This window comes from Labedaea rhizosphaerae, assembly GCF_004362825.1.
GTDB classification, from domain to species: domain Bacteria; phylum Actinomycetota; class Actinomycetes; order Mycobacteriales; family Pseudonocardiaceae; genus Labedaea; species Labedaea rhizosphaerae.
In genome coordinates, this window is the sequence record NZ_SNXZ01000011.1 from 112,919 (window position 1) to 157,354 (window position 44,436).

The 44,436-nt window shown below is 70.8% G+C and carries 45 protein-coding genes (1 of these 45 running past the window's edge); 23 read left to right on the top strand and 22 right to left on the bottom strand.

Annotated features, from left to right (window positions below; translation table 11 throughout):
- Positions 1 to 767: the 3' portion of an MBL fold metallo-hydrolase gene (locus tag EV186_RS37240; RefSeq protein ID WP_133854252.1), read on the top strand. The gene continues 67 nt to the left of window position 1, outside the view; the window shows 767 of its 834 coding nt (coding positions 68-834); its start codon lies off the left edge, out of view; it ends in the stop codon at positions 765 to 767.
- Here EV186_RS37240 and EV186_RS37245 read toward each other — a convergent pair.
- A complete protein-coding gene (locus tag EV186_RS37245) occupies positions 764 to 994 on the bottom strand; it encodes a hypothetical protein (RefSeq protein WP_133854253.1) in 231 nt (76 codons plus the stop codon). The two genes, EV186_RS37240 and EV186_RS37245, sit on opposite strands and share 4 nt — an antisense overlap.
- A gap of 363 nt (positions 995 to 1,357) precedes the next feature.
- On the opposite strand from EV186_RS37245, the gene EV186_RS37250 reads away from it, so the two are divergent.
- Both EV186_RS37250 and EV186_RS37255 read left to right on the top strand, forming a co-directional pair.
- Positions 1,358 to 1,777, top strand: a complete 420-nt coding sequence (locus EV186_RS37250; RefSeq protein WP_133854254.1) for a hypothetical protein — start codon at positions 1,358 to 1,360, stop codon at positions 1,775 to 1,777.
- A 29-nt stretch (positions 1,778 to 1,806) separates the two neighbouring features.
- Positions 1,807 to 2,346, top strand: coding sequence for a DivIVA domain-containing protein (locus tag EV186_RS37255; RefSeq protein WP_133854255.1), 540 nt, complete (start codon positions 1,807 to 1,809; stop codon positions 2,344 to 2,346).
- Here EV186_RS37255 and EV186_RS37260 read toward each other — a convergent pair.
- Complete coding sequence (locus EV186_RS37260) at positions 2,331 to 3,563, bottom strand: NAD(P)-binding domain-containing protein (protein ID WP_133854256.1); 1,233 nt, start codon at positions 3,561 to 3,563, stop codon at positions 2,331 to 2,333. The genes EV186_RS37255 and EV186_RS37260 overlap by 16 nt on opposite strands.
- Before the next feature lie 10 nt (positions 3,564 to 3,573).
- On the bottom strand, positions 3,574 to 4,131 hold the full coding sequence (locus EV186_RS37265; RefSeq protein WP_133854257.1) for an OsmC family protein: 558 nt from the start codon (positions 4,129 to 4,131) through the stop codon (positions 3,574 to 3,576).
- Between the two features lie 138 nt (positions 4,132 to 4,269).
- Here EV186_RS37265 and metX point away from each other — a divergent pair, with 138 nt between their 5' ends.
- Genes metX through EV186_RS37290 form a run of 5 tightly spaced genes read left to right on the top strand, consistent with a single transcriptional unit; the run spans position 4,270 to position 8,436 of the window.
- A complete protein-coding gene (metX, locus tag EV186_RS37270) occupies positions 4,270 to 5,463 on the top strand; it encodes a homoserine O-acetyltransferase MetX (protein ID WP_133854258.1) in 1,194 nt (397 codons plus the stop codon).
- A gap of 11 nt (positions 5,464 to 5,474) precedes the next feature.
- Positions 5,475 to 6,776 carry an O-acetylhomoserine aminocarboxypropyltransferase/cysteine synthase family protein gene (locus tag EV186_RS37275; protein ID WP_133854259.1) on the top strand — a complete coding sequence of 434 codons (1,302 nt, stop codon included), beginning with the start codon at positions 5,475 to 5,477 and terminating at the stop codon, positions 6,774 to 6,776.
- Entirely contained in the window at positions 6,773 to 7,330 is a 558-nt protein-coding gene (locus EV186_RS37280; protein WP_133854260.1) for a CoA-binding protein, read from the top strand. The genes EV186_RS37275 and EV186_RS37280 overlap by 4 nt, the downstream gene beginning before the upstream one ends.
- 9 nt (positions 7,331 to 7,339) lie before the next feature.
- A complete protein-coding gene (locus EV186_RS37285; RefSeq protein ID WP_133854261.1) occupies positions 7,340 to 7,858 on the top strand; it encodes a GrpB family protein in 519 nt (172 codons plus the stop codon).
- Positions 7,858 to 8,436, top strand: coding sequence for a class I SAM-dependent methyltransferase (locus EV186_RS37290; protein ID WP_133854262.1), 579 nt, complete (start codon positions 7,858 to 7,860; stop codon positions 8,434 to 8,436). Before EV186_RS37285 ends, EV186_RS37290 begins: the two co-directional genes overlap by 1 nt.
- Here EV186_RS37290 and EV186_RS37295 read toward each other — a convergent pair.
- On the bottom strand, positions 8,433 to 8,837 hold the full coding sequence (locus tag EV186_RS37295; RefSeq protein WP_133854263.1) for a type II toxin-antitoxin system VapC family toxin: 405 nt from the start codon (positions 8,835 to 8,837) through the stop codon (positions 8,433 to 8,435). The two genes, EV186_RS37290 and EV186_RS37295, sit on opposite strands and share 4 nt — an antisense overlap.
- Before the next feature lie 70 nt (positions 8,838 to 8,907).
- On the opposite strand from EV186_RS37295, the gene EV186_RS37300 reads away from it, so the two are divergent.
- The 3 genes from EV186_RS37300 to EV186_RS37310 are packed head-to-tail and all read left to right on the top strand — an operon-like array spanning position 8,908 to position 11,579.
- The gene (locus EV186_RS37300; RefSeq protein WP_133854264.1) at positions 8,908 to 9,441 is read left to right on the top strand and encodes a hypothetical protein; all 534 of its coding nucleotides are present in this window, start codon (positions 8,908 to 8,910) and stop codon (positions 9,439 to 9,441) included.
- 30 nt (positions 9,442 to 9,471) lie between these two features.
- Positions 9,472 to 10,782: a cryptochrome/photolyase family protein gene (locus EV186_RS37305; protein ID WP_133854265.1), complete on the top strand. Its 1,311-nt coding sequence runs from the start codon at positions 9,472 to 9,474 to the stop codon at positions 10,780 to 10,782.
- 17 nt (positions 10,783 to 10,799) lie between these two features.
- Positions 10,800 to 11,579: a DUF1295 domain-containing protein gene (locus EV186_RS37310; protein WP_133854266.1), complete on the top strand. Its 780-nt coding sequence runs from the start codon at positions 10,800 to 10,802 to the stop codon at positions 11,577 to 11,579.
- Position 11,580: 1 nt separating this feature from the next.
- Here EV186_RS37310 and EV186_RS37315 read toward each other — a convergent pair whose 3' ends face one another.
- Positions 11,581 to 12,729 carry a polysaccharide lyase family 7 protein gene (locus EV186_RS37315; RefSeq protein ID WP_243754525.1) on the bottom strand — a complete coding sequence of 383 codons (1,149 nt, stop codon included), beginning with the start codon at positions 12,727 to 12,729 and terminating at the stop codon, positions 11,581 to 11,583.
- Positions 12,730 to 12,835: 106 nt separating this feature from the next.
- Between EV186_RS37315 and EV186_RS37320 the strand changes: the two genes are divergently transcribed.
- The gene (locus tag EV186_RS37320; RefSeq protein WP_133854268.1) at positions 12,836 to 14,032 is read left to right on the top strand and encodes an MFS transporter; all 1,197 of its coding nucleotides are present in this window, start codon (positions 12,836 to 12,838) and stop codon (positions 14,030 to 14,032) included.
- Here the strand turns inward: EV186_RS37320 and EV186_RS37325 are convergent.
- The gene (locus EV186_RS37325; protein ID WP_133854269.1) at positions 14,019 to 14,897 is read right to left on the bottom strand and encodes a LysR family transcriptional regulator; all 879 of its coding nucleotides are present in this window, start codon (positions 14,895 to 14,897) and stop codon (positions 14,019 to 14,021) included. The two genes, EV186_RS37320 and EV186_RS37325, sit on opposite strands and share 14 nt — an antisense overlap.
- A gap of 79 nt (positions 14,898 to 14,976) precedes the next feature.
- Between EV186_RS37325 and EV186_RS37330 the strand changes: the two genes are divergently transcribed.
- The 4 genes from EV186_RS37330 (at position 14,977) to EV186_RS37345 (ending at position 18,296) form a co-directional block, all read left to right on the top strand.
- A complete protein-coding gene (locus tag EV186_RS37330; RefSeq protein WP_133854270.1) occupies positions 14,977 to 15,855 on the top strand; it encodes an EamA family transporter in 879 nt (292 codons plus the stop codon).
- Complete coding sequence (locus tag EV186_RS37335; protein ID WP_133854271.1) at positions 15,852 to 16,454, top strand: NAD(P)-dependent oxidoreductase; 603 nt, start codon at positions 15,852 to 15,854, stop codon at positions 16,452 to 16,454. The genes EV186_RS37330 and EV186_RS37335 overlap by 4 nt, the downstream gene beginning before the upstream one ends.
- 208 nt (positions 16,455 to 16,662) lie before the next feature.
- Entirely contained in the window at positions 16,663 to 17,478 is an 816-nt protein-coding gene (locus tag EV186_RS37340) for a chitosanase (protein ID WP_133854272.1), read from the top strand.
- Between the two features lie 53 nt (positions 17,479 to 17,531).
- Complete coding sequence (locus tag EV186_RS37345) at positions 17,532 to 18,296, top strand: polysaccharide lyase family 7 protein (protein WP_243754526.1); 765 nt, start codon at positions 17,532 to 17,534, stop codon at positions 18,294 to 18,296.
- Between the two features lies 1 nt (position 18,297).
- Here the strand turns inward: EV186_RS37345 and EV186_RS37350 are convergent, their stop codons facing one another.
- Complete coding sequence (locus EV186_RS37350; RefSeq protein ID WP_133854274.1) at positions 18,298 to 18,885, bottom strand: hypothetical protein; 588 nt, start codon at positions 18,883 to 18,885, stop codon at positions 18,298 to 18,300.
- A 70-nt stretch (positions 18,886 to 18,955) separates the two neighbouring features.
- On the bottom strand, positions 18,956 to 20,128 hold the full coding sequence (locus EV186_RS37355; RefSeq protein ID WP_166659511.1) for an NAD(P)/FAD-dependent oxidoreductase: 1,173 nt from the start codon (positions 20,126 to 20,128) through the stop codon (positions 18,956 to 18,958).
- 404 nt (positions 20,129 to 20,532) lie between these two features.
- Here EV186_RS37355 and rox point away from each other — a divergent pair, with 404 nt between their 5' ends.
- The gene (gene rox, locus EV186_RS37365; RefSeq protein ID WP_133854276.1) at positions 20,533 to 21,954 is read left to right on the top strand and encodes a rifampin monooxygenase; all 1,422 of its coding nucleotides are present in this window, start codon (positions 20,533 to 20,535) and stop codon (positions 21,952 to 21,954) included.
- A 227-nt stretch (positions 21,955 to 22,181) separates the two neighbouring features.
- Entirely contained in the window at positions 22,182 to 23,159 is a 978-nt protein-coding gene (locus EV186_RS37370; protein ID WP_133854277.1) for a proline racemase family protein, read from the top strand.
- Here EV186_RS37370 and EV186_RS37375 read toward each other — a convergent pair.
- From EV186_RS37375 to idi, 4 genes are all read right to left on the bottom strand, one after another.
- The gene (locus tag EV186_RS37375) at positions 23,146 to 24,234 is read right to left on the bottom strand and encodes a WD40 repeat domain-containing protein (RefSeq protein ID WP_133854278.1); all 1,089 of its coding nucleotides are present in this window, start codon (positions 24,232 to 24,234) and stop codon (positions 23,146 to 23,148) included. The genes EV186_RS37370 and EV186_RS37375 overlap by 14 nt on opposite strands.
- Positions 24,235 to 24,290: 56 nt before the next feature.
- Entirely contained in the window at positions 24,291 to 25,427 is a 1,137-nt protein-coding gene (locus EV186_RS37380; RefSeq protein WP_243754527.1) for a family 2 encapsulin nanocompartment cargo protein terpene cyclase, read from the bottom strand.
- A 75-nt stretch (positions 25,428 to 25,502) separates the two neighbouring features.
- A complete protein-coding gene (locus tag EV186_RS37385) occupies positions 25,503 to 26,348 on the bottom strand; it encodes a geranyl diphosphate 2-C-methyltransferase (RefSeq protein WP_133854279.1) in 846 nt (281 codons plus the stop codon).
- Between the two features lie 122 nt (positions 26,349 to 26,470).
- The gene (gene idi, locus EV186_RS37390) at positions 26,471 to 27,046 is read right to left on the bottom strand and encodes an isopentenyl-diphosphate Delta-isomerase (protein ID WP_133854280.1); all 576 of its coding nucleotides are present in this window, start codon (positions 27,044 to 27,046) and stop codon (positions 26,471 to 26,473) included.
- A 271-nt stretch (positions 27,047 to 27,317) separates the two neighbouring features.
- On the opposite strand from idi, the gene EV186_RS37395 reads away from it, so the two are divergent.
- Entirely contained in the window at positions 27,318 to 28,271 is a 954-nt protein-coding gene (locus EV186_RS37395) for a hypothetical protein (protein WP_133854281.1), read from the top strand.
- A gap of 15 nt (positions 28,272 to 28,286) precedes the next feature.
- Complete coding sequence (locus EV186_RS37400) at positions 28,287 to 29,675, top strand: hypothetical protein (protein WP_133854282.1); 1,389 nt, start codon at positions 28,287 to 28,289, stop codon at positions 29,673 to 29,675.
- A gap of 9 nt (positions 29,676 to 29,684) precedes the next feature.
- On the opposite strand, the gene EV186_RS37405 is transcribed toward EV186_RS37400, so the two are convergent.
- The 7 genes from EV186_RS37405 to EV186_RS39285 all read right to left on the bottom strand — a co-directional run bounded on the left by EV186_RS37405 (position 29,685) and on the right by EV186_RS39285 (position 36,984).
- Positions 29,685 to 31,058, bottom strand: coding sequence for an AMP-binding protein (locus EV186_RS37405; protein WP_133854283.1), 1,374 nt, complete (start codon positions 31,056 to 31,058; stop codon positions 29,685 to 29,687).
- Between the two features lie 2 nt (positions 31,059 to 31,060).
- Positions 31,061 to 31,606 (bottom strand): hypothetical protein, encoded by a 546-nt coding sequence (locus tag EV186_RS37410; RefSeq protein ID WP_133854284.1) that lies wholly within the window; start codon positions 31,604 to 31,606, stop codon positions 31,061 to 31,063.
- Complete coding sequence (locus EV186_RS37415) at positions 31,603 to 33,327, bottom strand: vWA domain-containing protein (protein WP_208115997.1); 1,725 nt, start codon at positions 33,325 to 33,327, stop codon at positions 31,603 to 31,605. The genes EV186_RS37410 and EV186_RS37415 overlap by 4 nt, the downstream gene beginning before the upstream one ends.
- On the bottom strand, positions 33,324 to 34,343 hold the full coding sequence (locus EV186_RS37420) for a hypothetical protein (protein WP_133854285.1): 1,020 nt from the start codon (positions 34,341 to 34,343) through the stop codon (positions 33,324 to 33,326). The genes EV186_RS37415 and EV186_RS37420 overlap by 4 nt, the downstream gene beginning before the upstream one ends.
- The gene (locus EV186_RS37425; protein WP_208115998.1) at positions 34,325 to 35,908 is read right to left on the bottom strand and encodes a MoxR family ATPase; all 1,584 of its coding nucleotides are present in this window, start codon (positions 35,906 to 35,908) and stop codon (positions 34,325 to 34,327) included. Before EV186_RS37425 ends, EV186_RS37420 begins: the two co-directional genes overlap by 19 nt.
- 46 nt (positions 35,909 to 35,954) lie before the next feature.
- Positions 35,955 to 36,725, bottom strand: coding sequence for a PIG-L family deacetylase (locus EV186_RS37430; RefSeq protein ID WP_133854287.1), 771 nt, complete (start codon positions 36,723 to 36,725; stop codon positions 35,955 to 35,957).
- 70 nt (positions 36,726 to 36,795) lie between these two features.
- A complete protein-coding gene (locus EV186_RS39285; RefSeq protein WP_166659518.1) occupies positions 36,796 to 36,984 on the bottom strand; it encodes a hypothetical protein in 189 nt (62 codons plus the stop codon).
- A 183-nt stretch (positions 36,985 to 37,167) separates the two neighbouring features.
- Here EV186_RS39285 and EV186_RS39290 point away from each other — a divergent pair, with 183 nt between their 5' ends.
- The 3 genes from EV186_RS39290 to EV186_RS37445 all read left to right on the top strand — a co-directional run bounded on the left by EV186_RS39290 (position 37,168) and on the right by EV186_RS37445 (position 41,752).
- Positions 37,168 to 37,857: an RICIN domain-containing protein gene (locus EV186_RS39290; RefSeq protein ID WP_166659519.1), complete on the top strand. Its 690-nt coding sequence runs from the start codon at positions 37,168 to 37,170 to the stop codon at positions 37,855 to 37,857.
- 25 nt (positions 37,858 to 37,882) lie between these two features.
- Positions 37,883 to 40,357: a class III lanthionine synthetase LanKC gene (gene lanKC / locus EV186_RS37440; protein ID WP_208115999.1), complete on the top strand. Its 2,475-nt coding sequence runs from the start codon at positions 37,883 to 37,885 to the stop codon at positions 40,355 to 40,357.
- A 168-nt stretch (positions 40,358 to 40,525) separates the two neighbouring features.
- Positions 40,526 to 41,752 carry an MFS transporter gene (locus EV186_RS37445; RefSeq protein WP_133854289.1) on the top strand — a complete coding sequence of 409 codons (1,227 nt, stop codon included), beginning with the start codon at positions 40,526 to 40,528 and terminating at the stop codon, positions 41,750 to 41,752.
- A 6-nt stretch (positions 41,753 to 41,758) separates the two neighbouring features.
- On the opposite strand, the gene EV186_RS37450 is transcribed toward EV186_RS37445, so the two are convergent.
- The 3 genes from EV186_RS37450 to alc form a co-directional block, all read right to left on the bottom strand.
- Positions 41,759 to 42,763, bottom strand: a complete 1,005-nt coding sequence (locus EV186_RS37450; protein ID WP_133854290.1) for a LuxR C-terminal-related transcriptional regulator — start codon at positions 42,761 to 42,763, stop codon at positions 41,759 to 41,761.
- 21 nt (positions 42,764 to 42,784) lie between these two features.
- A complete protein-coding gene (locus tag EV186_RS37455) occupies positions 42,785 to 43,120 on the bottom strand; it encodes a TfoX/Sxy family protein (RefSeq protein ID WP_133854291.1) in 336 nt (111 codons plus the stop codon).
- Between the two features lie 136 nt (positions 43,121 to 43,256).
- Entirely contained in the window at positions 43,257 to 44,348 is a 1,092-nt protein-coding gene (gene alc / locus EV186_RS37460; protein ID WP_133854292.1) for an allantoicase, read from the bottom strand.
- Between the last annotated feature and the right edge of the window lie 88 nt (positions 44,349 to 44,436).

A 44,436-nucleotide genomic window follows, 5' to 3' on the forward strand; every position in this document is an offset into this window, starting at 1 on the left:
CGGCGGGCGACCTGGTCCCCGACGCGCCGCGGGAACACTGGGAAGAGCTCGGTCCCGACTTCTGGCAGCCGCAGGACAACGTCGCGGTGCTCGCCTTGCAGACGTGGGTGTTGCGCAGTGGCGGTCGCACGATCCTGGTCGACACCGGACTCGGCACCGACCGCTTCCCGATGGAGACCGAGCCGCGTCCGGACCTGCCCGGCCTGCTCGCCGCGGCGGGCGTGCACCCCGAGGCGGTCGACCTGGTGATCAACACCCACCTGCACGGCGACCACGTCGGCTGGAACACCACCGACGGCGCGCCGACCTTCCCCAACGCCCGCTACCTGATCCCCGCGCCGGACAACGCCAAACTCAGCGGCGACGACCTGCACACCAAGGCGGTGGCACCGATCATCGAGGCGGGCCTGGCCGAGGTGTGGGAAGGCGAGTTCCGCATCGACGCCGACCTGGTTCTGGAGGCGGCCCCCGGTCATACGCCGGGCTCGGCGGTGCTGCGCCTGGACAGCGGCTCCGACCGCGCCGTGTTCGTCGGCGACCTGCTGCACAGCCCGGTGCAGCTCCTCGAACCCGCGCACAACAGCTGCTTCGACGAGGATCCCGCGGGGGCGGCCCGGTCCCGCAAGACCGTGCTGGCCCGCGCAGCCGACGAGAACCGCCTGGTCTTCCCGGCCCACTTCGGCGGTGCGGGCTATGTGGCGCTCAGCCGCCGGCCAGGGGGATCGGGACGCAACCCAGCGACGCAGGTCGAGGAGTTCGTGCTCTAGTCAGCCGGTCCGCGCAAGGTGAACACGACGCGCATGACGTGCTCGACCGCGGCCTGGAACATCGCGCCACGCAACTCCCCGCGCATGGCGAGCGTCCGGGACGCGAACTCGAGCACCGCGTCGTCGCCCATGCGGCGCAGCACGAGGGCGACCACGTCCTCCAGTTCGAGGCCGGGGTTGTCCATGCGGGCCAGCGCGATGGCGACGATCAGCTCCTCGTCGGTCACCCGACCACCGTAGCGTTCCGGCCCGCTCGGAATCGAACGGTAACCACTACTGTGCGTACCGTAAATTCGCCGGAACATCGTCGAGAGCGCGGCGGTTCCGCCGTCGAAGCCCTTTCGGCGGGAATTCTGACCGGTTTCCTGATCGCCGACAGTAATGACGAAGCCGTCGTTGGGTCTTTGTACCCGCCCCGAAATGGCCGCCACGGTTCACCTGGTTGTCGCAGGGAGTGACAATAGCGCTAGGCCATTCGAGTGACATTGCTGCGTGCTCGATTGTTGCTCCATTCGATCGAGTGTCCAATGGCCCGGACTGGCCGGTGAAGAGGTGGCGGGCCGCGGGTTCCGCAGGTGGGAGTGGAAGCCTTGACACTCGCCTCGGTTGTGGTGTGGAGCGTCACCGCGGCCTTCGGCTTGACCTTGCTGATCCGCGCGGGGGCGATCAGCCGGGGACCGCGGGGACGATCGAAACGTCGACGGGTGCTGCTGGCCATCCACGTGACTGCGGCGGCGGGCGGGCTGCTCGCGTGGACGTGGTACGCGGTGACGGGATTGTGGGCGACCGCCATCGCGGGTCTGGTGTTCCTCGTGGTGGCCGCGGCGCACGGATTGCTCATGGTCGCCAGGTGGTCACCCGGGCACGGCCGGCACGCGAATGCCGAACGACCGAGTCGCAGCGCGGGCGGCTATTTCCCGGTGCACACCGCGACCGTGCACGCGATGGCCGCGGCGTCCACCGTCACGTTGGTTCTGGTCGTGATCCTCACCGGGCACGGCTGGTCGTGACCGACGCAAACGGAAAGGGGGCGGTGCGCATGGCGCCACCATGGCTCACCGCACGCGACATCGGCGAGGCCGTGTTCGACCAGGCCCGCCTGACCCGCCGCGGCTACGACGAGGACCAGGTCGACGCCTTCCTCGACCGCGTCGCCGACACCATCGTCGGGATGACCGCCGAACTCGCCGCGGCGAGCCGCGAGGTCGACCGGTTGCGGCACTGGCACCAGCAGCACGGCGCCAGCCCGGCGGCGCTGGCGACCATGTCGCACGCCGAGGCGGACGCGGAGCGGATCATCGCCGAAGCCCACGAGCACGCACGCAAAGTGGCGCAGGAAGCGGCGGCCATCCGCGCCGAGGCGGCGCGCCAGGCCCAGCAGATCCTCGCCGCGATCCACAGCCTGGCCGACGAGGGCACGGTCGACCAGCGCTACGCGGCGATGGCCGCGATCCTCGTCGGCACCCGCGACCACCTCACCGACATCCGGGCGCAGTTGACCGACGAGGTGAGCCGGCTGGACAGCTTGCTGAGCCCGTCGCGGCAACGCAACGGAGCGTCCACTCAGGAGCGCAGGTAGCCGTCGAGGTGGGCGATCACGTCCCGCGCGTCGTCCTCGATGCCGTGGATGAACGTGGACTTGCGCCGCCGCAACACCGGCAGGCCCAGCGCGTACAGCCCGGGGCCGGCCACGACGCCGCCGTCGTGGTCCAACCGGCCCTTCGTGTCGACCACCGGGACGTCGAGCCAGGAGTAGTCCGGCCGGAAGCCCGTCGCCCAGACGATCGTGCGGATCGCGCCGCCGCGCAGGTCCAGGCGCAGCCGCGTCGAGGCGGGCACCCGGGTGGGCTCGAACCGCTCGGGCGCCTTGAGGTCGGCCTCCACTTCGGACTCCAGCGCCCACTCGTCGAACGCGGTCAGCAGCCGGTCCAGCTTCAGGTCGGCCAGCCGGATGACGTTGCGCAGCCCGCCGGAGAAGAGCAGTTCACCGTCGCGCACCATCGAGGCCCGGCCGACGAGTTCCACGCCCAGTTCGGTGAGCGCGTTGAGGTCGAGCGTCGCCCGCTCCCTGGTGCCCACCAGTTGCGGTGAGGCCAGCGACCGGGCCCGGGTCAGGTCGGGCACCTCGTCGTAGCGCTGGTCCCACACGCCGGCCGCGTCCATCCACCACAGGACGTCGCGGCCGCGGTACACGCGCGGCATGCGCACGTGCTCGCCGGCCGAGAGCGTCACCGGCCGGCCGGACCGCTGGATCTCCGCCGCCAGCTGCACGCCGGTGGCCGACGCCCCGACGACGAGCACGCCGCCGTCGGGGAGCCGGCCTGGGTTGCGGTAGTCGAACGGTGTCAGCTGAACGACCTCGTCCGGCACCGCTTCGCTGAGCGCCGGCACGGCCGGCCGGTTGCAGGCGCCGCTGGCGATGACCACGGTCCGGCAGGCGAGCTCGCCCTGGTCGGTCGTCACGCGGTAGCCGTCGTCGGTGCGCCGGACCGACGTGACCGTGGTGCCGGTGCGCACCGGCGCACCGGTCAGCGCGGCGAAGCGGTCGATGAACCCGACCACCTCGGGCATCGTCATGTAGCCGTCGGGATCCGGGCCGCCGTAGTGGTGGCCCGGCAGCCGGCTCTGCCAGTTGGGCGTGAGCAAACGCAGCGAGTCCCAGCGCTCGCGCCGCCAGGAGTTCGCCACCTCACCACGCTCGAGCACGACGTGGTCGACCGAGCGCTCGCTGAGGAAGTGGCTCGCCGCCAACCCGGCGTGACCGGCCCCGATGACGACCGTGGTTGTCGTTTCTATGGTTCGGCCCTCAGACGACCTCGACGGTGACGTCCGTGGGGTTGGTCAGCGCGTCGAAGACGGCGGACCGCTTCTGCGACTGGGCGACCAGCGCCTCGATGTCCTCTTTGGACGCGTCGGCGTCGATGTTGAAGGAGACCTTGATGCCGTTGTAGCCGTTGCGCACGTCGCTGTCGGCACCGAGGATGCCGCGGATGTCGTGCGCGCCTTCGAGGGTGGCCTCGACCGAGCGCAGCTGGATGCCGCGGTTCTGCGCGACGGACGCGATGCCCGCGGTCAGGCAGCTGCCCAGGCCGACGAGCAGGTACTCGATCGGGGTGATGCCGTTGTCGGTGGCCGCGAACACCTCGGGGTGGTCGGCGACGAACGTCGACTCGGCCTTGTGCTCGTGGTCGGCGCCGAGGCCGGAGTAGTCCTTGACCGTCGAGGTGGTGTGCACGCCGTTTTCCCACCTGGTGGTCGAGCGCCACGTGAACTGGGCGGCCTCCGGCGCGCCCTTGAGCGCCTCGCGCGCCTCGAGCAGCGCCTGGACGTTGACGCCGTTGTCGATGCTGTCAACTGCCGTCATGGGAGCGGTCCTCTCGCGTGGTTCACCTGCCGATCCCGCACGCTACACAGCGCACCGGCCCGCTGACCTGCGTCTCATATTCCGAAACGGGCCTTCGCGCGGCGGCGGGACCGATCCGGATCTGGTTACCATGCGGGCATGGTGTCCGTTCCGGCGGTCGCGGCTGGGTCGGTCGGCACGGTCGAGACCCGCTACGTCGATTTGCCGGACCCGGTGCGGCTCGATTGTGGACAGGAGTTGCACCCCGTCCGCGTCGCATACGAGACCTACGGCACCCTCTCCCCGCGGCGCGACAACGTCATCCTGGTGTGCCACGCGCTCAGCGGTGACGCCCACGCGGCGGGCGTCTCGACCACCCCGGCCGCGGCGAGCACCCGCGACGGGTTCGGCGCCGAGGACCGCGACGGCTCGGCCGGTCCGGCGCTCGGCTGGTGGGACGGGATGATCGGCCCGGGCAAGGCCTTCGACACCGACCGGTTCTTCGTCGTGTCCACGAACCTGCTCGGCGGCTGCCGCGGCACCACCGGTCCGTCGTCGATCGACCCCGCGACGGGCCGCCCGTACGGGTCGGCGTTCCCGGTCATCACCGTCGCGGACATGGTGCGCACCCAGCGCGCGTTCCTCGACGTGCTGGGCATCGAGCGGCTCGCCGCCGTGGCCGGTGGTTCGCTCGGCGGGATGCAAGCGCTCGAGTGGTCGGTCCTGTACCCGGACCAGGTCGACGCCCTCGTGGCGATCGCCAGCACGCACGCGTTGCACCCGCAAGGCCTGGCGTGGAACGCGATCGCCCGCGAGTCGATCATGCGCGACCCGTCGTGGCAGGGTGGCGACTACTACGGCACGGGCCGCACGCCGGACGCCGGCATGGGCGTGGCCCGGATGGTCGGGCACATCACCTACCTCTCGGCGCCTGCGCTGGACGACAAGTTCGGCCGCCGGCTGCAGTTCGCCGACGACGTGCGGTACACGCTGACCGAGCCCGAGTTCGAGGTGGAGAACTACCTGCGCCACCAAGCGAACTCCTTCGTCAAGCGCTTCGACGCCAACACCTACCTCGCGCTTTCGCGCGCACTGACCTATTTCGACCTGGCCCGCCAGCACGGCGGTTCGCTGGCGACCGCCTTCGCCACCGGCAAGGCGCGGACGCTGCTGATCGCGTTCAGCTCGGACTGGCTGTACCCGCCGGTGGCCTCGACGGAGATCGACGCCGCGTTGCGTGCGCTGGGCCGGCCGAGCGAGCTGCACGTGATCGACGCGCCCTACGGGCACGACTGCTTCCTGCTGGAAGAACAACGACAGACCCCGATCGTCCGCCGGTTCCTCGGCGACTGAGGAAGGCCCTTGTGACTCGCATCGAGCAAGACCACGAGTTCGGCTTCGAGACCCGGCAGCTGCACGCCGGGCAGCGACCGGACCCGAACACGGGTGCGCGAGCGGTGCCGATCTTCCAGACGTCCAGCTACGTCTTCGAGGACCCGGAATCCGCGGCCGCCTACTTCAACCTGCAGGAGTACGGCAACACCTACTCGCGCATCATGAACCCGACGGTCGCCGTGCTCGAGGAGCGCGTGGCGAACCTGGAGGGCGGCGCAGGTGCGGTGGCGTTCGCCAGCGGGATCGCCGCGCAGGCGGCGGCGCTGTTCACGTTCCTGGAGCCGGGCGACCACGTGGTCTCCTCCACCGCGCTCTACGGCGGCTCGGTGAACCAGCTCAAACACCTGCTGCGCAAGATGAACATAGACCTGACGTGGGTCGACCCCGACGACCTCGACGCGTGGCGGGCCGCCGTTCGCCCGCAGACCAAGGCGTTCTTCGGCGAGACCATCGGCAACCCCGGCGGCAACGTGTTCGACATCGAGGCCGTGGCGGCCATCGCGCACGAGCACCAGCTGCCCTTGGTCGTGGACAACACTTTCGCGACGCCCTACCTCTGCCGCCCAATGGATTGGGGCGCCGACATCGTGGTCCACTCGGCGACCAAGTTCATCGGCGGGCACGGCACGAGCATCGGCGGCGTCGTCACCGAATCCGGTCTCTTCGACTGGTCGAACGGGCGTTTCCCGGTGGTCGCCGACCCGTCGCCCGCCTACCACGGGTTGCAGTTCCACGAGACGTTCGGCGTGTACGGCTACCTGATGAAGCTGCGGGCCGAGACCTTGCGCGACCTGGGCGCGGCCATGTCGCCGTTCAACGCTTTCCTGTTCCTGCAAGGACTCGAGACGTTGTCGCTGCGCATGGAACGGCACGTCGAGAACGCGCGGCAGGTCGCCGCGTTCCTGGAATCCCACGAGCTGGTCTCACGCGTGACCTACCCGGACCTGCCGGGCAGCAAGTACCGGTCGCTGGTTGACAAGTACCTGCCGCGCGGGGCGGGTGCGGTGTTCTCCTTCGACTGCGCGGGCGGCCGTGCGGGTGGGCAGGCGCTCATCCGCGGTCTGTCGCTCTGGTCGCACCTGGCCAACGTGGGCGACGCGAAAAGCCTGGTCATCCACCCGGCCAGCACCACCCACCGCCAGCTCAGCGATGCCGAGCTCGCGGCCGCCGGCGTCGGCCCCGGGACGGTGCGGCTCTCGGTCGGCACCGAGTCGGTCGAGGACCTGATCTGGGACCTGGAGCAGGGCTTCAAGGAGGTCGCGGCGGCATGAGCGAGCTTGCGAGCGAATCATCGGACACAGCGCGCGCGCGAAGTGCCCACCGAGCGTCAGCGACAGGTGGGTCCCGCGAGCTGGCGAAGTACCAGGATCCGCTGGAGATCCAGCGGGTGCTCAACGGCGCGAAGACGATCGCGGTCGTCGGGCTGTCCAACAACGAGTTGCGGGCGAGCTACTTCGTCGGCTACTACCTCAAACGCCACGGCTACAACGTCATCCCGGTGAACCCGCGGGCTTCGGAGATCCTCGGCGCCAAGAGCTATCCCAGTTTGCTGGAGGTGCCGGAGCCGGTGGACATCGTGAACGTCTTCCGCGCGCCCGACGCCCTGCCCGAGATCGCGCGGCAGACCGTGCAGATCGGGGCCAAGGCGTTGTGGTGCCAGTTCGGGGTGATCAACCTGGAAGGTGCGCGGATCGCCGAGGACGGGGGCGTCACCGTGGTCATGGACCGGTGCATCAAGGTCGAACACGCGCGTTACGTCGGTCGCATGCACTGGCTGGGCTTCAACACGCAGCGGATCACGTCGGTCCGGTCTGGACTCCAGTAGCGTGCCCTCGTGATCCAGGTGGTGCCGTACGACCCGGCGTGGCCGTTGCTGGCCGCTTCGGCGATCGCCGAGCTGACCGCGGTGTTGCCGTTGACGGAAATCGAGCACATCGGCTCGACTGCGGTGCCGGGCCTGGCGGCCAAGCCAGTCATCGACCTGATGGCCGCGGTGCCGGCACTGGCGGCGGTGTCCGATCGCGATGAAACCCTTGTGCGGCTTGGCTATCGCCGCTTCGACGGGTTCGCGGATCGGCTGTTCTACGCCCGTGACACCGGTGGCGTGCGGTCGCACCACCTGCACGTGGTCACAATGGACAGCTGGTCGACCCGCAACCAGCGCATCCTGCGCGATCACCTGCTGTCGCACCCAGAAGACGCCGCCCGGTACGCGGAGCTCAAGCAGACCCTGGCCGTGACCGCCGCGAACGGCGACGCGTACACGGCGGCGAAGACCGAGTTGATCCAGGAGCTGGTCGACCGGGCGCGGGCCGAACGCGGTCTGCCGCGGGAACCGGTGTGGGAGGCGTAGTGCGACCGGACATCGCGAAGACGCGGGAGTTCTTCGGGCCGCGCGCGGCCGGCTGGGAAAACCGCTTCCCCGACGACGAACCGGTCTACGCGCGGGCGATCGCCGACCTGGCGCCGCCGGCAGGAGGGGCGGTGCTGGACGTCGCCTGCGGGACGGGCCGGGCGTTGCCGATGTTGCGCGCGGCCGTGGGCGAGTCCGGCGTGGTGCTGGGCGTCGACCTGACACCTGAGATGCTGGCCGAGGCGCAACGCAAGGGCCGAAAGGCTTTGGTGCTCGGCGACGCCCGCGCGCTCCCGATCCTTTCCGGCGCCGTGGACGCGGTTTTCGCCGCTGGGCTGCTCCCTCACGTGCCGGTGGTCGTGTTGGCCGAGCTGCATCGGGTGTGCCGTCCGGGTGGCCGGCTCGCGTTGTTCCACCCGATCAGCCGTCAAGCCCTGGCTCGCAGGCACGGCCACGACCCAGACCCGGACGACGTGCGCGCGGAGCCGAACATCCGCCGCGCCCTCACCGCCGCCGGCTGGACGTGCGACCTGGTCGACGACGGCCCCGACCGCTACCTGGTCACCGCCACCCGCTAGGTCGTGTGGCGGAGGTCGTCGATGGACGCGACGGTCACCAGTTCCCGGGCGACACGGGCCAGCTTGGCATCCAGCGTGACGAAGGCATCGGCCTGCAACTGCGTCAAGGCGATGTACTCCGCGGTGAAGGTGTCGGTCCAGCCGAGCCGGTCGGCGACCTTCCACGCGTTCGCCTGCAGGACCCGGTCGCCCAGGAGGCGGATCTTCAGCCCTCGCATGTGGTCGAGGTAGCGGTCGGCGGCCTTCTTGGTCAGCTCGCCGGCGCGGACCTGTCCATACAGGATGGAGAGCACCTGGGAGCGCAGGAGCGTGGGCGCCACCAGCTTGTGCTCGCCGCCGACCGCGAGCTGGTCGGCGGCCAGCTTGATGGCGACCCCAGGGTCGATCACGTACCTCGTCATGGGTCTTCCTCCCTGACCGAATGTGGACAGAGTCGTTTGGTTCTCCGCACTCCTGTAGTACGACTGTGCCATGACCGGTGTGCGACTGCGCCTCGTCCGGCTGGGCGGGGTGCGCGCCGTGACTCAGTTCGGTCGGCGTCGGGTGCTGGCGGGGGACTTGCCCGGGGCGGCTGCCGCGTTCGGGCTCGCGGCCGGGTCCGGGCACGCGCGGTACCGGCTGCGGGCGGCCCTGCACCTCTGGGTTCTCCATGCCAGACAAGGGGATTCCTTCCGCTCGGGTACGGCCCTGCGGGAGGCGGTGCGGCTGGCCGCCGTGGCCGAGCGGTGCTCGATCGGCGACGCGTGCGTCCACATTGGAAGCGTGCTTGCCGACAAGCGACCGTCGTTGCCCGGTGTGGGCGAAGCCGTGATGGCCTTCCGGGAGACGATCAACTCCGGCGATCTCGACCTCGCGCCCAAGGCCGCGCTCGGGCTCGCGGTGTTGCGGTGGCGCTTCGGCGCGGCCGAGGACGACGTGCGCGCCGCCTTCCGGTTGGCGGTCAACTCCCGGCACCCCGACGTCGCGCCCACGGCCGAGCGGCTGCTCGCCCTCTTCGACCGGTGAGCCCACGACCGCCGTGGAACACTGGCGCGGGTGACTGTCGCCATCGCGCTGTTCACCCGTGACTTGCGGGTGCACGACAACCCCGTCCTGCACGCGGCCGCCCGGTCGGCCGACCAGGTGATCCCGCTTTTCGTGCTGGACAAGGGGATCCAGGCCGGCCCCAATCGGGCGCGGTTCCTCGCCGAGTGCCTGCGCGACCTGGATGCGGCGCTCGCCGAGGCGGGCAGCGGGCTGGTCATCCGCCGGGGCGACCCCGTGGCGCAGGTGGCGAAGCTCGTGCGCGAACACGACGTCCGGACCGTCCACGTCGCGAAGGACTACAGCGGGTACGCCCAGCGGCGCGAGCGGGCGCTCGCCGAACTCGGGGTCGACCTGCACGTGCACGACGACGCCGTCGTGGTGGTGCCGCCGGGCACGGTCACGCCGCAGAACGCCGACCACTTCTCGGTCTTCAGCCCCTACCACCGGCGCTGGGCGGAGGTCCCGGTCCGCAAACCGTTGCGCAGGCCGACCAAGTTGAACTCGCCCGACGTCCGCTCGGACACGCTCCCACCGATCAAGAAGGCCGCGCCCGACCTGATCGAGGGCGGCGAGACCAACGCCCGCAAGCTGATCCGCGCCTGGGATGTCGAGGGCTACGCGGCCGGCCATGACGACCTCGCCGGCGACAAGACCTCGCACTTCTCGGCGCACCTGCACTTCGGGTCCGTGTCGCCGGTGGAGCTCGTGCACGCTTTCGGGACGGAGTCGGATTCGGCCAAGGCGTTCGTGCGCCAGCTCGCCTGGCGCGACTTCAACCACCAGCTGCTCGCCGCCCGTCCCGAGGTGGCGCACGAGGACTTCCGCCCCAACGGCGTCACCTGGCGCAAGTCGGACGAGGACCTCGAACGCTGGAAGACGGGCCGGACCGGCTTCCCGATCGTCGACGCCGGGATGCGCCAGCTGCTGCGGGAAGGCTGGATGCACAACCGCGCCCGGCTGATCGTCGGCAGCTTCCTGACCAAGACCCTGCTGATCGACTGGCGCCTGGGCGCGCGGCACTTCCTCGACCACCTCGTCGACGGCGACATCGCCAACAACCAGCTCAACTGGCAGTGGGTCGCGGGCACGGGCACCGACACGCGGCCCGGACGCGTGCTCAACCCCTTGCGTCAGGCCGAGCGCTACGACCCGGACGGCGCGTACGTGCGGCGCTACGTGCCCGAGCTCGCCGGCCTCGACGCGCCGGCCATCCACAAACCGTGGACCGTGGCGGCCGAGCTCGACTACCCCGAACCGATGGTCGAACTGGCCCGGGGCCGGGAGCGTTACCAGTCCGCCCGCCAGCAGTCGCTCTTCTGAACCCGGAAGGCTCGCCGATGACGAACCTCTTGCTGGTCAGCGGCTTGTCGCTGGCCGCGATCGTGGTGCTGATGGCCGTCACCGCGATCACCGGCCGGGTGCAGGGCCGGGTGTCGGTGGTCGACACGGCGTGGCCGCTGGGGTTCGTCGTGGTGGCGGTGGTCGCGCTGCTCGCCGGGGACGGCGCGCGCTGGCGGGCCGTGCTCATGCTGCTGCTGGTCCTCGTCTGGGCCGGGCGGCTGGCCTGGCACATCACCCGGCGCAACCACGGCAAGGGCGAGGATCCGCGCTACGAGAAGCTGCTTTCCCAGGTGCCGCAGGAGAAGCGGTTCGGGTTCGCGGTCCGCCGGGTCTACGCCACGCAGGGCGTCGCAATGTGGTTCGTGTCGCTGCCGGTGCAGGTCTCGGCGACCGCCGACGACGGCGTCCGGTGGGTCGCCGTCGTCGGCGTCGTGGTGTGGGCGATCGGACTGTGGTTCGAGGCGACGGGGGACCGGCAGCTCAAGCGGTTCAAGGCCGACCCGGCCAACAAGGGCAAGGTCATGGACCGCGGCCTGTGGGCGTGGACCCGGCACCCCAACTACTTCGGCGACTTCACCGTCTGGTGGGGCCTCTACGTCGTCGCGGCCGGCGCGTGGCCCGGCGTGCTGACCGTGCTGTCGCCGCTGGCCATGGCGTTCTTCCTGATCGTCGTGACCGGCGGGCGGTTGCTGGAGAAGGACATGGCCAAGCGGCCGGGGTATCCGGAGTACCAGCGGCGCACCAGCTTCTTCGTCCCGCGACCGCCGCGCCGGTGACTCAGCTGTGCGTGACGGTCAGGCTGTGGATGATCACTTCGCCGTAGTTGCCGTCCGAGCACGGTGACGACTTGTCGCAGTTGGCCTGGGTGTAGGCGCCCGCCTTGAAGTACGCGCCGTCGAAGGACTTGCTGATCGTCGCGACCAGGGTGCCGTTGTAGTAGGCCTTGACCTGGCCGCCGGACACCACGTACTTGGCCTCGAACCGGGTGCCCAACTGGTAGTTGTCGGTGATCAGCTTGTAGTGCGTGGTGTCGCCGTTGGTGACGTAGAGCTTGGTGCCCTCCAAGCGGAACACGGTGAGGTCGTCGTCGGCGCCGTGGATCTGGCCGGCCACGACCTCGGGCTTGTCGTTGGGCAGGTGGGTGATCTCCTCGTTGATCACCATGGTGTGGGTGCCCGAGGTCGACGACCACGACGCCTGGTCGGCGCCGTCCATCTCGCGCAGCTCCGAGCGCGGGTAGCTCGACCCGCTCGTGGTCACGCCGTTCACCGCGGCCCGGAACTGGACGCCGTCGCAGTTCGGCGTGACCGTGAACCACGGGTCGATGTGGTAGGTCGCCAGTTCCGGCTGCTTGACGTTGGTCGGGTGCTCGGCCTCGCCGATCGGCAGGCCCTCGTACCAGTTGGTCAGGTCGAGCACGTCGGCCGGAACCTGGCAGCTGGTGCCGCCGCCGTCGGCGCCGAGGATCTTGGTCTCGGAAATGCTCGTCCAGTCGTTGTAGGTGTTGCCGTGCCCGACGACGCGGACGTACCGCCCGGACGCGTCGGCGAAGTCGTAGGTCACCGCGCTCGCCGTGGTGCCGGCGGTGCGCTCGCCGGCCAGGACCGTCGTCCACGACGAACCGGTGCCGGAGACCTGCACGTCGAAGGTCTCGCTGCGGGTGTCGCCCTGGTACCAGGCGATCGACACCGAGCCGACGGTCCGGGTGGCGCCGAGGTCGTACCGGATCCACACGCCGTCGCCCTCGTCCGACCAGCGGGTCGACAGGTCGCCGTCGAGGGTGTTGGCGGGCACGTGGCCGTCGTCGCCGCTCGCGGTCACCGCGACCACGTCGAGCGCCGAACCGGCGGCGGCCGAAGGGATCGACGACACGGCGACGCCGCCGAGGGCCAACACGCCGGCCAGGGCCAGGGGGACTGCCTTCACGTCTGCCTGCCTCCACGCTCGTTGGTGAGGAACTCCCGGTTCTTCACCGTATCCGGTGAAGCGCAAACCATTGGGAATCTGGCAGCGACCGGACAACGATGATCCGATGGGCATCCGGGCGTTCCGGTGGGTGTGGGGCGGCGAGACGGTCTCCATGGTCGGCGACGCGAGCTACACCGTCGTGTTCGCGTGGTTGGTGCTCTCGGTGACCGGGTCGCCGGCCGCGCTGGGCGCGGTGATGCTCGCCGTGACGATCCCGTCCGGGGTGCTCGTGCTGGTCGGTGGCGCGATCACCGACCGGTTCTCCGCGCGCGCGGTCATGCTCGTCACCCACCTCGTCCGCGGCGCGGCGATGGCCGTGCTGGCGGTGCTCGCGAGCGCCGGTGCCGTGCACGTCTGGCACCTCGTCCTGGTCGGCGTGGTCGTCGGCAGCGCGGACGCCTTCTTCGGCCCGGCCAGTGGCAGCATCCTGCCGAGCCTGGTGCCCGCGGCCGGCCTGCCGAGGGCGAACGCGCTGCTGGGCGCCTCAGAGCAGGTGAGCTTCCTGGTCGGCCCGGTCCTGGGCGGCGTGCTCGTGGCGGTGGCCGGCACCCCGTTCGCGATCGGCTTCAACGCGGTGACCTTCTTCGTGGCCGCGTTGTCGCTGTTCGCCGCGCCGCGCGCCGTTCCCGAGCCCGCCGAGCCGTTCTCGGTGCGTGCCGTGCTGCGCGAGATCGGCGCCGGTCTCGCCTACGCGCGGCGCAACGCCGAGGTCCGGATCGTGCTGCTGCTGGTGGCCGCGGCGACCCTGAGCTACAGCGGGTTGTTCAGCGTCGGACTGCCCGCCCTGTCGCGGACCTTCGGCAACGGCGCGGTCGTGCTCGGCGCGATGGTGTCGGCGTGGGGCCTCGGCCAGCTGGTCGGCACCCTCGCCGCCGCGGCAACCGGCCTACCGCGCCGGTGGGGGCTGCTGATCATCGGGATGACCGTTGTGGAGGGTGCGGCGTTCGCCGTCCTCGGGTTCGTCCCGCACTACCTCCTCGCCGTCGTCCTGTTGGCGTTGCTGGGCATCGGCGTCGCCTACGCCACCGACGTCGCGTTGCCGGCGTTCGTCCAGACCCGCACACCCGCGGCCATGCTCGGCCGGGTGAACAGCCTGATCGGCCTGCCGAGAGCCGCCCTCGCGCCGGTGTCGGTCGCGGGGCTGGGCCTGCTCGCGGCCCTCGATGTGCGCTGGGCCTTCCTCGCCGCGGCCGTGCCGATGCTGCTGGCCGGGATCGTGCTCGCGGTGAGCGGCAAGGCCAAGGCTCTCACCCTGCGGTGATCCCCAGTTCGTCCAGGAACGCGGTCGCCGCCGGGGTGAGCCCGAACCGGTTCCAGATCAGGTATTCCACCCGCGACGGTGCGTCGGTGACCGAGACCGTGACGACGTCGTCGGCGATGTAGGGCAAGTAGGCCGACGGGAGCATCGCGATGCCCAGGCCTTGGCGGACCAGCCGCACCATCAGGTCGGCCGCCGGAACCTCGAAGGCGACGTCGCGCCCGAGACCTGCCGCGGCGAAGGCCTGGTCGCTCTGCAGCCGGCCGCTCGACCCGGCCGGGAAGTCGACGAAGGTCTCCGAAGCCAGGTCGCGCAGGCCCACCTGCCGCGCCCCGGCGAGCTGGTGGTCGGGCGCGACGATCGCCACCAGCCGGCCCCGAGCCAGTTCGTGCACCCGAACCCCTTGGGGCTGCGTGGTTTCCGGCAACCCGAGGAAGGCGACTTCGAGCGTGCCCTGCCGGACCAGCTCGGTCAGCTCGGTGCTCGCGCCGACGCGCAGCCCGACCCGCACCCGCGGGTAGCGCCGACGGAACTCTTGCAGCACAGCGGGGATGTCCACGGCGGCGACGGTGGGGATGACGCCGACGGTGAGCCGTCCGCGCACCTCGCCGATGGCCGCGGCGACCTCGGCCGCGGCTCGCTCGGCGGCGTCGAGGCACTGCCGGGCCGCAGGCAGGAACGCCTCGCCGGCCGCGGTCAGCCGCACCCGGCGGCTCGTGCGTTCGAAGAGCCGGGCGCCGAGCTCGCGTTCGAGCCGGGCGACCTGGTGGCTGAGCGCGGACTGGACCACGAGGCAGCGCTCGGCGGCGCGGGTGAAGCTGTTCGTCTCGGCCACCGCGAGGACGTAGCGCAGCTGCTGGAGCTCCATGCATCCATCTTGAATCACGATGGATAACTTGACAAACATGTGTTGGACTCATGCATGCAGGTCAACCCACACTTGAAGCATGACGAACCGGACAAGCAAAACGCTGATCACGGCGCTCGCGCCGATGGTGTGGGGTTCGACCTACGTCGTCACCACCGAACTGCTCCCCGACGGCCACCCGCTCTTCGCCGGCTTGCTGCGGGCCCTGCCCGCCGGGCTGATCGCACTGGCGATCAGCCGCACCTTGCCCCGCGGCGCCTGGTGGGGCAAGGCCGCCGTGCTGGGCGTGCTGAACATCGGCCTGTTCATGTCGATGTTGTTCATCTCGGCCGAGCGGCTGCCCGGTGGCGTCGCGGCCACCCTCGGGGCGGTGCAGCCGCTGATCGTCGCCGTGCTGGCCGTGACGGTGCTCCACGACAGCCCGTCGGCGTGGCGGTTCGGCTGGGGCCTGGTGGGCGTGGCCGGAGTCGGCCTCGTGGTGCTCGGCCCGGCCGCGGCCTTCGACACCGCGGGCATCGTCGCGGGGGTCGTCGGTGCCGCGTCGATGGCGCTCGGCGTGACGCTCACCAAACGGTGGGGACGGCCAGCAGGGGTCAGCCCCACCGCGTTCGCCGGCTGGCAGTTGAGCGCCGGTGGCCTGTTCCTGGTGCCCGTCACCGCGTTCTTCGAAGGTGCACCACCCGCGATCGACCTGCCCGCCGTCGCCGGGTACCTCTGGCTGGGCGTGATCGGCGGCCTGATCGCCTACATCCTCTGGTTCCGCGGCATCACCACGCTGCCGGTCACCTCGGTGGCGGTGCTCGCGCTGCTGTCGCCGATCGTCGCGGCGCTGCTCGGCGTGATCGTGCTCGACCAGACCCTCGGTCCGGTGCAGCTCGCCGGGTTCGTGCTCGCCCTCATGTCCATCGTGGCCGGTCAGTTCCGCGGCCTGCCGGCCCGGAAGGTGGCCGTGACATGAAGATCACCGTCGTGGGCGCCACCGGCATGGTCGGCACGCAGGTGGTCGCCGAGGCCGCGCGCCGGGACCACGAGGTCACCGCCGTCTCCCGGACCGGGGCGGTTCGGGGCGATGCCACCGATCGCGAGCGGATGGTCGAATTGTTCGCCGACGCGGACGTGGTCGTGGGCGCGACCCGTCCCGCGCCCGGCCAGGAGCACACGGTGGTCGAGACGATCACGGCGCTGCTCGACGCGGCCGCCGCGACCGGGACCCGCATCCTGGTCGTGGGCGGCTCGGGTCCACTTCGGACGCCAGGTGAGCCGGGCCGGCTGGTGCGCGACAACCCGGAGTTCGTGCCGGCGCGGTGGCGGGGCTTCGCGGCCGCCAGTTGCGCGCAGTTCTCGGTTTGCCAGGAACACGGGGCCGACTGGACGTACCTCAGCCCGCCCGCCGTCCTCGAGCCCGGCGACCGCACCGGCGGCTACCGCCGCGGCACCGACACCTTGCTGGTCGCGCCGGACGGCAGCTCCCGGATCTCGGCGGCGGACCTGGCCGTGGCGATCCTCGACGAGCTGGAAACGCCTTCGCCGCACCGGCACTTCACCGTTGCGTACTAGTGCCATTCGTGGTCGAGACTCCGCATTCGCCCACGTGAACGGCGTTGTGGCAGTCGGGCACTAATTTGGAAAGACTCTTGACTAATGCGGTTCGGGCACGGTTCACTCGGAGCTGCTCGCCACCGGGAGTGTCCGATCGGGAACTCTCGGTGTGCGGCAACGACTTTGATCGCGGAGTCGGGGACTCCTCGCCACAAGGAGATGTTCCATGATCCGTTCCACCGTTGTGCGCAGCGCGGTCGCCGCCGCGGCCGCGCTGTGTCTGACCGTCGCGCTGGGCCTGACCGCCGCACCCGCGTCCGGCTCACCGACCGCGGGCGGGCTCGACGACCCCGCCAAGAAGGAAATCGCGATGGAACTGGTGTCCAGCGCGGAGAACTCCTCGCTGGACTGGCGGGCGCAGTTCGGCTACATCGAGGACATCGGCGACGGCCGCGGCTACACCGGCGGCATCATCGGGTTCTGCTCGGGCACGCACGACATGCTCGAACTGGTGCGGGAGTACACCAAGCGCGAGCCCGGCAACATCCTCGCCAAGTACCTGCCGGCGCTGGAGGACGTCGACGGCTCCGACTCGCACGACGGCCTCGACCCGGGCTTCGCCGACGACTGGGCGACCGCGGCCGACGACCCGGTCTTCCAGCAATCCCAGGAGTACGAACGGGATCGCGTCTACTTCGACCCGGCCGTCGCCCAGGCCAAAGAGGACGGTCTGCGCACGCTGGGCCAGTTCGCCTACTACGACGCGATCGTGATGCACGGCGACGGCGACGACCCGACGAGCTTCTCGTCGATCCGCGCCCGGGCCATGCAGAACGCACAGACCCCCGCGCAGGGCGGCGACGAAGCGACGTACCTCAACGCCTTCCTCGACGCCCGGGTGTGGGCCATGAAGCAGGAAGAAGCGCATTCGGACACCAGCCGGGTCGACACCGAGCAGCGCGTGTTCCTCGACGAGGGCAACTTCGACCTGGACCCGCCACTGCGCTGGCACGTCTACGGCGACCCGTACGAGATCGACTAGCCGCACCTTCAACAGGACGGGGAGAGACAATGGCGTTTCCTGCAAGGACATCCGTGCCCGCCGTGTTGCTCGGCGCGCTGGCGTTGTTCGGCTCGGCCACGGCCGCGGCTTCGCCCACTGTGGACAGTCTGGATCCGACGGTCGCGCCCGGCGGCAACTTCGACCTCGGGGTCTGGGAGCTGCAGCTGCCGATCGGCTCGCCCGGCAGCCCGACCACGATCCGCTCCAGCGACCTGGTCGGCGCCGACGGGTACACCAACCCGGCGTACTTCTGGACCGACAAGAACGACGGCTCGATGACGTTCTGGGATCCGGAGAAGGGTGTCACGACCCCGAATTCGAACTACGCGCGCAGCGAACTGCGGGAGATGAACCGCGACGGCAGCGCCGCGGACTGGTCGCTGTCCGGCACGCACCGGCTGTCCGCGGAGCTGCGGGTGGTGTCGGTGACGAAGAACGTGTGCGTGGGCCAGATCCACCTCGGCTCCGGCGGCTCGTCGACCAAGCCGCTCATCGAGCTGTACTACCACTCGAACGGCGACGTCGTGCTGGGCACGGAGAACTCACCGGACGGCGGCCAGACGACCCACTACCTGACCAACGTGCCGATGGGCCAGCACTGGACCTACACCCTCGCCGTGGAGAACGACCAGATCAAGGTGACGGTCAACGGCCACACCACGACCTACCCGATCCAGGGCGGCTTCTACGACTACCGCCAGTACTTCAAGGCAGGCGACTACAACCAGAGCGCGTCGGACAGCACCAGCAACGGCGCCAAGGTCAAGTTCTACTCGCTGACCGTCAGCCACGGCTGACTCAGGGCGGTGGCCAGTCGGGCGGGGCCTGCAGGTCGGGACCGTTGGCCTGGATCTGCTGGATGAACGGGTCGAACGCCGACGTGTTCCCGCCCTGGGTCTTCCTGAGGTAGTAGTTGCGGACGATGTCACCTTGCTGCTCGAAGTTGAACGACTCGATGCCCTTTCCCTGGGCGGTCGCCGCTCGCAGCCCGTCGTCGCCGCCGTAGTCGTAGTTCCCGGCCGCGGCGGCGACGGCGAGCTGGTCCAGCCGGTAGCCGTGCTGGTACTGCCACTGGTGGGTCAGCTCGTGCATCAGCCAGGGCAGGTAGCGGGGATCGTTCTTGGACAGCGTGCCGGGCGGGAAGTTGATCACGCCGGGGGTGCTGATGGCGTTGTCTTCCTTGACCGCACCGAGGAAGCTGTCGTCGTTGACCTGGATGGCGTCGAGGTTCAAGCTGTTGCCGAAGATCGCGCGCGCCGCGGCTTTCTCCTGCTCGGTCAGGCCGCGTTCGACCGGTGGCCACTGCCCGGCGTCCTGCAGGCGGCTGTGTGTGGCGTCCACGATGTTCTGCCAGCCGGCAACCTGGGCTCTGGCCGTGTCGTTCACGCGCTGGACTGTCCGCTACGCCGGTACACGTGGCCTCCAGCGCGGATACAGCGCCTTCGCCGGCGAGGCGTCACTCGGTGACGAGTGCCTCGCGCAGCGGCGCCCGGGCGATCACCAGCTTGCGCAACCGCGGGCCGGCCTTGGGCAACCCCCACGTCAGCGCGGCCGCCACCCGGCCGTCCTTCTCGTACACCGCGGCGAACGAACCGCTCTCCGGTTCGCCTCGCACCACATGGAGTTCCGCCTCCGGGCACGGGTGGCCGTGCACCTGGATCTTCACGTCGTACTGGTCGGTCCAAAAGAACGGCACGGGGGCGAACGGCGTGTCCGCGCCGAGCAGGCAAGCGGCGGCGGCCGCACCTTGTTCGGTGGCGTTCATCCGGTGCTCGATCCGGATCGAGCCCAGCTCGGGGTGCTCCCACCGGGCCACGTCCCCGGCCGCGACCACGCCGGGCGCGGCGCGGCAGAAGGCATCGCAGAGCACGCCGTCGCCCAGCGGCACCCCGCTCTCGTGCAGCCAGCCGGTGTTCGGCGCGGCGCCGATGGCCACCAGCACCAGGTCGGCCGGTTCGGTGTCGCCGCGGTCGAGGGTCACGCCGGTGACCCGGCCGCCCGCGTGGGTCAGGCCGCGCACCCCGTTGCCGCAGCGGACGCGGACGCCGTGGCGGGTGTGCAGGCCGGCGACCAGTTCGCCCAGTTGCTTGCCGAACGGGCCGGCCAGCGGCACCGGGAGCGGGTCGATCAACGTGACCCGGCAGTCGAACCCCGTGGCCGCGGCGGCGATCTCGGTGCCCAGGAACCCGGCACCCACCACCACGACGGTCCCGGCTTCCCGCAGGCCCGCGCGCAGGGCGAGCGCGTCGTCGACCGTGCGGAGCAGGTGGACGCCCTCGAGCCCCTGGGCGTGGGGCAGCGGTCGCGGCGCGACGCCGGTGGCGATCACCAGTCCGTCGTAGGGGAGGGTCCGGTCGTCTTCGAGCGTCACGACCCGGGCACCGGTGTCCAGCGCGGTGGCCTGCGCACCCAGGACCCACTGAGCGCCAAGCGTTTCCGACTTGCGGAAGGCGATCTTCTCGGGCTCCCACTCGCCCCGCAAGACCTGTTTGGACAGTGGGGGACGGTCGTACGGGTGGTGCGGTTCGGCGCCGACGATGGTCAGCTCGCCGTGGTAGCCGTTGCGCCGCAACGAGTCGGCCGCCGCGAGCCCGGCCGCCGACGCCCCGACGACCACAACGTGCTCCACTATCCGTCCACCTCTATCGTGATCCCATCCTCGGCGCGCTGGTCGAACACCTCGGGCGCGACCGGCACGCATTGCCTCGATGGTACGCAATTGTCTTGATCCACGGTGATTTTCATGACGTTCACCACCCGGCGGACCAACCGTCCACTCTGGACACTGGGACGGCGACCGGCGGGAATGCCTGTCATCGGCCCCCTGTCGCGCGCCGAACGGACGTCAGATGATCGCTACCCACAGTAGGGGATCGAATGCCGCTTGTGCACGACCGAGTGGCCGATGCCACCGGGATGGAGTAATCAGACCTGCGGATATATCGCTTGCGGCCCGTTCCGGGGGTGCCGGACCATGAGCGGCCGCTGGACGTCGGTGACGTGCGGCTACTGGGCGGACGAGAATGGTGGTTCATGTTCGATGTGATCATCGCCGGGTGCGGGCCGACCGGCGCGATGCTGGCGGCGGAACTACGGCGGCACGACGTGCGGGTACTCGTTCTGGAGAAGGAGACCGAGCCCAAGTCGTTCATCCGCATAGTCGGTCTGCACATCCGCAGCATCGAACTGCTGGCGATGCGTGGCCTGCTGGACCGCGTCCTCGAGCACGGGAGACGGCGTCCGGCCGGCGGCTTCTTCGCCGCCATCAACAAACCCGCCCCCGCGGGCCTGGATTCGGCGCACGCCTACCTGCTGGGCATCCCGCAGCCGGTCGTCGAGCGCCTGCTCGAAGAACACGCGGTCGAGCTGGGCGCGCAGGTCCGCCACGGTACGGCGGTGGTCGGCTTCGAGCAGGACGACGAGGGCGTGACCGTCGAGCTGGCCGACGGGGAACGGCTGCGCACGCGCTACCTCGTCGGCTGTGACGGCGCGCGCAGCACGGTGCGCAAGCTGCTCGGCGTCGGCTTCCCCGGCGAACCCTCGCGGACCGACACGCTGATGGGCGAGATGGAAGTGGGGGCGCCGCAGGAGGAGATCACCGCCAAGGTGGCCCAGGTCCAGGAGCTCCACAAGCCGTTCTGGCTCAGGCCCTTCGGCGGCGGGGTCTACAGCGTCGTCGTGCCTGCCGCGGGCGTCAGCGACCGCGCGGAGCCGCCCACCATCGAGGACTTCCGGCACCAGCTCCAGGCCATCGCCGGAACCGATTTCGGCGTGCATTCCCCGCGCTGGCTGTCCCGCTTCGGCGACGCCACCCGGCTGGTCGACCGGTACCGGGTCGGGCGGGTGCTGCTGGCCGGCGATGCGGCGCACATCCACCCACCGACTGGCGGTCAGGGCCTGAACCTGGGCATTCAGGACGCGTTCAACCTCGGCTGGAAACTGGCCGCCCACCTGCGCGGCTGGGCACCGGAGAACTTGCTGGACACCTACCAGGCCGAACGCCATCCGGTCGCCGCGGACGTGTTGGACAACACTCGCGCCCAGATGGAACTGCTGTCCACCGAACCGGGCCCGCAGGCCGTGCGCCGGCTGCTCACCGAGCTGATGGACTTCGACCAGGTGAACCAGTACCTGATCGAGAAGATCACCGCGGTCGGCATCCGCTACGACTTCGGCGAGGGCCCTGACCTGCTTGGCCGCCGCCTGCGCGACCTCGACCTGAAACAGGGCAAGCTCTACGAGCAGTTGCACCAGGGCCGCGGCCTGGTACTCGACCGCACCGAGCGGCTGAGCGCCGGAGGCTGGTCGGACCGGGTCGACCTCATCGCCGATCCCACCGCGGCGCTGGACGCTCCAGCCGTCCTGCTTCGTCCGGACGGGTACGTGGCCTGGATCGGCGAGGACCAGCAGGACCTGGACGACCACCTCACCCGCTGGTTCGGCAAGCCCGCCTGAGCAACCGAAGGCGAAGGCCACAAGCGAGACCAAGCCACCAAGGCCACGAACCCACCAGGCCAAACCACCATCGACGGCGGCCGTGGGTTCGGTTTTACGCGGGGCACGGCGGCCGTACGCTGTCCGGCAGGCAAGGGCAGCACCGCCTGCCCCTTGTTTCGCGCTTGCCGGCCGCCGTGGGGGTCCCCGTGTCAAACCGAACCCACCCACAAGGCCCTGGAGGTCCCGTGCAGCCGGTGCGAACCATCGACTACCACACGGCGGGCGAGCCGTTCCGGATCGTGCTCGACGGGGTGCCCGAGATCGCCGGTGCGACCGTGCTCGAGCGTCGGGCGACCGCGCAGGCGTCACCTTCGATCGACGCCGTGCGCCGGTTGCTGGTGCAGGAGCCACGCGGGCACGCCGACATGTACGGCTGCTTCTTGGTGCCGCCCGACGACGACGGCGCCGCGTTCGGGGTGCTGTTCTGGCACAAGGACGGCTACTCGACGGCGTGCGGGCACGGCACGATCGCGCTCGGGGCGTGGGCGGTGGCCAGTGGCCGAGTGCCCGCGGGCACCACCGAGGTCCCGATCGACGTGCCGTCCGGGCGGGTCGTCGCGCGCGTGCACCCCGATGGTGGGGTGTCGTTCCGCAACGTCGCGTCGTACGTGCTGGCCCGGGACGTCGAGGTCCGGACCACGCGTGGTTCGGTTCGGGTGGATGTCAGCTATGGCGGGGCGATCTACGCGTCCGTTCCGGCGTCGTCGCTCGGGCTTGCCGTCACGCCGGAGCACCACGTCGACCTGATCGCCATCGGCCGGGAGATCAAGTGGGCGCTCAACGAGACCGAGTGGGCGCACCAACGCGGTGACTCCCGGCTCGACGGCGTCTACGCGACGATCCTCTACGACGACCTCGGGCAGGTCGCCGACGGGCCGCACCAGCGCAACGTGGCGGTGTTCGCCGACGGTCAGCTCGACCGATCACCTTGTGGCTCGGGGACTTCCGCGCGGATGGCCGTGCTGGCCGCGGACGGCCGGCTGACCGAAGGCCAGGTGCTGGTGCACGACTCGATCATCGGGACGCGGTTCACCGGGCGGCTCGTCGGCTCCGGACCGGACGGGGTGCTGACCGAGATCACGGGCAGCGCCTTCGCCACGGGCGAGAGCGTGTTCCGGCTCGATCCCGCGGACCCGCTCGGCACGGGGTTCACCTTGCGGTGACCGGCACGACCACCCGGTTGACGCCGTCCTCAACCCGCACATGCTTGCCGTCCACGTCGAGGAACAGGAAGTTCTGGTCGCGCACGCCGGGGTGGTCGAGGATCGCGGTCGCGCCGCCGGGCAGTGGGTAGGTCTGGCTCACTCGCGCGGCCCCGGCGAGCGCCCAGCGGCCACCGGTGAGCCGGTACTGGTCGGCGTCCAGCAGGTCGTTGTCCTTGGCCTGGTAGTACACGTTCAGTGAACCGTCCGCGGCCCACCACATGTCGCCGACGTAACCGTCGCGGACCTTGCACCTCTTGCCCGGCGGTGTGTGCACCGGCGCCGTTCTTCCCTTGCCGGACTTGACGTCCACGGTGGTGACCGTGGCGCATGTCTCGTCGTCGTCACCGGACAGCGCCACGGTCTTGCCGTCCGGGCTGAACGCCGCGTCGCGGATGGCGTCGGTCCGGCCGGGCGCCAGCTTGCGTGCCGTGCCGTCCGGCGTGACCAGGTACGCCGGGCCGGTGTCGAACGACAGCGTGTCGGGGAACGCGGCGAGCACCGCGCCGTCCGTGCCCGCGAGCAGGTGCGGTTTCGCCGTGTCCCAGGTGTTCTTCCAGGTGGGCAGGGCCTTCGCCGACTTCTTGGGCGGGCCCGGCGCGGCCAGGTCGAGGCTCATCAGGTGCTCGTCCTTGCCGACCCAGGCCACCGTGGCCGCGCCGATCGGCACGACCGCCTGGCACAGGCACTTCAGGGACCGGTCGCCGCACCCGTCGCACGGCACCTGGGTGATCTTCCCGGTCGCGGCCGCGATGGCGGTGATCGTGTCGCCGACGAGGTCGAACACGTAACGCCCGTCGGTGGTGAACGCGGGATCGGTGGCGATGACGCCGATCTGGGTGCGGCCGACCTGCCGCGTTCCGTTCATCAGCACCATGTCACCGGTGGAGTCCACCACGCTCTGCCCGAAGTGGACGGTCCGGTAGGCGAAGATCCGCTGCGGCACCGGTTTGGCGGCAGGTGCCGCGACCTCCGGGCCACAGCCCACCACCACCGCTGCTACCGCCACCACCGCACCCACGATCGACGCCTTCACCGCACCAGCCAATCAAAGCCTTGTCCGAGGCGGCGGGGCGTGGCACGGTCCTGCCATCAGGCCGACCGGTAGCGCGGGTTGGTGATGTGCCACTCCGCGCCGCCGCCCATCCAGGAGCGCACGGCGCGCAGGTAGCGGTGCAACTGCGGCGACGGCACCGAGCGCAGCGCCCGCCGGTTCGCCTCGAAGTCGCGGACGATCCGGTTGTGCAGCTCGACCGTCACCACCGTGGCCTCCTCGATCGAGCAGTCCCGGTCCGCCGCGATCTGCAGGACCATGTTGCACACCGGGTTCTCGTCGGCCGCGTCCTTGGCCACCGACACCAGGTCGTTGACCAGCACGGTCGCCGTGCCCGCCTGGGTCACCGCCTCGCGCACCCTGGGCTCGTAGAACAGGTTCGCGTCCAGTTCGTAGCCGCCGACGGGGTCGATCAACGTCATCGACGTGTAGAAGCTGTCGTGCTGGCGGGTGGCCAGGTACTTCCACGCCGGCGGGTAGGTGCCGGTGTGCCGCCAGGCCGCGTAGGCGTTCCAGCTGACGAACATGGCGAACGTCGCGTAGCAGGCGCGTTGGACCTGCGCGGGCGAAGCGTGCCGGGACAGGTGGGCGATGCCGGAGTCCAACGCCACCAGCACGGGATCACCGCGCAGGGCCTCGTCGAGTTCGGCGGTGAACACGCCGGCCGGGGCGACCGGGTCCATCGCCGCCATCACCAGGGCCAGGCGCGGTGGCAGTTCGGTCGGCGAGGCCCCCATCTCGGTGTCGTCGGCGTAGAGGTCGTCGGCGGCCCACCACGCGGCGTTGAGCTGCGCGGCGATGAGCAGCCGGTCGGGGTCCACGGTGTCGGAGTGGGTGAGCACCGCGAGCCGCCCGAACCCGGCGGCACGCATCAGGTCGCTCTGCTCCTCGGTGAACCCGCAGTCCTTGGCCCAGTCGACCAGCCGGTCGTCCACCGCCTCGGCCAGCGCCGGGTCGACGCGGTCGACCACCGGGCAGTGCAGCGGCGGCGCGGTGCCGTCGCCCCATTCCCGTTCCACGTAAGCGGATTTGTCGTCGGGCTCGTGGGTGATGCGGGCCGCGGACGTGCCGAGGCCGGACGGGCCCGGCAGCGGCGGAAGCGATGCCGTCACGACCGACGGGCAACCCTTGGTGGGGACGGAGCCGGAGGCGGCCGAGCTGATCGTGTCCGTCATCGCTTTCCTTAGGAGGAGGGGACGCGGGGAGCGGCGGGCTCCCCGCGTCCGGTATTTGCGCGTCCCGCTTGGGTGTCAGATCCGGTCGGCGGCGATGAGCAGGTAGTGGAAGCTGCCCTCCTTGTACGCGGTCAGGAACGGCTCCTCCACGCCGCTGGCCACCGACGACTTCGCCCGCAGCTCCCAGTACGGGATGGTCGCCGCGGTCAGGTCGACCACGTTGATGGGCACGAAACCGTTGGCGGCCAACGCCTTGAAGTACTCGCTGCGCGGGTGGATGTTGCAGATGTAGTGCTGGTCGATCTGGCTGACCGCGCGCGACCGGCCGCCGGTCACGTCGTTGTAGCAGCCGGTGATGCACACGTACCGCCCGCCGAGCGGGATCAACCGGGCGAACTCGGCGAAGAGCTGGTGCAGGTCCACGTACATCGTCGTCTCGTTGGTCCAGATCCCGCGCATGGCACCGGTCTCGAACCCGGTGTCCAGCATGTTCTTGAAGTGGAACCGGACCCGGTCGGCGACACCGCGTTGCCGTGCCTGCTCGTTGGCGAACCGGACCTGCTCCTCGGAGATCGTCACGCCGTCGACCCGGCAGCCGAAGCGCTGGTTGGCCATGAAGCTGGTGCCGCCGCGCCCGGACCCGCCGTCCATCAGCCGATCGGTCGCCTCGATCGCGCCGAGGTGGTCGAGCAGCACGTCGGCCTGCGCCGTTTCGAGGCGGTGCATTTCCTCGATGACCGCGTCCTCGCCCGCGTCCAGCACCGCCGGATCGTATTCACCGATGCCGTAATGGTGGTGGTAAAGGCCGTCGACCTCACCCAATCGCATGTTGACCGGGGCCTTCTCGTTGTTCCAGTACGACGCGACCGACTGCTGGTAGTCGGTGCGCAGCACCGGTTTCTGCTGGCTTGCGGTGGTCATCCTGCGGGCTCCTCAAGTGGTGCGATCGACGTTCGGCGAATGGCCGTCATCGAGCCTGGCAGTTCTCGTCGGCGCCGGGCAATACTGCGCAAGAGCGATCAACCGGGACACAAATGGGTGACTCATTGCGGCAAGGATTCACCGCTCACCCTCGGATATCGCGCGGCCGCCGCGACCTGCAGAACCCCCGGCAGCCACGGCGTGTACGAATCCGGATCGCGGGCCAGATCACTCTGCAGGAGCGCCGAATCCGTCCACCAAATGGACGCCACTTCCACCGGATCGGGTGTCGGCAGCGAGCCGGTGAGCACACCCACGAGGACGTGGTCCCATTCGTGTTCGACCCGTCCGGTCGCTTCGTCGACGGCCCGGTACCGGTGCACGCCGACCTCTACCAACGTCGGCGTGTCGTCGCGGTCCATCCCGAGTTCCTCGGTGAGGCGCACGCATGCCGCTTCGGCCACGGCTTGCCCGGGTTCGGGGTGACCGCAACAGGTGTTGGACCACAACAGGGGAAAACGGGTCTTGACGGCCGCGCGTTGCTGGAGCAGAACGCGGCCGTCCGGGTGGTAGAGCAGGACGGAAAAGGCGCGGTGCCGGCGTCCTGGGGCGGTGTGCGCCTCGGCAACCGTGCACGCACCCGCGGCGGCGCCGGTGTCGTCGACGAGTTCGACGAACAACCGTTCGCGGTCGGTCATGCCGTCGAGCCTGGCAGGCTCGCGCGCACGGACACCATCCGCCACCAGGGGCGCCGCCCATCCCCAATGGGTGATCCGAGCGAGGTTTCCGGTGTCTCGGCGTGACAATCCGCGCAAATAGGTGACACCATTTCTTGATCCGCCCCCGTCGCATGCGGATTGGGCACCGCAATCTGCACCGGATCGTTCCTGATGGGGCACACCGCGACAAACCTTCTGAGCTGATAATTGCTGGTCTGCGCATTTCACGGTCGCGAAGGGGATGAGCGGTATGGAGGACGCGGAGAGCGTGGTCGTGTCGGTCCGCCACGTGGTGGAGACCGGACGGGCCGAGGAGTGGTTCGCCGCCGTGTGCGACGCCTTCGACTGGTGCGGCGGGGATTGGGCGGTGTTGAAGGGTTTGCTGGCGACCGCGGCGGGGGAGCGGTCGTTCGGCAGCGAGGTCGCCGAGACCTTCGTGGAGTTCGTCGAGCAGCACGTGGCGGATCCGATGGGTGTGCTCACGCAGCTGTGCGAGCGGCGGGAGGAGTTGCCGCGGTGGTACGCGGAATTGGTCGGGCGGCTGGATCAGGAGGCACCCGCCGAGCACCTCGAGGAATGGGACGACGTGACCGCCGCGCAGTGGTACACGCACCTGACGACGTCGAACGACTGGGCGGGCTGGGCCGGTGGCGGCGCGGCGGAGTGGGCGGAGTTCAAGGAGTGGTTCCTGTACTTCGCCGAGCAGCAGCAGGTCCGGGACTACGCCTCGTTGTTGCTGGCGCGGGTGGAGCGCGACGCGGGCGGGTACACGGCCGGGTTCGCCAACCTCGGCATCGAAACCGCCGCGTCGGCACCCGAACCGGAGGTCGCGGCGGGTTGGGGTGAGCGGACCGCCGCCCGGTACGCGGAACTTACCAGCGGCAAGGGCTGGGGCGGGTGGACCGGCGAGGACGAGCACTGGGACCTGTTCACCCAGTGGTTCCTCTACTACGCCGCCGAAGACGGCGACCACGACGATGCCGCCGCCTTCCTCGCTGCCGTCGAAGCCAGCGCGGACAAGGTCAACGCCTTCGCCGAGTTCGGCATCGCGGTCGCCCCTCGGCCGGCCGCGGCGCCGGGCGAGGCGACCGCCGCTTCCCCGGTCAGTGCCGAGGAACTCGCGCAGTTCGGGATCACCGAGGCCGACCTGGCCGCGGCCGACCGGGGGTTCGAGGCCCTGCTGGGCGGCCCCTCGACCGAGTAGATTGCGAGCGATCAAATGGAAGAAAAGAAGCTGTACTCGACCCGGGTGGACGAACAGAAGCTCGTCACGTGGGACGGTGACCAATACGGGGTCATCATGTCCGAGCTGAGCCATTCCGAGCAAGGTGGGGAGCCGGTCTACTACCTCATAAAGACCTTTGGCAGGGGCACGGCCAAGGTACCTGTACGCGACGTCAAGTTCATCGCGGACGATGACTTCGAGCAGAAGCGCCGCGCTGAGGAGTTTCGCGACAACAACAAGCCGAAGAAGCCCCCGGCCAAGAAGGCAGCGAAACCGCGACCGGTAGCGCCCGAGGGGATCGATCTCGCCAAGTACCTCGCGGGCATCGAGGTCGGCAAGCACGACACGGCGCTGTCCTACATCACGGCGGTCGTGGTGCGGGCCCGCGCCGAATCCGGCGCCAAATTCTCCGCGGAGAACGTGGGAATACTCTTCGACCAGTACGTCGCGTGGGCGAACGGGAACGACAAGCCGATCGCGGGAATCGATCCGACGAACCTCTTGGCCAGGATCGAGGGCGAGCTGTACCACATCGAAGGCGACACGATGCACAAGCACAGCCCGTTCGGCAGCGCCGAAAAAGAAGCGGACGCCCTGGATTCGGGGTTCCTCAAAGCGAGCTCGGTCGCCAAGGCCGTCGAAGCGCAGTACGTGGGCCGGTACGCCTACCACACCACGTCATTCACCAACCTGTACCTGATCGCGCGCAACGGCCTGCGGCGTGACTTCGGCGGTACGCCCGGCGGATCCTGCTACCTGGCCGAAAACGCCGCGCAACGGGACAACTCCATCCAGCACTCGAAGGACGTGATCGCGGCCGGCCTCACCCGCCAGGTCATGAACACGTATGGCAACCAGCGCGAAAACCGCGCCGACGAGGTCGTCGACGACGACGCGCTGGCCCGGCGGAGGAACCGGCGCGCGCCGCAAGCCGACCTGGACGAGCGCGGCGTGCTCCTCCGGTTCAAGATCAAGGCAACGCACCTCTGGGTGGCCGACCCACAGGACGGCCGTGCGGTGCTCCTCAAGAACAGCGACGTCCCCGCGGCCGAGCTCGAGTGCCTCACCGAGGACGGCTGGGTCGGGTTGGGCCAGCTCTCGGCGCTCGGGGAGGCGTTGGGCTACGGGCAACAGCCGGACGGCGGCGAGGAGTTCCAGGTCTTCCTTCGCCAGTCCGAACGGGTGCTGTGGCGGCTGGACAACGTGCCCACCGACAACGACATCCTGGAAGGGCGGGCTTTCATCAAGCGAGGCATGGCGCTGGGCGGCAAGTTCGCCACCAGCGAGGCGGCGCAGGCGCAGCTCCAGGTGATCATCAACCAGCTCACCGACCGGCTCTCGCGGTTGCCGGACCCGGATCGCGCCACGAACGAGAAGGACTGAGCGGCGCGGTCAGTCGACGAGCGCGCCCAGCAGGTCGCTGGTGTAGCGCTGGGGTTTGGCGTCGCCGGCGAGGTCGGCGACGACCACGCGCAGCGGTACATCCCCGAGCAGGCTGCGGACGGCGGCGGCCGCCGGAGGGGCGTCGACCTGGTGGAGGGTCAAGGTCACGGAGCTGTCGGCGTCCTGGTGCAGTTGCCACGCCGCGAGCCCCAGCGGGGACAGCACGTGGGTCAGTTCGATCGAGTTGACCCACGAGCTGTCGTGCGCGCGGAACCGCACCGGGTCGCGGCCCTCCAGGTCGACCAGCACCAGCCCGTCGTCGCGCTCTTCCAACGCGGCCTGGTCGCCGGTGCGGTAGCGCAGCAACGGCAGCAGCGGGTTCTCGTCGCAGGTCACGACGATCTCGCCGCGCACGCCCGGCGGGCACGGGTTCCCTTCCGCATCAAGGATTTCCACGTACAGGCGGCGCGGCAGCAGGCGGTGGTCCCCGGAGTCGGCACGCCACGCGATCAGCCCGGCCTCGGTGATGCCGTACACGTCGACCACCGGGCAGCCGAATCGTGTGGCCAACCGGTCGGCGAGGCCCCTGCCGAGGCCCATCGCGCCCGACACGACGGCTCGCGGCCGGTGCGTCAACGGCAGCTCGGCCAAGCGAGCCAACGAGATCGGGTTGCCGCTGACGACCTGCGGCGCGCAATCGTCGAGGAACGCGACCACGTCGCCGGGTGTGCGCCAGCCCGGCTCGTGCAGGTTCACCTTCAGCAGGCCCGCACCGCCGAGGTAGGCCGACGCGGAGGCGAACTGGTAGGCCACCGGCTGGTGGTAGACGTTCACCAGCGCGACTTCGCCGGAACCGTCGAACGCCACACCGAGCTGAGCCAGGACGTGTTGCAGCACCGGCAGATCGAGCGCGCAGAACTCGGGCGTCATCGGCACGGTCGCGGCCGGCCCGCGCGAACCCGAGGTCCGGTACACGATCAGGTCCGACAGGCCGGCGTCGTCCGGGACGTGTTCGTCCACTCTGGACAGCAGGTCGTTTCGGGTCATTGGCGTGAGCTCGGCGAACGAACGGGGCCGGGCGCGCCGGTAGCGTGGCACGGTCTCGTGCACCCGCTCGACCAACTCGCCCACCCACGCGGGCGGCTCGCCCGGGTGCCACGACACCGGGTCGGCGAGCCGGGCGCGGTAGTCGAGCAGCGAAGCGACCGCGGCGGGGGAGAGCCGATCACCGCACTCGTGGTTGTACCGCGGCGCACGGGGATGCGTGCGCAGCCGCTCGATCCTCGCGCGTGCGGCCGGGTCCAGCGCCGGCCAGCGTTCGGCGTCGGTGAGAGCGGTCGCCGCCATCGGCTGGTAGTCGGGTACGGGGTAGTCGGGTCGCATGATCACACCTGGGTGTAGCGGGCCGCGGCCTCTCTGGCGCGCTTCTCTTCCATGGCCTTGCGCACGGCCGCCGCCCGTTCCTCGGCCGCCTGAGCGGCCCGCAGCACCTCGGCCCGGCGCACACTGTCCACAGTGGCCAGACGGTCGGCCGCCTCGGGCGGGTTCTCGCCGTCGGGCGGCACACCGAGGTCGCGCAACGCGAGCCGGGCCAGTTCCTCGCGCCGGTCGGGGTCCGCGGCGACCGACGACGCCCGCACCACCTGCGCGAGCGCGGGCACGGTCTCGGCCAGCAGGTGCCGGATGCCCCGCACCGGGTCCGGACTGGCCGCCAGCAGCCGGTCGTCGAAGACCACCCAGCACGCCAGCAACGCCAATGCCCGCTCGTTGTCGGTGTAGGCGTCGAGGTCCGCGAGCCACGCCGGGTCGACCGTGCCGGACGCGTGCAGCAGCACGTCACCCGCGACGGCGACCAGCGCGGTCGCGTCGTCGGCGAACTCCTTCGGCGTGTCGGCCAGGCGCCGGGTCAACGCGGTGACTGAGATGCTCACACGGTGCTCCGCTCGTAGTGGCGCTTGCTGAACGCGGCGGCGAACTCGACGAGGTCGGCCCAGTCGGTGACCCGGTGCAGGTCCCAGCCCGGCGACAGGGCCTCGATCCGGCTCTTCTCGCCGTCGCCGAACAGGTTCAGCACCAGCGTGCCGCCCGCGCCGGCCGCGGCCAGCGCCGTGGCCGCCACCTCACGCCCGGGCGTGCCCCGCTCGTCGTCGGGCTCGAACATCGTGTCCACGCCGTTGTCGGAGATCACGACGATGTGGGTGGGCCGTTCCGCGCGCCTGCCGTCGGCGTAGGTGTCGCGCAGCACGTGCAGCGGGAACGCCGTGCCCATCCCGAAGTACCCGGTCAGGACGTTGAGCACCGCGGTCTCGTCACGCACGAACCCGTCCGTGCGCAGCACGTCGTTCTTGCCCGACCACAAGGTCGCCTGCACGTGGGCGCCGACCCGCATCGCCGAGAGCGCGAGGATCGCGCCCGCCAGCGTGAGGTAGGAGGTGAGCGAGCGCGGGTCCGGCATGGAGCCGGACGAGTCGACGTAGAGGTCGAGGTCGACCGGTCTGGTCCTGGGCGGCTCGTCGTCGGCCTGGCCACGCAGTTGCCGCATCGTGGTCACACCCGGGACGATCGTCGGGGACCGCAACGCGGTGGCCAGCCAGTCCACGTCCTCGAGCGGTTCGCCGACGTCCCACTGCGCGTGGCCCTCGGGCAGCAGGTCGCCGGGCGCCCGCTTGGTGCGCACCGGGAAGCGCACCAGGTGCGGGGTCGCGCGTTCGCGGTAGTAGCGCGCGGCGATCTGCTCGTCGGTGAGCGTCAAACCCAGCTGCCGCAACAGTTCACCGTACTCGAACGGCTCCCGGTGCTGTCCCTCGCCGCCCCGGGCCGAGTCCTCTTCGGACGGAGGCTCGGTCGTCGGCTCGGCCAGGTCGTTGACCCGCGGGTCGAGCGCCGGGTGCACGATCGGGTCGGTCTCGGCGCCGGTGAGGCCAGGTACCGGGGCGCCGTCGGCAACCTCGGTGACGCACACCCGCAGCCGTGCGGCCGCGGCGGCGGCTTCGCTGTCCTCGCTGAGGTAGCGGTAGCACAGCACGGCGAAGCCACCCGCGCCGGCGAGCCAGTCCGCCGCGTACACGCGGGCCAGGCGCGCGGCGAGTTGCGCGTCGCCTTCGGTCGCGGCGGGAACGCCGCCCGGTGCGAGCGTGCCCGCCTGCTGCGCCCACAGGATCTCGCAGGTGCGCATGAAGAACGTCCACAGTGCACTCTTCGCGGTGGCCTTGCCGGTGAGCCTGCGGTAGACCTCGGCCATCCGCAAACCTTTGCCCCGCTGCAACCGGTTGTTGATCAACAGGTCGGCGTAGAGGTTCGCGATCATCGGTGCGTGCTGTTCGAAGCCCGGCAGGGCCTGGCGCACCCGGGAGAGCAGCCGCCCGCCGTCGGCGAGGTCGGCCGGGCAGAGCACGTGGTGGCCGACCTCGTGGGCCAGCACCTCGACCGGCAGGTCGGTCAGGCCCAGCTCCACCACCTGCTGCAGGTCGAGCACCACGGACCGGTCGCCGAGCCGGAACATCGCGAAGCTCCCGGTCAGCCCCTCGCGCGCGGCCTGCCTGCTGGAGCGGCACAACAGCGGGTCGTGCACGACGATGAACCGGCCCCACGCCCGCAGCGCCTCCGGCCAGCGCGCCTGCCAGGCGGTGGCCAGCTCCGCCAGGCTGGTCACGCCGCCGTCCGCGCGACGAAGAGCACCGAGTGGGTGAAGCGGGTGGTGGCGGCCAGCGTGTCACCCGCGGCGCACCAGCTCGTCGGCTCGGCGAGTTCCGCGACGTCCAGCGGGGTGCCGCGGCCCTCGGCGACCTGGCCGTCCTTCAGCCACAGGATCGACTCCGCCGACTCGGCCGATCCGGCGCCGGGATCCGTGGCGACCCTGGTGACCGCCGCGCCGAACCGGTCGGCGTGCAGCTGCCAGCACCCGGCACCGTCGCTCGCGTACCACTGGCCGTCCACATGCGACACCGTGGGCGGGGCGGCGAACGCGCCGCCGAAGCCGCGGAACCCGCCGACCCGGCGCACCACGAGCAGCCGCACCGGCTGCCCGGCAGCGGCTGGGTTCAGCCACGGGTCGGCACGCAGGCGGTCGAGCACGTCGTCAGGCAGCGGGCCGTTGGCGCCCAACGCGATCGCCAGCACCGCGGGGTCGAGCCGCGCGGCCACGTCCAGGGCAGACGAGCGTAGCCGGGCCAGCCCGCACCGCCACGCCACGACCACGCCGGCGTCCAGCAGTTCGGGCACCGACGTCACCTCGGCCGCCGCCGCGAGCACCGCCTGCACCCACAGATCCGGGTGGCCGGTGTCGGCGTCGTGCAAGTGGTGCAACGCGTTCAGCACGGCGCTCGTCACCCGGCGCGGCTGCTCGGCGACGAACCGGCCCAAGGCGGGCAGCGCCCAGCCGAACCCCAGCGACACCTCGGGTGCGGGTGGGCGTCCGGCGGCGCCGAGCTTCCCGCGTCCCGCGAGCGCGTAGGACAAGTCCACCACCGCATCCGTGACGGCGAGCGGATCCCCACCCGCCGCGGTGGCGGCATCCACGACCGGACCGGCGAAGGTCCGCAGGTGACCGAGCATCGCCTCGGCGTCCAGCTGCCGCGCGGTCAGCCGGGCCTGGCGGAACTGCGCGTTGTAGCGCTCGCGGTGCTCGGCGAGCGCCTGGTGGAAGGCGCTCACCGCCACCGCAACCACGTCCGGTAGTTCACGTAGCGCTGGTGCAGGTACTTCAACGCGAGCGCGTCGTCGTACACGTGGCCGTAGAGCTTGCGGCTGCGGCTCCACTCGCTCAGCAGCGCCTCGATCCGGGCCAGGCGCGCGGTGACGTCGGCCTCGCCGAGCCCGTCGAGGCCCAGCTCGAACTCGGCGAGCAGGTCGCCGACCGGATCGTCGTCGTCGAGGCCGAGCCGGTCGAACTCGGCGCACGCCTTGTCGAACATGCCGCGGATCCAGCTGACCCGGTCGGTGCGGTACGCCCGGTGGCCGGGCTCGTCGAACGCGGGGGAGTCGTCGTCGGGCACCAGCTTGTCGTGCAGCACGAACGGCAGCACGGCCCGCAGGTCGTCCAGCCCGACCTCGTCGCGGTCGCGGAAGTAGGCCAACGCCTTGGCGTAGCTCAGCACGCTCTGCAGCGCGCGCACCGACAACCCGCCCAAGGTCTGGCTGCCGAGGTCCGCGCTGCGATCCCGGCCGGTCTCGGTGCTCGACAACAGGTGCGGGTCGACCCCGGCGAGCTTCGCGGTGTCCTTGGTGCGGTACTCGAACTGCTCGGCCGCGGACTCCAGCAGCTCGAACTGCGCGGCGAAGAACTCCAGGCGGCGACGCACGGCGTGCGGCAGCACCACCCGCAGGATCTCCGCCGACATCCGCTCGTGCTCGGCCTCGGAGAAGACGATCTCGGGCGGCACGATCTCTTCAGGGCGCAGCCGCTGCTCGATGCGGGTGACCAGCTCGCCCAGGAAGCGTGAGTTGAACGGCAGCGCCTGCACCACCACGTCGATGCGGTCGCGCAGCGCCTCGATCACCTGGTAGGTGCCGCCGCCGGCGTCGTCGTTCGCGGTGAGGTACCAGGCCGCGTCGGTGGATTCGTAGACCTGGTCGAAGACCTCGGCGTAGCCGTCGGACATCAGCGTCAGCAGCGCCGACTGGGTCCGGGTCGGGATGCGGTTGTACTCGTCGATGATCTTGACCCGCATGGACAGCCACGACCGCCACGCGATGTCGATGTCGGTCAGCCGCTCGGCCTTCACCAGGTCGGCGGGCAGCGGCGTGCCGAGCAGGTCGGAGATCGTGAGCTGCGGGTGCCCGTGCTGCATGGCCCGGCGCACCTCACGCAGCGGGTACCCGGCGAGCACGCCCATCAGGATCGCGCTGGCCGTCTTGCCCCGGCCGGGGCCGCCGACCAGCAGGCAGCGGCGGCGCACCGCGAACGTCAGCAGCGGGATCAGCACGAAGCTCGAGTAGCTCTGGCCGCTGGGCAGGCGCAGCTTCGCGTGCGAGTCGCCGAGGGTGGCCTCCGCGCTGGGGCCGTCGGTGAACTCGACGTCGTAGTGCGGGCTGATGATCGCGTGGTTGACGATCCAGAAGTAGGCCTGGCGCAGCTTCTCGTCCAGCGGCAGCGCACCCGGCTCGGGGTCGCCGGTCGCGACGGGCCCGTCGTAGAGCGCGGCCACGTCGAACTCCGGTGCCGCGGTGTGCTGCGCGCCCGGCAGCGTCGGTGCCTGCGACACGTGCCGGTACTGGGTGCTCTCGGTTCCCACGCGCGTCATCCTGCCTCAACGCGGGGCCTGACCAGGCCCGAACCGCTCAGAGCCCCGCCATCAGGTCGTGTTCGGCGATGCCGGGCGCGGCGCCGACCCGGATGAACCACTCCGTGCCGAAGGCCAGCTCGAACATGTCGTCGGACATGGCGAGGAAGAACGACTGCTCGCTGATCTGGCTGGCGTGCGCACGCATAGCGGCCCGCTTGACCTCCGCGTACTTGGTCACGTCGACCGCGGTGGTCAGCTCGGCCTCCGGCGTGCCGAAGTCGTCGCCGAGGTCGGGCACCTCGACGCCCTCGATCACCTCGGAGCGCCGCTTGATCCGGTCGCGGTTGGCGGTCGCCTGGTAGACGCGCGGGGTCCCCGCGAGCTCGGCGGCCCGCATGCCGACCCGGTGCACCTGGATGTGGTCCGGGTGGCCGTAGCCGCCGTGGTCGTCGTAGACGGTGAGGACGTCGGCGTTCTCCTCGCGCAGGATGGCGGCCAGCCGCCCGGCGGCCTCCTCGACGTCCGCGGTCCAGAACGTGCCGGGTGCGTCGTTGGTCGGCTCGCCCATCATCCCGGAGTCGGTGTAGCCGAGGAACTCCACGCGCGCCGCGCCCAGGATCTCCGCGACCGCGTGGGTCTCCTTGACCCGGCGCTCCCACAACTGTTCGCCCTCGTCGAGGAAGCCGTCGGGGACCTCGCCGAGCTCGCCCCGGGTGGCCACCACGAGCACGACCCGGTGCCCCTCGTCGGCGGCTTTGCGCATCACGCCGCCGCAGTTGATGCATTCGTCGTCGGGGTGGGCGTGGAAGGTCACGAGCGTCGCCATGATCGCCACGCTACGCGCCGCGCGGGGACCGATCGACGACCGCCTCGCCGACCGGTCCGCGCCCGCCCGGTCAGTGCTCGCCCTGGGGGCCGGCGATCGGGTCGCAGGTGTCCTGCCAGGCGTAGGCGCCGGTCACGTCGCACGGGGGAAGGCCGGTCCGCGGGGTGTCCGCGGCGGCGGTGGCGGGCGCGGCGATCGAGACGACCGCGGCCACGGCGAGGCCGGCCAGGCCGGTGACGACTCTCGAGGTTCTGTTCATGGTGCGCACTTCCTTTCAGCTGGGACGCGCGACATCGTCGCCGTTCGGCGGCGTGCGCGACAGCGCATTCCAGGTCCGAAAGCGGACCACGGCACGACCGGAAGCGGACATCGGTTGACCTGTCGGCGGGCCACCGGCGCGGCGCATCGTTTCACCCCGTTCGCAACAACTTCGGGAGTGCAGATGAGAAAGCTGCTACGAGCCGCCGGAATCGTCGCCGCGGCCGCCGCGCTGGCGTTGTCGGGGTTGATGGCGGGAACGGCGTCCGCCGACACCTATCGCTATGTCGGGACCGCGTATGCGTCGACGGAATCGATGGCCGTTTTCCAAGCGCGGTCCAATGCCATGCTTTACCCCGTCGTCGCGGGTATCCCGCAGAGCGCCTGCGCGTACGTGTACCCGGTGCAGGTCCAGCAGATCGCCCCGAACTACTACTACGCGACGGCCACGGTGATCTGCAACTACACCTTCCCGACCGGGCCGTCCGGGCAGATCGTCGGCGTGCACTCCGGGAAGTGCCTGGACGTGCAGGGCGCCAACATCGCCGACGGCACCCCGGTGCAGATCTACGACTGCAACGGCAGCAGCGCGCAGCACTGGACGATCGCCTCGGACGGCACCCTGCGGGCCTACAACCGGTGCCTCACCACGGTCGGTGGCGGCACCGCCGACCACACGCTGGTCGAGCTCCGCACCTGCGGCGGACTCCCGGGCCAGCAATGGCAGCGCTACGGCGCCAACTCCAACTCCCTGCGCAACCCCGGCTCCGGACGCTGCCTCGACGTGCTCGGCTTCCAAACCGCCAACGGGTCGCGCCCGGGCCTCTGGGACTGCAACGGGCTGAGCAACCAGCAGTGGGTCATGCCGGTCTGAGCCGGCGCGCAACGGGAGGTTCCAGGTGGATCCGCAGCTGTACGAGATGTTCTGCCGTGCCGACGCGACGTTCTTCGACACCCCGGAGCGGATCGCGGACGACGACGGCCGGTTCGACCTGGACCTCCCCGCGCAGGGCTGGCACCGGCGGCGGCGCGGTGTGTGGGTCGCCTGCGCACCGGACGACGTGCGGCTGCCCGAGCAGGGCTGGAAGATCCACGTCTCGACGACGCCCGCCGCGGCGCGCCGCGTCCTCGACGTCGTTTCCGGGTACTGCGTCGCCGCCGGTGTCGCGTTCAAACACCTGCGCAGCCAGGAAACCCTGCGGTTGTTCAACGGGAAGCAAGCGCCGCGGGCCTCGAGTGGCAAGTTCGTCACTATCTACCCGGTCGACGACGCCGCTTTCGAGCGGGTGGTGACCGACCTCGCCGAACTGCTGGCCGGCACCCCCGGTCCGTACATCCTCAGCGATCTGCGGATCGGCGACGGCCCGCTCTACGTCCGGTACGGCGGGTTCGCGCCGCTGTACTGCGCCGACGAGGAACTGGGTGAGGTGCCTGCTCTTCGGCACCCGGACGGCGTCCTGGTGCCCGACCGCCGGGAGCCGGTGTTCCGGACCCCGGACTGGGTCACGCCGCCGGAGTTCCTGCGGCCGCACCTCGCGGCTCGCGCCACCGGGGCCGAGTTCCCCTACAAGATCGAGCGGGCCCTGCACTTCTCCAATGGCGGTGGCATCTACGCGGGCACCCAGGCCGAGACCGGGCGGGCGGTCGTGTTGCGTGAGGCGCGCCCGCACGCCGGGCTCGACCGCGACGGCGTCGACGCCGTCGCCCGCCTCGAGAACGAACGCGCCGTGCTGGCCCGGCTGGCCGGGCTGGACTGCGTGCCGTCGCTGATCGACGTCCACGATGTGTCCGGCCACCGGTTCCTCGTCCAGGAGTTCATCGAGGGCAAGACGTTGTTCGACGAGGCCATCGCGCGCTACCCGCTGGTGCGAGCGGAGCCGTCGCCGGACACGATCGCCGAGTACACGCGGTGGGCGACCGGCGTGCTGGACCGGGTGGCGGCCGCGCTGGATGCCGTGCACGCCAGGGGGATCCGCTACGGCGACCTGCACCCGGCCAACGTGATCGTCCGGCCGGACGGCCGGGTCGTCCTGGTGGACTTCGAGATCGCCGGGGACGCCGCCGACGAGTCGGCGCCCGCGCTCGGCGCGCCGGGGTTCGCGGCGCCGCAGGGCGTGCGGGGGCTCGCCGCGGATGCCCACGCGCTGGCGGTGTTGCGGCTCTTCCTGTTCCTGCCGCTGGTCGCGATGCTGCCGTTGCACCCGGCCAAGGCGGTGACCTTGACCGCCATCGCCGCACAGGACTTCCCGGTGCCGCAGAGGTTGCCCGCCACCACCGCGGATCGGGCCGCGGCCCTGTTCGACGAACCGCACTGGCCGGCGCTGCGGGACGCGCTGGTCGCGGGCATCCACGCCTCGGCGACCCTGGACCGGGACGACCGGCTTTTCCCCGGCGACCCCGACCAGTTCGGCCCGGCCGCGCTCGGGCTCGCCCACGGCCCGGCCGGTGTGCTGTATGCGCTGCACGCGGCGGGTTGCACCGTGCCGGGGGAGTACGTCGACTGGCTCATCGACGCGGCCGACCGGGCCGAGCGTCCCGGTGTTGGCCTCTACGACGGGCTGCTCGGAGTCGCGCTCGTGCTCGACCTGCTCGGCCGTGCCGATGCGGCGGAACGCTTGCTGGACAAGGTGATGGCCGCCACCGGCCGGGTCACCGGCCTCGGCTTGTTCGGTGGCGCGGCCGGGATCGGCCTGGGCCTGCTGCACTTCAGCGGCGTCGTCGGCGCCGAGCCTGCGCTGCGGATCGCCGGCCAGCTCGCCGGGTTGCCGAGTCTGCCCACCCGGGTCGGGTTGCTGCACGGTGCCGGCGGACTCGCGTTGCTGCACCTCGCGGTGTTCGAGGAGACCGGCGACGAGCGGCAGCTCGACGCGGCCGGCCGGGCGCTGGCCGCCGATCTCGGCCAGGGGCAGCTCTTCGCGGACGGCTCGTTCCACCTGCGCAACGGGTTCCGCAACATGTCCTACTTGGACGGTGGGAGCGGCGGGGTCGCCCTGGTGCTGGGCTCCTACCTGCGGCACCGGCCCTCGACCGAACTCGCCGCGACACTGGCCGCGATCCGCCACGGCCTGCGGGTGCCGCACATCCAGCAGCCGCAACTCTTCCGTGGCCGCGCCGGGGTCATCGCGATCCTGGCCGAACTCGGCGGCGACCGGCCGACGGTCGATGCCCAGATCCGGCGGCTCGGCCGGCACGCCATCCCGCTGGGCGACGGGATCTCGTTCCCCGGCAACCAGTTGCTGCGGCTGAGCACCGACCTCGCCACCGGCTCGGCCGGCGTGCTGCTCGCGCTCGCCGCCGCACACGCGCCGCGCGGCCCCGTGCTGCCGCTGCTGCGCCCCCAAGCCCAGCCCGTCGGATCCGTGGAGGGGAGGTGATTTGCATGGCGAACATCCTCGAGCTGCAGGCGATGTCGGTGGCCCCGGTGCACCCGGACGGCAACTGCATCAGCTGGTACAGCATCGCGATCACGCGCAACTGACCGGACCGCTGGGACAGCCCGTGCGGCCCACGCCGTGCCGCACGGGCATCCCCTCGGAGGAACCATGAAGCGATCCGCTGTGTTGCGCGGCAACCGCGACTTCACCCTGCTCTGGCTCGGCGGACTCGTGTCCGGGCTCGGTTCGCAGACCGCCACGCTCGCGTTGCCGCTGCTGGTGCTGGCCAAGACCGGGTCCGGCACGCTGGCCGGGCTCGTCGGCACGCTCGCCGGCATCGCCGCGCTCGTGACCATGCTGCCCGGCGGCGCGGTGGCCGACGCGGTCGAGCGGCGCCGGCTGATGCTGGTGTGCGAGGCCGGGTCGGCGGTCGCGGCGTTCGCGCTGACCACGGCCGTGGTCGCCGACCGCGCGGTCTACCTGGCCGCGGTGCTCGTGGTGCTGGCCAACGCGGTGCTCGGCTCGCTCTACCTGCCCGCATCGGCCGGGCTGCTCAAACGCATGGTGCCGGCCGCGCAGCTGCCGGACGCCGCGGCCCTGCTGCAGGCCCGCACCTCCGGCGTGCGGCTGGCCGGACCGCTGCTCGGTGGTGCGCTCTACGGCATCGGGCCCGCGGTGCCGTTCGCCGTCGAGGCCGTGGGGCTGGTGTTCGCGGTGGGGTGCCTCGCCGTGCTGCGCACCAAGGCGGCACCGACGACGCGGCTGGTCGCCGTGGTGAAGCCGAAGGAGTTCGCCGCCGGGTTCGGATACCTGCTGCGCCACCCGTTCCTGCGCACGATGCTCGGCATCGGCGCGGTGCTCAACCTGGTCTTCGGCGGCGCGATGCTGGGGTTCGTGACCGTCGCCGCCCGGCTCGACCCGTCGGGGCGGTCGAGTGGCCTGATCGCCGCCTTGGCCGGGGCCGGCGGCCTCGTGGGCGCGCTGCTGTCACCACGCGTGCGTGCCGACGAGCACCCGCGGGGGTGGGTGTTGGTCGTGTGCCTGGTGTGCGCGGCGGGCATGGCGGCGGTCGGCTGGTGGCCGTCGGTCTTGACGCTGGCCGTCGTCGTGGGGTGCAGCTTCCTGGTGGCGGCCACCGCGACCACGGTGTTCGCGACGGTCGTGATGATCCGGACACCGGCCGAACTGCAGGGCCGGGTGCAGAGCGCGGCCGGGTTCGTGTCGATGGCCGTCACGCCGGCCGGTCCCGTGGCGGTCGGCGCGTTGCTGGACGGCGTCGGGGTCGCGACGACGTTCGGGCTGCTGGCGGTGGTGATGGCGGTGGCGGCGGTTCCGGCGTGGCTGGCGCCGTCGTTGCGCACACCCGCGCCTGCTTTCGAGCATGTCGAGCGGTGACCGCGGTCAGATCCACCCGCGTCTGGTCGCTTCGACGCCCGCCTCGAACCGGCTCACGGCGCCGAGCCTGCTCATCATGCTCTGGATCTTGCGGCGCAGGTGGCGGGCGGAGATGCCGACGACGCGGGCGATGGCGTCGTCGGTGTTGCCCTCGGCGAGCAGGGTGAGGATCTGCCGGTCCTGCTCGTCCAGTTCGGTGGTGGTCCGCGGCGCGGGCACGACCTCGTCGGGCAGGGTGATCTCGGCGGCGTCGGCCCAGAGGCTGTGGAAGAGCCGGACCAGGCTGGTGAGCAACGCCGGCTGGCGGATCACCAGCGCGCCCTTCGCGCTGTCCTTCGGGTCGATCGGCACGACGGCGACCTGCTCGTCCATCACGATCATGCGTTCCAGGGGCTGCGCGCTCACCCGGAATCGCGCCCCGGCCGCGGTCAGCTCCCGGATGTAGGCGAGCACGAGCCGGTCTTCGCGCACGACCTCGTGGTAGATCACCCGCATGTCCATGCCGCGGCGCAGGGCACGCAGGTCGAGCGGTTTGCTGGCGGCCAGCGCGTCGGCGTGCATCGGCCCGTCGGCCTGCACGGCGAACACGCTGGTCCGGTTGAAGAACGCCAGTTCCTCCAGCGCGGTCCGAACGTCGTCGACGCTTTCCAGCCGGTCGATGCCGGTCTCCGCGGTGGACGCGGCCGGTCGCCGCGCGGCCCGGGTGGCGAGCTCCGCGATCTCGGCGCGGGTGTCGCCAACCTCGCGGTGCTTGCGCAGCAGCGCGGCCTCGGTCCGCTCGACCAGCCGGCCCAGCGCGGCAGCGGGCGAGATCAGCCCGTAGGAGGACGGTGTCGGCTGGTCCGGGCGGGCGACCTCCAGCTCGACCAGCCCCTTGAGCGCGGTGCGCACCTGGTCCGCGCCGGTGCCGACGACCGCGGCCAACGCGGACAGGTCGCGCTCCGGGTCGGCGAGCAACGCCCGGTAGACCCGCTCCTCGAGGTCATCGAAACCGATGTCCCGCAGCGACATGCGTACAAGCTATCCCGTTGATCACCGTTTTTTGGCTGGTAACGAGCGCGCGTAGCCGACGCTGCGGCGGACCCACGGGGTCAGCTGGCGTTTGGTGGTGACCGCCTGGGGTGCCACGTGCAACCACCCGGTCATCTGCCTGCCGCCCATGACCATGGGCTCGACGTCGGCGCCGACCAGCTTGTCGGCCTCCTTCGGGTCCACGCGCACCAGCAGCCCGCCGGAGCGGCTGGCGCTGACGGACATGTTGCCGTTGACCAGGAAGGCGAGGCCACCGAACATCCGCTGCTCGGTGATGCCCTGCTCGGCGGCCAGCGCCTCGCGGAGCCGGTTGGCCAGGTCCTCGTCGTAGCTCATGGGTGGATCACGCTCGCTTCGCCGGGATGGTCCGAACATAGGCCAGGCTCCGCGCCGGCGCTTCGCGCAGCCGGTTGGCGAGGTCCTGGTCGTAGGCCATGGGCGCATCATGCCCCGAGGGTCCGACAATTCCGGCTCAGGCGAGCAAGGGCTTCACCAGGTCCGTCACGTCGGCGACCGGGCGCGGCACCGGCGCCAGCCCGGCTGCGGCGAGCACCGCCACCGCCTGCGACTCCGGCAGTGCGTTGAGCCAGCGCTCGACCAATCCGTGCACGGCCTGCTCGGTCGGCGTTCCGTACAACCGGAAGCGGCCGATGCCCCCGTCCGGGTGGCTGTCGATGCGGACGTGGGTGATCGGGCGGTCGCCGTCCAGCCGGAAGCGGTGGGTCGTGTCCGCCTGCAGCCGCGTCTGCGGCAGCAGCGGGAACCACTCCGAACCGCCGGACGAACCGGACAGCGACACGCGGTCGGGGAAGTTGCCGCGGTAGTGCGTCGTGCTGAGCTCGGCGATCAGGGCGGTGGCGGGACACGCCAGGGCGACCACGGCCCAGTCGTGGCCGTCGTCGCGGCGGCGGGCGGTTTCCCAGCCGTCGGCCATGAAGCGGGACTCGCCGGGCTGGAGCATGTTCGACGGCGGGGAGAAGAAGCTGTCGCTGCAGTCGGTGACCCGGCCGCCGTTCAGCGTGGCCACCAGGTCGAACGGGACCCGGGTGAGCAGGCGCGGGTCGGGCACGACCTCGCCGTGGACCCGCAGCCGGGCCACGCCGCCGTCGGGCAGGATGTGCAGGCGCAGGTGCGTGACCCGCACGGGGCAGTCCACTGTGAACACGTTGTGGGTGCCGCCGGCCAACGGGCTGGTGGGAACGAGTTCGAACCAGTCGGTCAGGTCGTCGACGGCCGGGTAGCCCTCGGCGCCGGTCGCCTCGATGCGGCACGCCTGCGGGTAGTTGCCCAGGAAGAACGCCGTGTCCACATCGATCGCCCGCACGATGCCGGGCGCGCCGAGCCGGATCACCACCCAGTCGTTGCCCTCGCCGCGGCCGAAGCGGCGACGCGTTTCCCAGCCGTCGTACTGCTGGCCCTTGGGGGTGAACGTGTGCGGCTGGAACGTCGGCGGCTCCGGCTTGATCAGGTTCTCCTTGTCGGCGAAGAACTCGTCGCTCGCCGCCATCACGGTGCCGCCGTGGGTGCGGACGGCGAGGTCGGGCAGGTCGGTCAGGTCGGTCACTAGTGCACCCTCTTCCGTGCGGGCCCTTGGATGGGGCTTGTGGTAGGAACTAGGCGGAAGCCGGGGTGACGGCCCGAGTCGGTAGCCC

Bases quoted from the DNA above. Each gene is read 5' to 3' on its own strand.
- EV186_RS37455 (WP_133854291.1), bottom strand. From the start codon at position 43,120: ATGAGCTACGACGAGGACCTGGCCAACCGGCTCCGCGAGGCGCTGGCC.
- EV186_RS37265 (WP_133854257.1), bottom strand. From the start codon at position 4,131: ATGACGGCAGTTGACAGCATCGACAACGGCGTCAACGTCCAGGCGCTG.
- EV186_RS37400 (WP_133854282.1), top strand. From the start codon at position 28,287: ATGGAAGAAAAGAAGCTGTACTCGACCCGGGTGGACGAACAGAAGCTC.
- EV186_RS37335 (WP_133854271.1), top strand. From the start codon at position 15,852: ATGAAGATCACCGTCGTGGGCGCCACCGGCATGGTCGGCACGCAGGTG.
- EV186_RS37430 (WP_133854287.1), bottom strand. From the start codon at position 36,725: ATGGCGACGCTCGTGACCTTCCACGCCCACCCCGACGACGAATGCATC.
- EV186_RS37340 (WP_133854272.1), top strand. From the start codon at position 16,663: ATGATCCGTTCCACCGTTGTGCGCAGCGCGGTCGCCGCCGCGGCCGCG.
- EV186_RS37300 (WP_133854264.1), top strand. From the start codon at position 8,908: ATGACCGGTGTGCGACTGCGCCTCGTCCGGCTGGGCGGGGTGCGCGCC.
- metX (WP_133854258.1), top strand. From the start codon at position 4,270: ATGGTGTCCGTTCCGGCGGTCGCGGCTGGGTCGGTCGGCACGGTCGAG.
- EV186_RS37280 (WP_133854260.1), top strand. From the start codon at position 6,773: ATGAGCGAGCTTGCGAGCGAATCATCGGACACAGCGCGCGCGCGAAGT.
- EV186_RS37255 (WP_133854255.1), top strand. From the start codon at position 1,807: ATGGCGCCACCATGGCTCACCGCACGCGACATCGGCGAGGCCGTGTTC.
- EV186_RS37445 (WP_133854289.1), top strand. From the start codon at position 40,526: ATGAAGCGATCCGCTGTGTTGCGCGGCAACCGCGACTTCACCCTGCTC.
- EV186_RS37325 (WP_133854269.1), bottom strand. From the start codon at position 14,897: ATGGAGCTCCAGCAGCTGCGCTACGTCCTCGCGGTGGCCGAGACGAAC.
- rox (WP_133854276.1), top strand. From the start codon at position 20,533: ATGTTCGATGTGATCATCGCCGGGTGCGGGCCGACCGGCGCGATGCTG.
- EV186_RS37330 (WP_133854270.1), top strand. From the start codon at position 14,977: ATGACGAACCGGACAAGCAAAACGCTGATCACGGCGCTCGCGCCGATG.
- EV186_RS37310 (WP_133854266.1), top strand. From the start codon at position 10,800: ATGACGAACCTCTTGCTGGTCAGCGGCTTGTCGCTGGCCGCGATCGTG.
- EV186_RS37450 (WP_133854290.1), bottom strand. From the start codon at position 42,763: ATGTCGCTGCGGGACATCGGTTTCGATGACCTCGAGGAGCGGGTCTAC.
- EV186_RS37385 (WP_133854279.1), bottom strand. From the start codon at position 26,348: ATGACCACCGCAAGCCAGCAGAAACCGGTGCTGCGCACCGACTACCAG.
- EV186_RS37380 (WP_243754527.1), bottom strand. From the start codon at position 25,427: ATGACGGACACGATCAGCTCGGCCGCCTCCGGCTCCGTCCCCACCAAG.
- EV186_RS37295 (WP_133854263.1), bottom strand. From the start codon at position 8,837: ATGACGAGGTACGTGATCGACCCTGGGGTCGCCATCAAGCTGGCCGCC.
- idi (WP_133854280.1), bottom strand. From the start codon at position 27,046: ATGACCGACCGCGAACGGTTGTTCGTCGAACTCGTCGACGACACCGGC.
- EV186_RS37320 (WP_133854268.1), top strand. From the start codon at position 12,836: ATGGGCATCCGGGCGTTCCGGTGGGTGTGGGGCGGCGAGACGGTCTCC.
- EV186_RS39290 (WP_166659519.1), top strand. From the start codon at position 37,168: ATGAGAAAGCTGCTACGAGCCGCCGGAATCGTCGCCGCGGCCGCCGCG.
- EV186_RS37395 (WP_133854281.1), top strand. From the start codon at position 27,318: ATGGAGGACGCGGAGAGCGTGGTCGTGTCGGTCCGCCACGTGGTGGAG.
- EV186_RS39285 (WP_166659518.1), bottom strand. From the start codon at position 36,984: ATGAACAGAACCTCGAGAGTCGTCACCGGCCTGGCCGGCCTCGCCGTG.
- EV186_RS37405 (WP_133854283.1), bottom strand. From the start codon at position 31,058: ATGCGACCCGACTACCCCGTACCCGACTACCAGCCGATGGCGGCGACC.